This is a genomic window from Leclercia sp. LSNIH8 (genome assembly GCF_002920195.1).
Classification (GTDB): domain Bacteria; phylum Pseudomonadota; class Gammaproteobacteria; order Enterobacterales; family Enterobacteriaceae; genus Enterobacter.
This window is the reverse complement of record NZ_PQJY01000001.1, coordinates 56,979-114,649: the sequence shown is the minus strand read 5'-3', so window position 1 is coordinate 114,649 and position 57,671 is coordinate 56,979. Positions and strand designations below refer to the sequence as shown.

Here is a 57,671-nt window from a genome sequence, read left to right as displayed (position 1 = left end):
AAGCCGGGAATCCCACAGCGAGGCCATATTCCAGGCCACGTCGCCATACCAGGCCAGCGCGCGCATTAGCGCACCGTTAAGCCACCAGAAGCCAAACGCCATAAGCGCGACGGCAGGCCACGGGCGGGCTTGCGAAAGCAGCGCGGGATAGTAACGATCCACCGCCCGATAAAAGACCACCAGCCCCAGCAACGCGAACGCGGCACCTTCCTCAAGCGGGTTCACCAGCGGCAGCCAGGTCTGGCGATAGACCACGCCGTCCTGGAAATTGGTCACGACCAACAACACCAACAGCGCCACGACAACAGGGATCGGAGCCAGGCAGGCGTATAGCGCAGGCCACTCCCGGAACGGCCACCCGCGACGCCGTACCGCCGCAGAGAGCGCCATAATCAAACCGCCACCCGCGGCCATCGCCAGTCCACTGCCCCAGGCCGCCATTCCCCACGGCAGCGACCGGGCAAACCAGTAAAGCTCAGCGGCCAGCGCCAGTAAAATCATCCAGAACAGCGACAGATGCAGACCCATCGCGATGCGCGGCAGGAGTCTTTTACCGTCGCGCCGCAGCAGCATCAGTGCGGCAGGAAGCGCAACGCACCAGGCCAGATTTGACCAGCCAGCGGCAAAGATCTGCTGATGCCAGATCTGATAAGCCATCATCAGCAGCATCAGCGGCCAGAGCAGCCATTTGCTGGCATCCAGCTCCCGCCACGCCAGACGAGCGGCCGCCTGCCGCCAACCCAAGACCGACGCGGCCGAGAGCGCCAGCACGCCTGCCAGAACAGATAATTCCTGCTTCAGCATCAGCTGCGACGCGCCCAGCAGCCCCACTATCCAGAACAGCAGCCCACCTGCCAGCAGTACCCAACTGACGGGCAGAACGATTTCCCGCCACAGCCAAGCCGCAGCCAGCCAGCAAAGACTGAGGACGGCGAAGATAAGCAGCAGGCTCAGCGATGTCACACCGTTCGTTTGCGCCCACAGCGCGCTACCCAGCGCCAGCACCAGAAGCGCCGTCCCGCTATAGCTCATGCGCCGCTGCTGCTGTTGCACGCCCAGCCAGAGGATACCCAGCCCCTCCAGCGCCCAGGCCATCGCCGTCCAGCGCGCCGACAGCGCCAGCGGAATGGCGAGCGTGGCAAACCCGCCGCCGATCGCCAGCGCCGCCATGACCAGCGGCCGTCCGAGGGAGGGATAGCGCCGCAGCGCGAGGAACGCCAGCGAGAGGTAAAACGCACCGTATCCCAGCGCGCTGAGCGCCGGGCCGTAGGTCCAGTGCTGAGTCATGCCGTACTGCATTCCAAAACCAACCAGCGGCGGGGCAAACAGCAGCACGCCGTCGATAATCTGCTTTCCTTTCTCCTGCGCCCGCAGCGACAGCGCCACGCTCAGCACGCCGAATATCAGCGTATTGGCAATCAGGAACAGCTGGCAGACCCCATAGTCTTCAGGCCGGTAGTCGCTTAGCCCCCACAGGCCACCCACGCCGAATGTAAACAGCAGCCCGAGCAGATTCAGCTCGCGCCAGTGTTGCCAGATGCTGATAGCGAGAATGCCGATGGAAAGCAGGAGGTAGAAAGAGAACAGCGCCACAAAGCTGCCGCCTCCGGTAGACAACAGCAGCGGGGCAAGATACCCGCCGAGACTCGCCAGCATAGCGAGGCTCAGCGCCCTCTGCAGCACCGCCAGCCCGACGCTCGCCACGCAAATGACCACCAGCAGCGCAAAGGCCAGCGTCATCGGCAACATCTGCCAGAGCCGGAAGGCGCCAAAGACGGTCAGATAGAGGATGCCTGTCGCTCCACCCTGGAGGATCAGCGAATAGACGCGCTGTCTGTGCCGCAGCCGCCACCCGAGGGCCAGCAGAACCATGGCAAACAGCGCCGTCGCGGCCAGGCGAAGCTCAAGCGGGAAAAGGGCGTGCTCGACGGTATAGCGCAGGAGGAATGAAAGACCGAGAAAAAGCAGCAGGATCCCAAGCTTCGCCAGCGGATTGCCCTGCATGAACCAGCGCACCAGCGACGTCAGTATGCCGCCAAAGGCAGAAGGCTGTTTTACCGCGGGCGCGGGAGCCGGAGCGGTTGCGGGTTCTGCCGCGGCAGCGGGAATATCCGGGCGCCAGGGGTCGACAGGCGCGGGCGCGTCGTCAACCACTGGCTCAGCCACGACCACCGGCGCAGCGGCCTGTTCAGGCTCCGGCGCTTTCTCCGCCACGCCGCGCTGCTCAAGAGCCTCAATGCGCTGGCGAAGCCGGGCGATCTCCTGTTTCGCCGCCGTGCTTCGATTAAATCCGATAACCGCAAGCACGGGCGCAACCACCAGCGCAAAAATCAGGAACAGACAGCCAAGGATGTAAAGCTCGTCCATGTTTCCACCTTCACCGTTAACGATCCGTTAAGATTGACACAAATCGTTGCATTTACGCCATCTTAAAAGGTGGTAGCCGTTCCGCCCGATATTAACTACCGAACCAGACCGCAGCGGAGATTGCCTGAAGCGTGAGCACGCCGTCCTGGAACGTCGCTTTACCCTCTTTGCTCTTCCACGTTTTCCCCGCCAGCAGGGGTGAATCTTCCAGCACCACTTCGCAGGCCTCGCCCCGGTTAATCGCCACCAACACGCGCTGCTGATTATAGACGCGAACAAACACCACCACGTTATCGTGGGCGTAGACCACCTGGCAGCCGCCGTAGCGCAGGGCGAGACTCTGCTTGCGCAACTTCGCCAACCGCTGGTACAGGCTGAAGAGCACTTTGTCCTGCTTCTCTGGTGCCCACGGGAAGGTCTTACGGCAGAACGGGTCATTGTTGCCGTCGAGCCCCACCTCATCGCCGTAATAGATACAAGGCACCCCAGGCCAGGTAAACAGCCAGGTGACAGCCAGCGGCAGGCGGGCGACATCCTTACCGAGCAGCGACTTAAAGCGGGCGGTGTCATGGCTGTCGAGCTGGTTAAACATGCGTAGCTGCTGCTGATGCGACAGGCTGGCGCGGTAGTTATCCATCCATTTCACGCAGGTTTCAGCGTCGATGTGCTGCGGATCGTAAGATATATCGGTGTTGGCAAGGAAGCCCCACAGCGGGAAGGTGAAGCCGCGGTAGTTCATCGCCGAATCTTCTGCATCGGCCTGCAGCCACTGGCGGGCGTCGCCAAAGTGCTCGCCAAAGACGAAGGCCTCCGGATTGGCCTGCTTCGCCGAACGGGTGATCCCGGTGACATGCTGTAGATTATGGCGCGCCCCACCCTCTTCTCCGAGCATATGCACCACATCCAGCCGCCAGCCATCCATATTCCACGGCGCTTTCAGCCAGTGACGAACAATACTCTCCTCGCCGCCGTAGATCTCGTTCACCACGCCTGACGACTGATAATCCAGCTTCGGCAGGCTGGCATAGCCCAGCCAGTCGAGGGCGCGGCCCTCATCGTCAAAGCTGTACCAGTCGCGCTGGGGCGAGTCCGGGTTATGACAGGCGCCGCCGGTTCCGCGGTTGTGGCGATCAAACCAGGCGTGGGAGTCCCCGCTGTGGTTAAACACCCCGTCCAGGATCAGGCGCATTCCCTCCCGTTGGGTATTCTCCCGCAGGCGTAACAGGGCCTCATCGCCGCCAAACCGCTCATCCACGTGGCGGTAATCTTCGGTGTCGTATTTATGCACGCTGGGGGCGACAAACACCGGATTGAGGTAGAGTGCCGTGACGCCGAGTTTTTTCAGATAAGGCAGCTTTTCACTGATGCCGTCGAGATCCCCGCCGTAAAAGGTGGAGCCCCCCGCCTGGGCGGTGACCGGTTCGTCCCACGCGCGGAAAATCGTCTCATGGCCTGCGGCATGGTGATAATACGTTTTGTCCAGCTCAGGGTTGCGCCGCTGGCTGCGGGCAAAGCGGTCCGGGAAGATCTGATAGAAAACCTGCTCGACCACCCACTGCGGCCCGGCATCCGGGTAATCAATGGCGAACTGCTCCAGCCGCGCTGGCGGAAAGCGGCTGAAGCCCTGCGGGGTGAACCACAGCTGGCGGTTATGCCAGAGCATTTTAAAGCTGTAGCGGTGCCGCGGCTGCCCTTTCGTCGTGTCAATGGTCGCCCGCCAGGCAGTGACGCCGGGCTGCGGCTGGCTGCGCTGCTTATGCATCGGCAGCGAGGTCTCTTCGTTATCGAATTCAGCGCGAAGCGTCACCCGCTCAGGCAGGTTTTCCCCTGTCAGCCACAGGGTGATGACAAGTTTGTCGTTGTTTTGTTTAACAAATGGGGCAACCGGCAGGTGCCATGCATTCAACATCTTTTATCCCCTTTCCCAGAAATGAGGCCACCTTGCCACAGGGTAGTTGATGTTCCCTCCTCATGGAGAGATTTATTGGGGGAGGAGGAAGGGGGAGGAGAAAAATGCCCGGCGTTTGCCGGGCATTTCGGTTACTGAGCTTCTGCTAACTGGCGTTCGCGACGGCGTTTGAACACCCATCCCACCAGCAACAGCGCAATCCACGCAAAGCCGACATACAGCGAGATACGGGTTTCCGGGTGGTAACCAATCAGGCCGATAATAAAGACCAGGAAGATCAGGCCAGCAACGGTAGTTGCCACGCCGCCCGGCACTTTAAACTTCAGCGCTTTGACCTCGTCAGGCGACAGACGGCGACGGAAGCCAATCTGCGACATCAGAATCATCATCCAGACCCAGACGGTGGCAAAGGTTGCCAGCGACGCGATCACCAGGAAGACATTCTCCGGCATGATGTAGTTGAGATAGACCGACAGCAGCAGCGCCACGGTCATCACCAGCACCGTCACCCACGGCGTGCCGCGACTGGAGGTTTTGGCGAAGGCCTTCGGCGCACTGCCCTGCTCGGCCATGCCGTGCAGCATACGCCCCACGCCGAATACGTCGGCATTGATGGCGGAGAGCGACGCAGTGAGCACCACGAAATTCAGAATACTGGCGGCGAAGGTGATCCCCAGATGCTGGAAGGTCAACACAAACGGGCTACCGTTCGTGCCCACCTGGTTCCACGGATAGATGGACATGATCACAAACAGCGTGCCCACGTAGAAGACCAGGATACGCATCGGCACCGAGTTAATGGCGCGCGGAATAGACTTCTCCGGATCTTTCGCTTCCCCGGCGGTGATACCGATAATTTCGATCCCGCCGTAGGCAAACATCACCATCTGCAGCGACATCACCATGCCTATCCAGCCGTTACTGAAGAAGCCGCCGTTACTCCACAGGTTATGGATGCCGGTTGGTTCACCGCCGTTGCCGATACCCCAGATAATGATGCCAATACCGGCGGCAATCATGATGATGATGGTGGCCACTTTAAAGAAGGAGAACCAGAACTCCAGTTCGCCAAACACCTTCACGCTCATCAGGTTGATAGCGCAGATGATCAGCACCACGCTGAGCACCCAGATCCAGTGCGGGACCGCCGGGAACCAGACGCCCATATAGATGCCGAAGGCCGTTACGTCGGCAATGGCGACAATCAGGATTTCGAAGCAGTAGGTCCAGCCGGTGATATAGCCCGCCAGTGGGCCTAAGTTTTCCTGCGCATAGCGGGAGAAGGAGCTGGCTGAGGGGTTATGAACGGACATCTCCCCCAGCGCGCGCATGATGATATAAGCGGCAACACCGCCGATAAGATACGCCAGCAAAACGCTGGGACCGGCCATTTTGATGGCATCTGCCGAGCCATAAAAAAGACCAGTACCGATCGCAGAACCCAGCGCCATAAAGCGGATGTGGCGGGCGGTAAGGCCCCGCTTCAGTTTGTTAGAGCTTTCCATTTACGTCTTGCCATTCAACACAAAAAAAACAAAAAACCACGGGGCCATAAGCCCCGTGGTTGAACATTAATCCGTTGATTAGTGCGCGTTCGACGTTACCCGACGCCCCGCAGCACGATCCCAGATTACGGCCAGAACCAGTGCAACAACGGTAGGCATCAACCAGGCCAGGCCCTGTTCGGACAGCGGCAGACGCTGTGTCCAGGCAGGGAGCTTATCGCCGATAGCCGATGCTTTGATGCCGTCAAGGATACCAAAAAGCAGGCTAATAAACATGGCCGGGGCAATAATTCGGGAAGAATTATTCCACCAACCGCGGGTGAAGCTCAGCACCACCAGCACGATACACGGCGGGTAGATGGCCGTCAGCACCGGAATGGAGACCTGGATCAGGTGGCTCAGACCGAGGTTAGAGACCGCCATGGAGAAGATACCGAGGATGAACACCAGCGTACGGTAAGAGAGCGGCAGATACTGGGCAAAGAACTCGGCGCAGGCGCAGGTCAGGCCCACCGCCGTCACCAGACAGGCCAGGAAGATCAGGATCGCCAGCAGGAAACTTCCCGAACCGCCGAAGGTGTTCTGAACATAGGCATGCAGGATAGCCGCGCCGTTTGCGCTCTGGTCTACCAGGGCCGCGCTGTCAGAACCCAGACGGAACAACGCCAGATAGAGCAATGTCAGGCCTACGCCCGCAATCAGACCCGCCCAGATGGTGTAGCGGGTCAGCAGACGCGCTTCGGTCACGCCGCGGGAACGGGCGGCGTTCACAATGACGATACCAAACACCATCGCGCCCAGGGTATCCATGGTCAGGTAGCCGTTGACAAAGCCGTTAGAGAACGCGGCATTTTTGTAGGCGTCCATTGCATCGCTGATCGGGCCAGCAGGCCAGATAACGGCAGCCACGGCCAGGACAATCAGGGCCACGATTTTCAGCGGCGCGAGGAAGTTACCCACGGTATCCAGCAGCTTGCCCGGATAGAGGGAGACCAGAATCACCAGAGCAAAGTAGATCAGGCTGTAGATCAACAGCGGCATAGCGCCGTCGCCGGTCAGCGGAGCGATCCCCACTTCAAAGGAGACGGTCGCGGTACGCGGGGTGGCAAACAGCGGGCCGACGGCCAGATAGCAGACGGTTGCCAACAGAATACCTGCCACTTTCCCGATAGGGGTGCTCAGGCTATCCACGCCGCCGCCGACTTTCGCCAGCGCAACGACGGTCAGCACCGGCAGGCCAACCGCGGTAATTAAAAAGCCAATCGCAGCGGTCCAGACGTGTTCACCCGCCTGTAAGCCAACCATGGGAGGAAAGATGATGTTGCCAGCGCCAACGAACAGCGCAAATGTCATAAAGCCCAGCGCGATGATGTCGCGCGATTTCAATTGATGGGTCATAAAACCTTACTGCCTGTGGATGTGGTGTTGAAAACGTTGAATTTTTCGCTATCCGTTGCGGAACAAAACAGCGGAAAAAATGTGCAACCTCAGCGGGAAATGCTTCCCTACCGGCGTGGAGAAGAATAGTTTTTCGATTTACCACGCAAATACAGTCTGTCCGACGATATCAGGGTGGTAATTTAAACGCTTATAACGTTTAAAGGCAATATGGGATCTCAAAACCAGAACAATATGCCAACTCGAAAGTTAGAAGTGGGATAATAAACCATTTATAAGAAAAACTCATGGCTAATCATGCGAACAAAAAAGCAACAGGCGTATAATATTTATTCGCGCTGCGCTGAACTGCAAAGCAAACAGGCCAGCATTGGCTGGCCTGTGGCAATTTCTGATTACAGTGACGCCGTCAGGCGCTATTACTGGCAATCAAACGTTCCGGGATCACAAAGCTAAAACGCGTACTTTTCCCCGGCGTACTGACGATATCCAGGCGGCTGTCGTGGTGATTAATGGCGTGTTTAACGATCGCCAGCCCCAGACCACTGCCCCCCGTCTGCCGGGAGCGCGCCTTATCCACCCGGTAAAAACGTTCGGTAAGACGCGGAATATGCTCCGGGCCGATACCGGGACCATCGTCTTCCACGCTGAACTCCGCTCCCGTTGGCGCATGCTGCCAGCGCACGGTGATGTGGGTGCCAGGCGGGGTATGATTCACCGCGTTATAGACCAGGTTAGAGATGGCGCTGCGCAGCTCGTCGGTACTGCCGCGTACTTTGAGGCTGTTATCCACCTCAAAGGTGAGCTGGTGCTGCTGCTGGCTTAAGGTCTGCGCTTCGCGCTCCAGCATTCGCAGCATCATCGGCACGTCGATGGTTTCATTCAGCGCCAGGGTTGGCGCCGCCTCAATGCGCGAGAGGGTCAGCAGCTGTTTCACCAGCCCTTCCATGCGCTGCGTCTGCTCACGCATGGTATGCAGCGCTTTTTCCCGCGGCGCGCCTTCCAGCGTCTGCTCCTGCATCATCTCCAGATAGCCCTGCAATACCGTCAGCGGGGTGCGCAGCTCGTGGCTGACGTTGGCGAAGAAATTGCGCCGCGCCCCTTCAAGCTGGTGCATTTGCGTCACATCACGCGCCACCATCAGCCACTGCTGGTCGCTGTAGGGCATCACGCGGATCTCCAGATGGCGACCGTTGTTCATGACCAGATTGTGCGGGCGGGTAAAATCGCGTTTCTTCAAATACTGCGCAAACTCCGGATAACGCAGGAGGTTGAGGATGTTCTGCCCGTTATCATCCGGCCAGCGCAGGCCAAGAAGCTGTTGCGCCAGTCCGTTACACCAGAACATCGCCCCCTCTTCGGTGGTCAATACCACCGCATCCGGCAGCGATTCGGCGCCGCTGCGAAAGCGTTTGATCAGGCTGCCCAGCTCGCGTCGGCGTTTTTTATTACGCATCTGCATCTGGTGCAGACCATACAGCAGAGGTTCCCAGCTGCCGCTTCCTGGCGGTGGGGTCATACTTCTGTCAACCCATAGCCACCATGAGAGGCGGAGCAGATTCCAGAAGTGCCAGATCAGCAATCCCGTGACTGCCGCCAGCAAAAACCAGGGTAAATAACCGAAAACAGCCCCGAGGATCAGGGCCGGAATACAGCAGAGTATCAGTTCAAAACAGAGCCTTTTCCATGACAGCCGTTCCAGCACGCGTCACACTCCTGTCATTGTTCAGAAACGGGTTGAGAAACGATAACCCGTGCCGCGGACGGTCTGCACCATGCGATCGTGACCGCTGGTTTCCAGGGCCTTGCGCAAACGGCGGATATGCACATCCACCGTGCGATCTTCAACATAGACGTTAGTGCCCCAGACATTGTTGAGCAACTGCTCGCGGCTGTAGACGCGTTCCGGGTGGGTCATGAAAAAGTGCAACAGTTTGAATTCCGTTGGTCCCATATCGAGGGGATTTTCACCGGTCATTACGCGGTGCGAGGTAGGATCCAGACTCAGCCCCTGCATCTCAATCACCTCTTCCACCGCCATCGGTGAAATACGGCGCATGACGGCTTTAATGCGCGCCACCAGCTCTTTCGGGGAAAACGGTTTGGTAATGTAGTCATCCGCGCCGGTCTCCAGACCGCGAACGCGATCTTCCTCTTCGCCGCGGGCCGTTAACATCATCACCGGAATATCGCGGGTTAACGCTTCACGTTTAATATGTTTGATGAATTGCAGACCAGAGCCGCCAGGCAGCATCCAGTCGAGCAGGATCAGATCGGGCCAGGGTTCGTTGAGCTGGTTCACCGCGCTGTCGTAATCTTCGGCCTCTATCGGTTGAAAGCCATTTTGTTCGAGCACGAAACAGACCATTTCGCGAATGGGTGCTTCATCTTCTACGACCAGAATACGTCTCGCCATACTTAGCCCTGTCTTATTAAGGTTACATGTTTGTAATACGGCGTCATTATGCGTCAGATTTATGACAGATTTATGAAAAACGCGCCCGCTCATAAAGGCAAGCCGTTGTTTTATGGCAGCCCCGATTGTAGCGGTTATCTTCCTCCCCCTGAAAGTTTATAATCCCGCTAACCATTTTTTGCCACGGATCTGTTATGCGCATACTTCACACCTCGGACTGGCATCTGGGACAAAATTTTTACAGCAAAAGCCGCGCCGCCGAACATGAAGCGTTTCTCAACTGGCTGCTTGAGATGGCGCAATCGCATGACGTGGATGCCATCCTCGTGGCCGGGGATATTTTCGATACCGGCTCGCCGCCCAGCTACGCGCGCGAGCTCTATAACCGTTTCGTAGTCAATCTGCAAAAAACCGGCTGCCATCTGGTGATTGTGGCCGGCAACCATGATTCCGTCGCCACGCTGAATGAGTCCCGCGAGATCCTGGCGTTTCTCAACACCACCGTGGTCGCCAGCGCCGGACACGGGCCGCAAATTCTGCGCAAACGCGACGGCACCCCCGGCGCGGTACTCTGCCCGATCCCGTTTTTACGCCCCCGGGACGTGGTGCGAAGCCAGGCGGGCCTCTCCGGGCTTGAGAAACAGCAGCAGCTGTTGCAAGCCATTACCCACTATTATGCCGAGCAATATACCCAGGCCTGCGCGCTTCGCGGCGACAGCGTACTGCCGATTATCGCCACCGGGCATCTCACCACCGTCGGCGCCAGTAAAAGTGACGCGGTACGTGACATCTATATCGGTACGCTGGATGCGTTTCCCGCGCAACATTTCCCGGCCGTTGACTATATTGCGCTGGGCCATATCCACCGGGCGCAGATGATTGGCGGTTGCGAACATATCCGCTACTGCGGCTCCCCTATTCCCCTCAGTTTTGATGAAACCGGCAAAAGTAAATGCGTCCATCTGGTGAGTTTCGACCAGGGCAAGCTCAGCAGTGTCGAATCGCTTGAGGTGCCCATTACCCAACCGCTGGCGGTGCTGAAGGGCGATCTGGCGGCCATTACCGCTCAGCTTGAGCAGTGGCGCGGCGTGGAGCAGACGCCTCCCGTCTGGCTGGATATCGAACTCACCACCGAGGAGTACCTGCACGATATGCAGCGTAAGATCCAGCAGCTGACGGACGATCTGCCGGTAGAGGTCCTGCTGGTGCGGCGCAGTCGCGAGCAGCGCGAGAGAAGCCTTGCCAGCAACCTGCGTGAAACCCTCAGCGAGCTGCGGGTTGAGGAGGTTTTTGAGCGCCGACTCGCCCAGGAAACCCTGGATGAGATCCAGCGGGCCCGGCTAAACGAGCTGTTCAGCCACACGATCCACGCCCTCAGCAATGAGGAGGATGAGGCATGAAAATTCTCAGCCTGCGCCTGAAAAACCTTAACTCGCTCAAGGGCGAATGGAAAATCGACTTTACCGCCGAGCCCTTCCTCAGCAATGGCCTGTTTGCCATTACCGGCCCAACCGGCGCGGGTAAAACCACCCTGCTGGATGCCATCTGCCTGGCGCTGTACCACGAGACGCCGCGCCTGAATACCGTCTCGCAATCGCAAAACGATCTGATGACCCGCGACACCGCTGAGTGCCTTGCCGAGGTGGAATTTGAAGTCAAAGGGGTAGCTTACCGTGCATTCTGGAGCCAGAACCGGGCGCGCAACCAGCCGGACGGCAACCTGCAGGTGCCCCGCGTGGAGCTCGCCCAGTGCAAGGACGGTAAGATCCTCGCAGATAAAGTGAAGGACAAGCTGGAGCTGGTTGCCTCTCTGACCGGGCTGGACTATGACCGCTTTACCCGCTCGATGCTCTTATCCCAGGGGCAATTCGCCGCCTTCCTGAACGCTAAACCGAAAGAGCGCGCCGAACTGCTGGAGGAACTGACCGGCACGGAAATCTACGGCCAGATCTCCGCCATGGTGTTTGAAAAACATAAGGCGGCGCGCAGCGAGCTGGAGAAGCGCCAGGCCCAGGCTGCCGGCGTGGTGTTGCTCAGCGAAGAGCAGCTACAGCAGCTTCAGCAAGGTTTGCAGGTACTTACTGACGAAGAAGCGCAACTGCTGGCACAGCAGCAGGGACTCCAGAAAGATTATCAATGGCTTACCCGCCACGATGAGCTGGTGCAGGAGCAACAGCGGTCGAAGGCCGCGCAGCAGCAGGCGCTGCAGGCCCTGACGGACGCCACGCCCGAGCTGGAAAAACTGCATCTGGCCCAGCCTGCGGCCCTGCTGCGCCCGCACTGGGAGCGGCAGCAGGAGCAGCTTGCCCAGCTTTCGCAGACGGAACAGCAGATGCTGGATGTGAATACTCGCTTACAGTCCAGGACGGCGCTGCGTTCAGGTATTCGTAACGGGGCGCTGCGCACGCACGACAGGCTGCAAACCGAGCTGACTGCACTCACCCAGTGGCTTACCGACCACGACCGCTTCCGCCAGTGGGGCCAGGAAATTGCAGGCTGGCGCGCCCACTTCACCCAGCTTAATCGCGATAAAACCCAGATCGCGACGCTGATCGGTCGTATCACGGCGTTACGCCAGAAGCTGGCGGGATTACCGGAGAGCGCCCTGACGCTTACCGCGGAACAGACCGCCAGCGAGATGGCACTGCAGACGCAGTCCCGCACGGCACGTCAGCGCCTGACCACCCTGCATGCCCGCTATCAACCCCTGCAACAGCGATTGCGGCAGAATAGCGAAAGCGTGCAAAAGGCCCAGGCCGAGCTGGCAAAACTGAACGAAACCCTGACGTTGCGCCGCCAGCAGTACAAAGAGAAAAACCAGCACTATCTCGATCTCAAAACCTTATGTGAGCAGGAAGAGAAGATTAAGAAGCTGGAGAGCTACCGGGCGGAACTGGAGGCCGGAAAGCCCTGCCTGCTCTGCGGCTCTACCGAACATCCGGCCATTGCCCAATATCAGGCTCTGGCGCTCACCGGAAACCAGCGCCGCCGGGATGCGATGGAAAAAGAGGTCGCCGCACTCAAAGAAGAAGGCCTGCTGGTTCTGGGGCTAGTGAATGCGCTAAACAGCCAGCTTCAGCGCGAAACAAGCGAAGCGCAGACGCTCTCTCAGGATGAGCAAGCGCTCACTAAAGAGTGGAATGCGGTGTGTGAAACTCTTTCTGTGCAGTTGAGCATTCAGGACGATATCGCCCCGTGGCTGGCTAAACAGGAGCAGTACGAACAGCAGCTTTACCAGCTGAGCCAGCGCCTGACCCTGCAAAGCCATCTGAGCGAAGAGGAAGTCCAGCTCCAGCTTTATCAGCAGCAGCTTCTGACAACGCGTACGGCTATGGCGCAAACGCTTCATGCCCTGTCGCTGGCGGCGCCGGAGGACGGTACCGAGTCGGCCTGGCTTGCGGAACGGGAAAAAGAGTCGCAGGCCTGGCAAGAGCGGCAGTCTCAGCACAGCGCCCTGCGGGAGCGCATTACCGCCCTGGCACCGCTGCTGGATACCCTTCCGGCAACGGATTCCACGCAGGCGGAAAGTGCGATCCCGGATAACTGGCGTGAAATCCATACCGAGTGCGTCTCCCTGCAAAGCCAGCTCGCCACGCTACAGCAGCAGTACACGCTGGAAAGCGAACGTTTACAACAATCGCAGGCGCAGTTTGCCGCCGCGCTGGCTGCCAGCATCTTTAGCGATCGGGAGGCGTTTCTGGCGGCCCTGCTGGATGGCGATACGGTTCGGCGTCTGGAGCAGTTGAAACAGACGCTGGAGAATCAGATCCAGCAGACCACGGCCCTGCTTCAGCAGGCCGGACAACGACTGAACGAACATCTGGAACAACGTCCGGCGGGCCTGACGACGGACGCGCCGGCTCTGCAGGAACAGCTTCAGCAGCTCGGCCTGAAACTGCGGGAAAATACCACCCGCCAGGGAGAGATCCGCCAGCAGCTTAAGCAGGACAGCGACAATCGCCAGCACCAGCAGGCACTGATGCAGCAAATTGAGGAGGCGGCCCGTCTGGCGGATGATTGGGGGTATCTTAACGCGCTGATCGGTTCCAAAGAGGGGGATCGCTTCCGTAAGTTTGCCCAGGGCTTAACCCTCGACAACCTGGTATGGCTCGCCAACCAGCAGCTGATGCGTCTGCATGGCCGCTATCTGCTGCAACGCAAGTCCAGCGACGCGCTGGAGCTGGAGGTGATGGATACCTGGCAGGCGGATGCCGTGCGCGATACCCGCACCCTCTCCGGCGGGGAAAGTTTCCTGGTAAGCCTGGCACTGGCGCTGGCGCTTTCCGACCTGGTGAGCCACAAAACGCAAATTGATTCGCTGTTCCTCGACGAGGGCTTCGGCACCCTGGACAGCGAAACGCTGGATACCGCCCTGGATGCGCTGGATGCGCTGAATGCCAGCGGCAAAACCATTGGCGTGATCAGCCACGTCGAGGCGATGAAGGAGCGCATCCCGGTGCAGATCAAAGTGAAAAAGATTAACGGGCTGGGGTACAGCAGGCTGGATAAAGAGTTTGCTGTTTTATAAGCCGGGCTCGCTACGCGTCACCCGGCTTTTGCCCTGTCAGTTTGGCCACAGCCAGGCCGCGCCGCGCACACCGCTGGAGTCGCCGTGCACCGCTTTACGGATCGGGGTTTCGCATTCGCCGCCAAACACCCACTGCTTCACCAGCTGGGGAACAGTGCTATAGAGACGGTCAACGTTGCTCATGCCGCCGCCCAGGACGATCACATCCGGGTCGAGAATGTTCACCACGTGCGCCAGCGACTTCGCCAGCCGCATTTCATAGCGGCTGAGCGCCAGCTCCGCGACGGCGTCCTGCTCTTCCACCAGCCGCATGATCTCGTTGCCTTTTAGCGGATGCCCACTCAGACGACGGTAATCGGTGGCGAAGCCGGTGCCGGAGATAAAGGTCTCGATACAGCCCTGTTTGCCGCAGTAGCACGGCACTTCAGCGCGGTACTTCAGTTCGTCTTCATCCATCCACGGCAGCGGATTGTGCCCCCACTCGCCAGCCGTGCCGTTGCCGCCAATATGGGCGCGGCCGCCAAAGGCCACGCCTGCGCCGCAGCCGGTACCGATGATCACCGCAAATACGGTCTGTGCCCCCGCCGCGGCGCCGTCGATAGCCTCTGACACCGCCAGGCAGTTGGCGTCGTTCGCCAGCCGGACTTCACGGTTCAGGCGCTGGCTTAAATCGCGGTCAAAAGGCTGGCCGTTAAGCCAGGTGGAGTTCGCATTTTTTACCACGCCGGTATAGGGCGAAATCGACCCCGGGATCCCCATACCGACCGTGCCGGTCTGGCCGGTGGCCTTTTCGGCCATCTCCACCAGAGTAGCGATGGTTTCAATGGTCTGCCGGTAGTCGTCACGCGGGGTCGGCAGGCGATGGCGGAACAGCTGCTCCCCCTGCTCGCCAAGGGCAATGACTTCTGTTTTCGTGCCGCCGAGATCAATACCAATTCGCACAGAACGTTCCTCATTATTTTGATTATCAACAGAGTAGAAGCCTGCTACCCGATTAGCAATGCAAGCGATGCGACAATTCGCTATCATGCCCGCTGAATTAAACGACAAGACCGTGGAAATTATCATGCTGTGGTTCAAAAATTTGATGGTTTACCGTCTCAGCCGCGATATCGAACTGCGTGCAGACGAGATGGAAAAACAGTTAGACCTTTACGCATTTACCCCGTGTGGCAGCCAGGATATGGCCAAAACCGGATGGGTTCCGCCTATGGGATCACAGAGCGATGCGCTGACCCACACCACCAATGGTCAAATCATCATCTGCGCGCGTAAGGAAGAAAAGATCCTGCCGACGCCAGTGGTGAAGCAGGCGCTGGAAGCCAAAATTTTTAAGCTGGAAGCCGAACAGGGCCGTAAGCTGAAAAAAACCGAGAAAGATTCGCTGAAAGACGAAGTGCTGCACTCCCTGCTGCCACGCGCCTTTAGCCGCTTCAGCCAGACAATGATGTGGATCGACACCGTTAACGGCCTGATTATGGTCGACTGCGCCAGCGCCAAAAAAGCAGAAGATACTCTGGCGTTGCTGCGTAAAAGCCTCGGTTCGCTGCCGGTGGTGCCGCTGACGATGGAAAACCCGATCGAGCTGACCCTCACCGAGTGGGTACGGGGCAACAACGTCCCGCAGGGCTTCCAGCTGCTCGACGAAGCCGAGCTGAAAGCGATCCTGGAAGATGGGGGCGTGATCCGCGCCAAGAAGCAGGAGCTGGTCAGCGATGAGATCGCCGTGCATATCGAAGCCGGCAAGCTGGTGACCAAACTGGCCCTCGACTGGCAGCAGCGCATTCAGTTCATGATGTGTGACGATGGCTCGATCAAGCGCCTGAAGTTTTCCGACGAACTGCGCGATCAGAACGACGATATCGACCGGGACGACTATGCCCAGCGTTTTGATGCTGACTTCATTCTGATGACGGGTGAACTGGCGGCGTTGATTAAGAGCGTAGTGGAAGGATTGGGCGGCGAAGCACAGCGTTAATGCTTCATGCCAGGCTTTATGCCAAAAACAGGAGCCGGGTTAACCCGGCTCTTTTTTTTACAGATAACGACACAGATAAGAGGCAGGTTCAGCAACCTGCAGATGGAATTCGCTGTGGCCTGGCACGTTGAAAACATCGCCCGGGTTATAGACTTTCCACTCCGTTTCCCCCGGGAGTAACACTTTGAGCGAGCCGCTCACCACGGTCATCTCTTCTGGCTGCGCGGTACCGAAGGCGTACTCCCCCTCTTCCATTACGCCAACACTGGCGCGGCCAGTAATGCTGCTGGTAAAACCGATGGACTTCACTTTACCGGAAAAGTATTCATTAGTCTGAAGCATGGACTGGTCCTTATTGTCGTTGGTTGTCAATCCAATATAGGGGTGACACTCCGTACCTGTCACGCAAAATCATCAGACCAGCAATTCCGAGGCCAGCCGGGCCACCAGCACGTTTGATAGCAGCACCGGCACGTCCAGGTGTTTTTGCAGTAAATCACGGTGATGTTGATGAAAACCAAGACAATCAAGCATCAGGACATCGGCGCCGCGGGCCAGCAGATCGCGCCCGGCGTCGATCAGTTTCTCTTCGCTGTCCCAGAAAGGATTGGCTACAGCGAGCAGCGGCGCCTTAGCCAGGCACTGCCATTTGCAGGATTGGTTCTCCATGAGCTCAGGGATCGGCACGATCACCCCCACCTGATGGCCATCGACAATCGATCCGACCAGCGGCGGGATGATCCGCGTCGGCTCAAGCAAAATCGCATTACGGGCGACGAGGCCAGTGATGGGCGCGGTGCTCATCAGCAGGATCACCTCATAGCCCTGGTTATCGAGCACTTCGATCACGCCTTGCAGGGCGCACGCGATCTTCGGCAACGAGACGTTTCCCAGCTCGCCGTCACTGAGCAGGGTAGGCAACTGCGCCTCGCCCGGTTCAGGGGCGTAGTCTTCCATGACCTCTTCCCGGCTCAGCGTACCGAGCAAACTGTGATGCGTAATTTGTTGCGCAGAAATATGCTCCGTTAAGAGCGGTAGTACTTCGCTTACCGGGACTACCCCAATCGTGAGGATCGCCAATGTCGCCTTCATCGTTCTCGCCTTTCTATACACTCACTACCGTGACACAGATACAGGCACACTACGCTGTTCAGAAAAAAGTGCTGAAAAGCGTAGCAGCAGATTCAACGGCTGGAATGTAAAGATTCACGTGCCTGACAGAATGTGTCTGTTAATCTTGAACATTACCCTCCGTTTAATGTTTACGCTTTTTAAATAGTGTGATTACGGTACGGTTTTGAGCGTATTCGGATTTAATTCAGGCTTTGTCGGGATCTTCGTAACGCACTTTCGCGTCCTTCGCTTCTTGCTCCGTTTCATGCTCACTGATCAGTGAATCCGGTTTAGGGTGGTCAGCACGCAGCTGATACCAGGTGACAGTCTTGCCCGTTGCGCCTTTCTCAACGGCAACAATACGGGCTTCACGCGGATAGGGAGGTCTGGTTGGCATAGTTCATCCTTTATTTTATTAGGTTGGCTGAACTATCAGTATAGACATCAGTTAGCTGGCGCATGCCAGATGAAGCGCAGCGACGATATTTTGCACCACCTGCGCGGGGGGAAGGGAGGCATCCACCACGTGGTGAGCGGCCTCGCGATAGAGCGCGTCACGCTCCGCCAGCACTGCGCTCACCTCTTCGCTGATTGGTTTGCCGGTAAGGGTTGGGCGCTGTCCCTCTTCCGGAGAGGCTTCGAGACGCCCGACCAGCACCGGAACCGGGGCACAAAGATAGATCACCCGGCCCTTCTCACGCATAAACTGACGGTTGTAAGCGGACAAAATAATGCCGCCGCCGGTGGCGATAATGCCGGAGCCTGCTGTCACCGCCTCGAGGGTCGCTGTTTCACGGGCGCGAAAACTCTCCCACCCTTCCTGCTCAACAATCTCGGCGATGCTTTGCCCGGCATGGGTCTGTAGCCAGTGGTCGGTATCGACAAATTCACTCTGACACAGACGAGCCAGTTCAAGACCGACGGTGGTTTTGCCACAGCCGCGGGGGCCAATTAAAAAAATAGGCTGGGTCATGACCAGGTGTTCCCTTTGATGCCGCGCGCATGCGGTGCGTGAAGTCGAAAAGAGTGCAATGATACCATTAAGCTAGTACACGCGTTACTGTAAAAAAACTATTACACAAGGCGTGACTTTTAACTGACATTTCCGGCAACCCCAGAGATAAAAGGGGAAACTCTGTAAAGAAATCATTGCACTAAACGGTGCGCTCACCTTACCTGAACCCACCTGCCGTTGACAACCCCGGATTGCGGTAATAATGGCCAAAACCACTAACGCAGTGATGATTATCCCTGGCGGCGCTTCACTTCCAACAGCCATTTATCCAGTTCAGCGGCGAACTGCTGCCTGTCGCGCTGGGAGAGGCTGTCCGGTCCGCCGGTCTGCACGCCGCTGGCGCGCATCGTGTCCATAAAATCACGCATCGTCAGCTTTTCACGGATAGTGGCTGGCGAATAACGCTCGCCGCGCGGATTGAGCGCTGCGGCCCCTTTCTCCAGCACCTCCGCCGCCAGCGGAATATCGGCGGTGATCACCAGATCGTCCGCGCTGCACAGGCGTACGATCTCATTATCGGCCACATCAAAGCCGGCCGGTACGCGCAAGGAACGGATAAAACGGGACGGCGGCACGCGCAGGTTCTGATTCGCCACCAGCGTCAGCGGCATCTGTACGCGCTCGGCAGCACGAAACAGGATCTCTTTAATCACATTCGGACACGCATCGGCATCCACCCAAATCGCCATCTTCTCTCTCCGGCATAGAACAGGCGGCTATTGTCGCCTGCTTTTCGCCCCAGGCAAAGTCGCAGATGGTACCGACGCTTTAATGCTGCGTAAAAAACCGCGATAGGCTAAAGTTCCACAATCATAACAAAGCCTAAGAGAGGGACGTGATGGAGAAGAAAATCGGTTTTATCGGCTGCGGTAATATGGGCAAAGCCATTCTCGGCGGTCTGATTGCCAGCGGTCAGGTGCAGCCTGGCCAGATTTGGGTCTATACCCCATCACCGGACAAGGTAGCCGCCCTGCACCACCAGTACGGGATCAACGCCGCGCAAAGCGCCCAGGAAGTGGCCCAGGTAGCCGATATCGTCTTCGGCGCAGTGAAGCCGAACATGATGGTGAAAGTCCTGAGCGACATCACCTCCAGCCTCAATAAAGAGACGCTGGTGGTCTCTATCGCGGCAGGCATCACCCTCGATCAGCTGGCGCGCGCACTGGGCCATGACCGTAAAATCGTCCGCGCCATGCCTAACACGCCGTCGCTGGTAAAAGCGGGCATGACCTCCATCACCCCTAACGCGCTGGTGACCGCCGAAGAGGTTGCCGATGTCGTCAATATTTTCCGTTGTTTCGGGGAAGCGGAAGTGATTGCCGAGGCGATGATCCACCCGGTGGTGGGCGTCAGCGGTTCAGCACCCGCCTACGTGTTTATGTTTATCGAAGCGATGGCAGATGCCGCAGTGCTGGGCGGGATGCCGCGTGCGCAGGCCTATAAATTTGCAGCGCAGGCGGTAATGGGCTCCGCCAAAATGGTGCTGGAAACCGGAAAACATCCGGGCGAGCTGAAAGATATGGTCTGCTCTCCGGGCGGCACAACCATCGAAGCGGTGCGGGTGCTGGAGGAGCGCGGTTTCCGGGCAGCGGTCATTGAAGCCATGAACAAGTGCATGGAAAAGTCAGAGCTGCTGAGCAAATCCTGATCGACAGCCGGACGTCAGGCGGCCACTTCGGTACGGTTACGTCCGGCATTTTTTGCCTTATAGAGCGCAATATCCGCCGCTTTCAGCCATTCCTGATAATGCACCATTGACGTCGTGAGCGGCGCAACACCGACGCTGATGCGGAGCTTTACCTGCGGAGCACCCGGCAGGTGCAGTTCCGCCAGCCGTTCATGGACCCGCGACATCGCCGCAATGGCGTTTTCCGCAGGCGTCCCACTCATGATCACCGCGAACTCATCGCCGCCAAAGCGGCCAATCATATCGCTGGCGCGTAACGTTAACTGTAGCTGGCGGGTCACGGCGATAATCGCCTGATCGCCTACATCATGGCCCCAGGTGTCATTAATGCCTTTGAAGTGATCGATATCGATCAGCAGGATCGTGGCGCTCCGGTGATAGCGACGACAGTTTTCAAATTCCGTACGCAGCAACACTTCCCAGTGACGGCGGTTATATACCCCTGTCATCCCGTCCAGGGTACTCATCAATTCAAGACGGCGCTTATGTTCCACCAGACGGCTGGTTGTACGGAAACTGACCCAGGCAAACAGCATCGGATAGCCAATGATCCCTGGCAGCGCGAGCCAAATCTCAAGCGGGGTGCTGAGGAAGCCAGCCGGAATGTGCATCAGTTGCAGGGTGACCAGCGCCGCCAGCGCGGTCATCAATGCCCCTGTGCCATAGAGCCTCAGCCCCCCCACGCCCATCAGGTTCATGCTCATCATCATAACCAGCGCCGCGGTGGGCATGGCATTAACGCCCATCAGCCCAATCCACACCCCGGCCATAATGGCATCGACTTTGAGGTTAAACATCTCATTGTGGTAGGGATCGGCAGAACGCATCGCCAGTTGCCAGGCCAGATGCGGCCAGACAAAGACCCAGCCAACCAGCAAAAGCCACCAGACGCCGTTGACCGATTGCGCGGTCAGCACACTGGCAACAGGGAAAAACAGAAAAGCCAGACCCGCCGCACGCGGGAGCCGTAAACGACGGGCCAGACGAATTCCTGAGCGATGATGCTCATCCGCCGAAAGCGCCAGATTTATTCCTTCCCGGGCATAGACTTTGCTGTAAATGTTTTCATCATTCATGGTTATTGGGAACACTCAAAAGCATTTTCCCAAATTATAGAAAGGCTTATCTGGCGCTAAGTATGATATTTCGGGTGAGCCAAACGGAACGCTCACCCTTTTGAACTAGCCGGTTTTCTTCAGGCAGGCGCTCATGAACTTACTCCGATCGTCCCCTTTGAGGGATTGCTGGGTCGCCTGGGAGTTGCATTCACGCATCCTTTGTTGTTGCGGCGTAAGGCTTTTTTCGTTGGGTTTAGAGGAGGCGTTTTTCAGGCAATCGCTCATGTAGGTCTTACGGGAGTCGCCCTTCAGGTCCTGGGCGGTCGCCTGCTGATTGCAGGTGGTCATACGTTGCTGTTGCGGTGTGAGCGGCTGATCTTGCGCCCCCGCCGGAGCAAGTGAGAACAGGCCAAGGAGCAGGGTCGCCAGTAGTGTGATTTTCATAGCACTTTCCTTCTGTGAATGATCTCCTTAAGTCTGGTTCGTACTGCTAAAAAAACCACCCGCACCTTTGGGATAATTTCGCACGGCGTTTATTTCGGCGTCGCCCATTCCGTCACTAATAGGCAGAATAATATGTTGGACCGGTGGCTGGGTGATATCCCGGTAGCGCGGTCGATGCGCCATTTTCAGCATAGATTGTGGGGATAAACAGCAGGCGGGAAGTCATGCAATATAAAGTACGCTCTGTTTCACTTATTTTTTCCAGGCCGGAATAGATAAAAATAAAACAGAGCGATGACAGGCAACCGGGGTGACGGTTCTTTGACAGCAACTCAGATCAAATAACCGGTCAACTGCGCGGGTGCCGTAGCAGCTTTTTTACGTATTGCTGCAGCATCTCGCTGTCCTCGGCCGGAACCTGAGCATCTGGCCTCGCCTCATCCAGCGCGCCTTCAACGCTTGCAATCAGCGCCTGTTGATCGCTTTGCGCCATCTGCCTTAGCAGGGCGGTAACCACTATTTCCAGCGCCTCAACCTGAACCACAAGCTCTTTTGACTCTTCTTCCTTTTCTGCCAGCTTAACTAACAACTCTGCAATAAGATTTTTCACAGTGCTATTTCCTTATCAAGTTTTTTCCGACGTTATCATTATGATTGAGACTTGCAAAGTGGGTAAAAGTACTATTTTTAAGCAAACCCCACACCGCGCATAAATTAGTTTCCATACGGCCGGGAAAAATGCGACTTAAATTAAATTTTGCTTTTCCTGTGAAGCCTGAATTAAAAACAAGAACCGCCATTTCACATAAATGATAATGGCGGCCAGATCACAATATATTATATAGCTAACTTAAGAACGGCGGACTTCCTGCAGGCGGCGCTGGCGCATTGCCCACGCCAGCTGCAGGATGTTTACCAGCACCACCACGGCGGTGGCGGCAAACACCCAGCGGAATCCGGCCATCGCCGAGACCGCGGCACCCATCAACGGACCTGCAACATTCCCCAGATACATAAACGACTGGTTATAACCGAAGATCCGTCCGGTGACCCGATCGCTGGAGTACTTAATCAGCAGGGTCTGCACGGCGGGCAGCATGGCGCCATCCGCAAAGCCAAGTAAAAAGCGCAGCACGCCCAACTGCAACGGAGTAGTGACAAAGGACATGGCGAAAAAGAGCACCACCGCCACGATAAGCGTCGCCATCAAAATACGCCCGGTGCCGATGCGGTCCCCGAGCTTGCCCAGACGTGGGGCGGACATCAATGCGGAGATGCCCGGCACCGCAGCAATCATCCCGCTGAGGAAGGCGATGTTATTGCTCTCGGGTGCCATCGACTGAATAAAGAGCGCGAGGATCGGCCCCACCGAGCCGTTGCAAAGCTGGATAACCATGGTAGTGATGAACAGGCTGATCATCAGCCCCGGATAAGGGAGCGAGGCAAATACCGCCTTGCCGCTCAGCCGCTCCGCCTTGCTGACGGTGGGGCGAGCCCCCTCTTTAATCAGAAACAGCGTTACCAGAAAACTTACCATCAGCAGGACCGCCGTGATCAGGAACACCGCGCGCAGACCCACATGGTCTGCCAGAAAACCGCCCATCAGCGGGCCGCCGATCACGCCGCTGATTTGCGCCGTCGACAGGGTACTGATGGCCCAGCCGCTGCGATCCCGGGGCACCTGGGACGCCACCAGCGCCATCGCGTTAGGAATATAGCCGGAAGTCAGCCCCATCAGCGCGCGCAGCAGGAACAGCTGCCAGACGTTGGTGGCAAATGCCTGGAGCAGGATCGCAATCGCCATGCCGAGCGAGGCGCGCAACAGCATCAGCTTGCGCCCTTTACGGTCCGCAAGACTGCCCCACATGGGCGAGACGATGGCCGAAACCAGAAACGTGACGCTGAAGGTGAGCCCTGACCACATCGACAACGCCTCGTGCGACGAGACGCCAAGCTGGGAGACATACAGCGGCAAAAACGGCAAAATCTGGCTGATGGCAAGGCCGGTGAAAAAACAACCAAACCAGACCGAAATAAGGTTAACCTTCCACGATTCCATAGGCGGGTACTGTCTTCATATTACGTAAATTCGTTATTAGATTAGCAAGTTACCTTTCACCGGACGTTGTCAGAGATGCGCCCCGCGTCTCTTTGGGGTTTTATCTTCCCAGTCATCATATTTGTGAAATATGTCACATATTTTCGCCTTTTTGCTGGTGATTTATGCTTTGCGGGCAGTAGCCAAATCCCCGCATCCCAAGGTGAAAGTGGTTAGCATGGGCCGCGTTATAGTCTGGGCCGAGGGCGTTACCAAAATAGCCGCAGCTGGCACTCAGCAGCGCACGCAGCCAGGGTTCGGTGGAGGCACTCTTCCAGCCGCGCAAGACCGAAATTCGCTGGCCGTTTTCCAGGGTAAAGCCGCTGATATCCAGCGCCTCGGCTGTAGCATGTTCGCTGCGTCGGGCGTTGGCGCGGTGATAGATATTGCGGCAGGCAAAGCTGCCGAAATGGTCAATGCGCGACAGACTGCTGCCCATCATGGTTTCGGTGATGGGCCGGGCCTGCTGGTTGACGAACAGCGCCGAGCTGAGCGCCAGCGGGCAGCTGGCAAGAAAACTGCTGCTAAGACTGACGGGGCCAAAACTACGCACGCGCACCACATCACTCAGCGGACACTCTCCCGTACTGTCGGCCACCGCCTGGGTGCGGATCAGCTGACGCGCATTGGCCTGCGCCAGCAGCACATCACAATGCTCAGGCGTCAGGCGACGGAGCTTAAACTGGGTCAGGGTGCCGGGGGGATCGTCAAGCGTGAGCGGTGCAAACGGGTTGTAATAAGACGGCAGCCAGCGGTAGCCCGCAATAGCCGCAGCAATGAGGATTAGACAGATAATCAGGCTTTTTCCTTTCACTCACCCCCCTTCGCAATGTGTCAAAACATTATGGCAGAAGGCGGCGAATCCCGCCGGGCATCGTGATATGGTAGGGGTTTTGAGTCAGAGTGGATGAGTGTACGTGATGGCGAAGTTGCGGGTAGGTATTGTCTTTGGGGGAAAATCAGCAGAGCACGAAGTGTCGCTGCAATCGGCCAAAAATATCGTTAACGCGATTGATAAGAGCCGCTTTGAGGTCGTGCTGCTGGGCATTGATAAACAGGGTCAATGGCACATTAACGACGAGCAGGGCTATCTGCTTAACGCCGACGATCCGGCGCATATTGCGCTGAATCCGTCTGAGATCAGCGTTGCCACCGTGCCGGGCGTGACGCAGGGCCAGCTTATCGATGCCGGTACCGGGCAGTCGCTTTCACAGCTCGATGTCATTTTCCCGATTGTCCACGGTACGCTGGGTGAAGATGGCTCCCTGCAGGGGATGCTGCGCATGGCGAACCTGCCGTTCGTCGGTTCCGATGTCCTTGGTTCTGCCGCCTGCATGGATAAAGATGTTACTAAACGCCTGCTGCGTGACGCCGGCCTGAACGTGGCGCCCTTTGTTACCCTGACCCGCGCCAACCGCGAGCAACACACCTTTGCCGATCTGAGTGCCCGCTTTGGCCTGCCGCTGTTTGTCAAACCGGCGAACCAGGGCTCCTCCGTGGGTGTGAGCAAGGTGAACAGCGAAGCGCAGTTCAGCGAAGCGGTACGTCTGGCGTTCACCTTCGATCATAAAGTGGTGGTTGAGCAGGGAATTAAAGGGCGTGAGATTGAGTGCGCGGTGCTGGGCAATGATTTTCCGCAGGCCAGTACCTGTGGCGAAGTGGTGCTGAACAGCGACTTCTATTCCTACGACACCAAGTACATTGATGACAAGGGCGCGCAGGTGGTGGTACCCGCGGCGCTGGATGCTGACGTTAATGACGCGATCCGCGCAATTGCCATCGAAGCCTATCAGGCGCTGGGCTGTCGCGGTATGGCGCGCGTCGACGTCTTCTTAACGGCGGACAACCGCGTGGTGATCAATGAGATCAACACCCTGCCCGGCTTCACCAACATCAGCATGTACCCGAAACTGTGGCAGGCCAGTGGCCTCAGCTACCCGGATCTGATCACCCGCCTGATTGAGCTGGCGCTGGAGCGACATGCCGCTGACAGCGCCCTGCAGATTTCAGTAAACGGTTAATCCGCGTCGTTCGCCGTCGTCTCTTCCGGGCGACGGCGAATAATAAACCCCGCCAGCCAGAAGCTGACAACCCAGGTCACCAGCCCCACCGCATAAGTCTGCCAGCCCTTCGCTTCGAAGCCCAGCAGCCCCACCACCCCATTCAGAATAAAGATAAGCCCAATAGCAAAGGCGTAGAAATGCCAGTCACGGCGAATTTTGGCAGGCAGTTTCATGGTCGCTCCAGAAGAAAAAATCTATCCTCGCACAGATTTGTCCCCAGGTCTGCGGCCTATGCGGAAAATCTGAAAAGTGGGCAGGATTTCACTTAAGTAAAAAATCTGTGATGCGCGGCAGAATTCGGCAAACCAGGAGAATTCTCCCGGCTAAATTACCATCATTCCGATATTGACAACGGTCATGAGCTGTCAAACTTGACGTGTACAACAGGCACATAGCCAGTCAGAACACTCGGAGGTATGTATGGCAGATTTTACGATGTCAAAGCCCATCTTCAACACCAGGCAACCAAAAACCTCCACGGCAGGAAATATTGCATACGCGCTGTTTGTGCTGTTCTGCTTCTGGGCTGGCTCACAGCTGCTGAATATTCTTGTGCATGCTCCCGGCGTCTATGAGCACCTGATGCAGGTTGAAGAGAGCGGTCGCCCGCGCGTTGAGATTGGGCTCGGCGTCAGCACCGTCTTCGGGTTGATCCCCTTCCTTGTCGGGCTCATGGTGTTGGGCGCCGTTGCCCTCTACGTGCGCTGGCGCCGTTATCGCTAGTTGAGCGCCATGCATTTTGCCCGGCGATCGTCAACCCGCTGGGCAAACCAGGCTGTCGTCAGATTGCGGGTGATTTTCGGGCTCTCAAGCTGGATCCCCGGCAGCATCGCTCTCGGTAGCGCCTTACCGCTCTTCTGCTCCGCCAGTTTAAACACCTGCTGATAGAGCTCGGTTTTCTCAAACTCAAAGCTGTCACCCTTCTCCAGCTGCCGACGGATCTCACTGTCGCTCATGTCCAGCTTGCCTGAAAGCTTGCGCACCGCCAGCTCCGTCTTCCCTGCGTTACTGCTGCCATAGGCGATCAGATCGCCATCCAGGGCCAGCTTCACCCCGCTGGCGCGGCTGACGGCATTCTGGAACGCCGCATTGCGGCTCGCATACCAGCCCGCGTTAAAGTCAGCAAAGCGGTAGAGCGGCACCGTATAGCTGGCGGGGTAGTTCAGCAGATGGTAGGTGCCAAACCAGAGTCCGCCGCGCAGGGAGAAGACCTCCTGGCGAACCGTGTTTTCGATTTTCCACGGATAGCCGTCGGTATGCTTTTCGGCAAAGGCGATACTGACCTGCATCGGGCCACCGGTATGCACCGGATTGAGAGAGCCAAACAGCGTCTGTCCCATCGGCACCATATTGATAAAGTCATCGAAGATGGCGCTGAGTTGCTTCTCGGTTTTCACCGTATCCAGCCGCTCGCTGTAGCTCTTGCCGTTTGGCGATTTGATCTTCAGTGCCGTGTGGACCAGAAACACCGGGATGTGCAGTTTTTCGGCGCGACGATCGATCTCCTTCCAGGCGATTTTATTCAGCCCCGGCACCGCCGGATCGGACTGATACAGCGACTCCTGCTGTGCCACCGCCAGCACCGAGCAGATGTTCTCCTCGGTAGGGGCAATCTTCTGGCTCTCAAAGGTTTTCGCCAGCGCCGAGGCCCACTGGTCCCGGTCTTTTACCGTGGCGGGCATTTTTTGCCGCACCACGCTTGCCACATCGACGGGCTTTTCGCCCTTTTTCAGCGGCGCAGCCCCTTGCTCAGCACACCCGGCCAGCACCAGGGCGGCAAGCAGGGAAAAAGGTAATGCGCGCGGTACGGTAAAAAACATAACAGCTCCCTGTATCAGCTCAACGTATGGGTAACTTCCTGAAGATCCTGACCATCCAGCTCACGTTCAAAACTGCGTAAACGTTTATAGATGGACATCAGCTCCACCAGCGTGGTCCATGAACTGATCAGATACTGGAACGACCCGCGTACCTGACCAAACACGTTAGTAATTTGCGTCATCAGACCCAGCGTAATCGTACCGGCTACAATCGACGGGAACAGCAGGAACAAACCGAAAACGTTATCTACCTGCAGATACAGAATGCGGGCAATGTTGAAATACATGTAGTGGAAATAGAGGCGGAAGTAGTTCCGGCGTACCGCGCCAAACAACTCACGCACCGTTGGCGGCGAGGCGCGGCTGGCATCGTCTTCGCCGTAAACCAGCTCTTTACGGTAGGCTGCCTCGACGCGCTGGTTTTTGAACTCCAGCCCCGGCAGTTTGATCCCGACCACCGCCAGCAGACCGGTGCCCATCAGCGACCAGACAATCGCGGCGATCACCAGGCCATAGGGCAGATGACCCACAATCGGCAGGTCCGGCACGTGCGCCGACAGCGTGACCAGCACCGGCAGGAAGGCGATCAGGGTCATAATGGCGTTGATAAAGCTGACCCCCATATCCTCAAGCGTGGAGGCAAAGCGCATGGTGTCTTCCTGCACACGCTGGGCAGCACCTTCAATATGGCGCAGCTGCTGCCAGTGGGCCATATAGTGTTCGTTCATCGCGGTACGCCAGCGGAAGACGTAGTGGCTGACGAAAAAGTTATTCATCACACCGATAACAACGGCGATAAGCGCGATACCGAGGAATACGCCAACTTCATGATAAAACTGATTGATAGAGACTTTGTGCGGCGCGCTGAGCGCGGTCTGGATCAGGTCATAGAACGGGGCGTACCAGGCGTTGACCGCCACGCCCACCTCCACCAGAAACCAGGTGACGAAGATAATCAGCGCGGTGCCGAGAATCGACCAGTACTGCCAGCGGTGCGGCGACCAGACAAACCAGAACAGGGCAAACGCCCCGACGCAGAACGCATAATAGGCATAGAAAATCAGATAGCTGCGTGACCAGAAACGTGCCGCGCTGATCGGCACATCACCCGTAGCGCCAACCAGACGCTCAAACCAGGCCCCGCCACCGGCCTGCCAGAAAATGACCGCGATCAGAGCCCAAATAAAGGCCGAAAGGAAAAAGGGTCCCGGTTTGGGAAAAAACGACTTAAACATAACGCTTCCTTCTTGTAGTTATCGCTACTGCTGTGGACGACGGATTATCAGACCTGTGGGCCCTGTATTAGTTCGCCGTCAACCGCCACCCGAGCGGAAAAGCCAATGAACCTGGCAGGTATCATAAGCGCAATGTCACAAAACAGGAGATGGGTAATAACGAAATTGTTCGTATTTACCCGCGGTTACGTTTTTCACGCTATCGTTATGCTGTTATGGCCTTTGCATTATGGTGTTTAGTAGTATAAATACGCATACTTTTTCATTCACTTCATGGATACTTTCGTTGAAACGTTGTCTGTTCCTCTCCGCCGCGCTGTTTACGGCCAGCCTCACCAGCGCGCAGGCTGTCGAGCCGATCGCCGACCCGGCTTTTGCCTCCGATGTGGTTGATCGCTACGCGAATCATATTTTTTACGGAAGTGGCGCAACGGGGATGGCTCTGGTGGCGATTGACGGCAACCAGCGCGTATTCCGCAGCTTTGGCGAAACGCGCCCGGGCAATAATATCCATCCGCAGCTTGATTCTGTAGTGCGCATCGCCTCCCTGACCAAGTTAATGACCAGTGAGATGCTGGTGAAACTGCTCGATCAGGGCGTGGTCAAGCTCAACGATCCGTTAAGTAAATATGCGCCACCGGGCGCCCGGGTGCCGACATATCAGGGCGCGCCGATTACGCTCGTCAACCTGGCTACCCACACCAGCGCCCTGCCACGCGAACAGCCTGGCGGTGCGGCCCATCGTCCAGTCTTCGTCTGGCCAACCCGCGAGCAGCGCTGGAACTGGCTGTCGACGGCCACCCTGAAATCGTCCCCGGGCTCGCAGGCCGCCTACTCGAACCTGGCGTTCGATCTGCTGGCCGATGCGCTGGGCAACGCCGCGGGCAAGCCCTATGCGCAGCTGTTCGAAGAGCAGATTACCCGCCCGCTGGGGATGAAAGATACCACCTTTACCCCTTCTCCCGATCAATGCAAACGCCTGATGGTGGCGGAAAAAGGGGCCAGCCCGTGTAATAACACGCTGGCGGCGGTCGGTAGCGGCGGGGTTTACTCCACCCCTGGCGACATGATGCGCTGGATGCAGCAGTTCCTCTCCTCTGATTTCTATGCGCGCAGCAACCAGGCCGACAGAATGCAGACCCTGATCTATCAACGCAGCCAGTTAAGCCGGGTGATCGGGATGGATGTACCAGGCCGCGCGGACGCGCTGGGTCTTGGCTGGGTCTATATGGCGCCTAAAAATGGGCGTCCTGGCATCATTCAGAAAACCGGCGGTGGCGGCGGATTTATCACCTATATGGCGATGATCCCGCAATCTAACGTGGGGGTGTTTGTGGTGGTGACGCGCTCGCCGCTCACGCGTTTCGTCAACATGAGCGACGGCGTTAACCAACTGGTGGTAGAGCTGAGCGAGAATAAACCGCGGGTTATCCCGGCATCCTGACGCTAATATTCAGCGGGCAAATGGTTGATTCTGACCAGTTTGCCCCTGTCCATGGTGATGTAGTTCCCCTGGCGTAACGCTGCAAGCACTTCTGCCACCACGGAACGCGAAATACGTGTGCGGCGCTGGATATAATTCATTACCCCCACCCGCATACGCAGCGTCTCATCCCACTGGGCCATATCCAGCAACGTGGAACGGATTTGACTGTACGAATTGTTGCCCACCAGCTGTTTGTCGCGGATCTCCATTACCCGGTGGTGCCAGGAGAGCCAGCAGAAGGCATCTGACCATAAACCGGCCTGCTGGATCAGATGACGGGCCCCGGATGCGGGCAGCCAGAAACCAGTACAGGGGGATTGTGCCACCAGCAGGTATTCGGTGCTGCAGCCCATCATGCCGGCATTAAGCCCGAAGATATAAGGTGCGGTGACAATCTCTATCAGCAGATCGTCCTGCTGACGGTGGATACTGAGCGTGCCCGACTGCAGCACTACTGCGTTTTCATTTTCTTTATCGCAATCCTCGAAGACAGGATGCATTGCAGGAAGCGTAAATGGCGTGCTGTGCGCCACCAGGCACTGTTCAAGTCGGGAGAACTCAGAAATGGGTTTTGCATAACGGTTCATGAGATCTCAAGTCATCCTTAACTGACGCTATAACAACGGGGAGGCAAGCCTCCCCGTATCAGACATATTACCAGGTGTATTTCACACCCAGATTTGCGCCCCAGTTTTGATCGACATCACCACCACCCAGATAGGTAGCATCAGTGTATGCACTGAAGTTTTTGGTGAAGCTGAACTGGGTTCCCAGGCCTACGCGTACCGCAGAGCCTTTCACACCATTATCGATGTTGTCGCCGTTAACTTTGGCATCTTCACCGGCATCGTCATAAACGTAGGCCAGTTTGAAGAACGGCGTCAGCGCCTGATCGCCGCCATAACCGAAGGTATAACCTGCATCGATACCGGCTTCATAACGCATGCTGTCGTAAGACTGGCTTCCCACATGCAGGTCGTTGCTCAGGCGGTAGTCATCCCCAGACTGGAACAGACCGGAGATGGCTGCATATGGGGTCAGGTAACCGGCAGTGTTCGGTTTCCAGTCGTAACCCAGTTTCAGCCCAAAGCCCCAGGCGTCATTCGTGGTATTGCCATCGACATATTCACCATTGCTCATGTTCGCTGAGAGATCGTTATTGAAGCGCGAGTAGCTCAGAGAGCTATCGATGAAGACATCGTTAGCAAAGCGCGCGGCGGAATAGAGCATTGCAGTCTGGCTGTCCTGATCCACCTGACCGCTGCGGTCGCTCATATCGCCTTTCGCAAAGCCTGCTGCCGCACCGAAGATCCAGTCAGCGTTATTGCCATCAATATGGGTATCGAGGCCCACCATGATGCCGCTAACGTCCTGATCGTAATGGATAGTGCCGTTATCGCCGTCAAAATTACCGCCGAAGACGTTCACCCATGCGCCACCGTTGTCTGCCAGGCCATGACGGCTGTTGGTCAGACGGTTAGCGAGCGCATCCTGCTGCAGGTGCCAGATGTTGGTGTTGGCAGATGGAATGCTCAGCGCCATGTTGGCGTAATCAGTCAGACGCTCCTGACGCAGCACCACGGTATCGCCCTGCTGCTGTGCCTGATAGGTGTAAGCACCAAGATCCGCTTTATTGGCTGCGGTGAAGCTGGCCTGCGTATCGGCGTTATTATCGTAGACGCGAATAATTTCCTTATTCTTGTAGTCAGCGACAGAACCCGCGCCGGTTGCGTCATCCAGACGCACTTTATAGTTACCGGACACTTCACCGTTCACCGCCAGATGACCGTCAGAGTTCAGGGCGATCACCCCGTAATCGTAATCGGCCTGGTGGATATCATTGGTGATATAGCGAGCATTGTTCAGATCGGAATTGAACACATAATCACGGCTGGCAACATTCAGCACACCGCCATCGGTCAGCACCATTTTATGAGTGTCGACCTGGCCCAGACCCAGCGCCAGTTCAGCATGGTTATCCACGGTAATGGTGTTGGCATACAGCTCCGCGGTTTCCTGAGTCAGGGTGGTCCGGCTTGCGCTGTCGAGATACAGGCTGTCGGTTGCCACAGCACCGGAATCGCCGATGTTCATGGTCGACGCGTTGGTCAGAGTGATGCTGTCAGCCAGTAAGCCGGAGTTTTCTACATTGACCTGTGAACGGTTGTTGACGGTCAGCTTGTCAATGTTGGATTGCTTACGGGTATCCCATTCGGAACCGTTATCCAGCGCGACGTTGAACAGACCGCTCTGATAAACCTGATTGCCCACCAGATGGCCATTGCTATTGAAGGTGGAGCCAGGCCAGATGCTGTTTGGCTCCAGGCTACGCCAGTCAACGCTGCTGTAGCCCAGACCATACATCTGAGAAGGTCCAATCGCCTCGACGCTGGAGACGGCTGCGCCGACCCACTTGCTGCCGTTAGTAAGGGTCAGATCCAGTTTGTCAGTACCATCCCAGCCGTTAGTGGTCGGGTTGTAGACGTTGTCAGCAGTGGTGTCGGTAGCCGGATCGCCATCTGGATAGAAGTTGTTGTCGAAGGTGCTGGTGAACAACACATCGCCGGTCAGCGTGGAGTGATCGAAGTTAGCCGTAGTCTGCATGGCGTTATCTGCACTGCTGGCACTGACGATCAGCGCTGCATCATCCGCAGCCGTGGCGTTGCTCTCGCCGTAATCGCTTGGTTTCGCCGACTGACCGTAAAAACCGTTGGTGCCCAGATCGCTGTATGCGCCGGAGGTGACAACCGAATCTTTAACCTGCAGGGTGTTGGTAAAGACATGGCCGTTGTCTTCAATGCCGGTCACAGAATCATACGGCGTGTTATCCAGCTGGTGATAGCCCTGAGTCAGGGTGATACCAGCCACGCGGGAGTTGTTTTGAATAACGATGTCAGATTCTACGTCGAGGGTAATGGCATTGCCCAGCGCGTAAGTATCCCAGTAACGGGTGGTTGTGTTGGTACCGTCAACGACGTCATACGCGTAGTGCTCGTAGGTATCATTGATGGTTGAATTGTCGACATTCAGACTAAAACGATCGTACTGGTTATGCGTTGTACCATCTGCATTCAAACCGCCAGCACATTCGGTGGTCATGCAACCGGAGGTGATCATACCGTTGACTGTGCTGTTGGAAATTGACAGCGAATTGGCATGCCCGCCCGCACCATCATCAAGGTAATACGTTGAGATAACGCCGTTTACTGTCGACTTGTTAATGACAGGATAGATATCGTTGTCATGTGTCGCACTGGAGTAATTCCAGTCGGTGTAGCCGTTATACCAGGCGGAGGTAGACGTATTATCATATCCAAAGGTGTTATAAGTGCTACCAGAAATATCTTTTGCATTGGCCTGAGAAGCGATAGCCAGCGTGCAGGCTAATGCAAGTTGAGATACAACAAATTTCTTTTTCCATGTTTGCATTGGGTCATCCCTCCTCAGGGACGTAAGCAAGTTTGTCCGTAAATACAGTGCAAATATATTGCGAGGAGAATTATGCAGTCCCTGAAGAAAATAGTTCAATGAATGTAGCAATTATGTCCGAAAACAGACAATATAAGCCAGGCACTTTTTAAAATATAAAAAATAATAATAAAAACTATAAATAACAGAAACTTAAATTCAATCGAAAGAAAAGAAACACAAGGCGAAAGATCATCGGGAATTATTAAATAAAAGGGAATAAGAAATATAATATATAAATAATAAGAGCGTTTATAAAAAACAATGAGAAGGATTAGGATATTACCAGGGATACCTATATCCAGGTTCCAGTAATTATCGCGAGATTTTATAATGTAAACTTATTTCAAGGTGTAAAATATAAAGCCATAAATAATACCGCTCCCACCACCCTGCATTCTCTACCTAAACGACAACTTTAGTAAAACAGTCCGGCTGCATTTCAGGTACACTGTTCCTCTTTGATTCACTACCTCAGGCATATCATGACCGATTTAATTGCTCGTCCCCGTCGCCTGCGCAAAACCCCGGCGTTGCGCGCATTATTTGAAGAGACAACCCTGTCCCTGAACGATCTGGTGTTGCCGATTTTTGTTGAAGAAGAGATCGACGACTACAAAGCCATCGACGCCATGCCGGGCGTGATGCGCATCCCTGAGAAGCATCTGGCGCGCGAAATCGAACGCATTGCCAACGCAGGCATCCGCTCAATCATGACCTTCGGCATCTCCCACCATACTGATGCCACCGGCAGCGATGCCTGGAAAGAGGACGGTCTGGTGGCGCGTATGTCGCGCATCGCCAAACAGGCGGTGCCAGAGATGATCGTCATGTCCGACACCTGCTTCTGCGAATATACCTCCCACGGTCACTGCGGCGTGCTGTGCGATCACGGCGTGGATAACGATGCCACCCTGGAGAACCTGGGCAAACAGGCCGTAGTGGCTGCCGCCGCAGGCGCGGACTTTATCGCGCCGTCTGCCGCAATGGACGGCCAGGTGCAGGCCATTCGTCAGGCGCTGGACGCCGCGGGCTTCACCGATACCGCAATCATGTCCTACTCCACCAAATTCGCCTCCTCCTTCTACGGTCCGTTCCGTGAAGCGGCGGGCACCGCGCTGAAGGGCGATCGCAAAACCTACCAGATGAACCCGCTGAACCGCCGCGAAGCGATCCGTGAATCGCTGCTCGACGAAGCGCAGGGTGCTGACTGCCTGATGGTGAAACCGGCTGGCGCATATCTGGATATCCTGCGCGATATTCGCGAGCGCACCGAGCTGCCGCTGGGCGCCTATCAGGTGAGCGGCGAGTACGCGATGATCAAATTCGCCGCCCAGGCGGGGGCGATCGACGAAGAGAAAGTGATCCTTGAAAGCCTGGGGGCGATCAAACGCGCCGGCGCGGATCTGATCTTCAGCTACTTCGCGCTGGATCTGGCCGAGAAGAAAATTCTGCGTTAATCCGTAATGCCGGGTGGCGGCTTCGCCTTACCCGGCCTACGGGCCCACAACACAAGCTTCACTCCTCTGCAATACAATCGACATCTGGCGCTTCTACTGTCTCAGCAGAACAGGAGGAGAAGCCACCATGTTTAGTCTCGACAGCGTTCTCGATGACCTTTGGCCGCAGGCAAAACCTGCACCCTGGCAAAAAAGCCTGTTAAAGAAGCTCTTACACGAAGAGGAGTTTCAGCAGTTTGCCGCCGACCACCGTCACCTGAAAGGGCTCGATATGGTGGAACAGGTTCTGGACCATCTTGATATCCTCTGTACCATTCCGGCTCACGACCTCGAACAGATACCCGCCCACGGCCCGCTGATTGTTATCGCGAACCACCCCACCGGTACGCTGGACGGGCTGGCGCTGCTGTATGCCATCTCCCGGGTGCGCCGGGATGTGAAAGTGGTGACCAACCGCATGCTGACGCATCTGGCGCCGTTAAGCTCGCTGTTTATTCCGGTGGATAATATGGGCGGACGGACGGCAAAATCCTCGTTCACCCTGATGGAGCTGCACCTGCAAAATGGTGGGGTACTGATCTTCTTCCCGGCCGGGGAAGTCTCCCGCCCCACGCGCACCGGGATCCGCGATAAAAAGTGGCAACCCGGCTTTATCAAGCTGGCGGGGAAATTCCGCGCCCCGCTGCTGCCGGTCCATATCCACGCCCGCAACAGCCTGCTGTTTTATGCCAGCACCTTGCTCTCGCCGCAGCTGTCGATGCTGCTGCTGATGCAGCAGATGTTTCGTCGTCGCCACAGCCGCCTGCCGGTGAAAATCGGTCAGCAGATCGGCTGGCACCACTGGTACAGCCCTACGCTCTCCGCCCGTGAGATGGCCGAGCAGTGCCGCCAGCATGTACTGCGCCTCGGCAAGGGGCTGCCGGGCGTGTTCAAAACAGAGTCCGCCATTGCCCGCCCGGAAGATCGGGCGACCCTGAAGCGCGAGCTGGCGCAGGCGGAGTGTCTGGGCACCACCGCCGATGGCAAAAGCATCTATCTGTGGCAGCGCAACGGCCAGGAAGAGGCGCCGATCCTGCGCGAGCTGGGCCGCCTGCGGGAAATTGCTTTTCGCGCCGTGGCCGAAGGCAGCGGTAAACGACGCGATACCGATCGCTATGACGATGACTATCTGCACCTGATTTTATGGGATGACGACGATCTGGAGATTGTCGGCGCCTACCGCTTTATGCCGACCGCCTTGCAGGGACGGGATGCGCTCTACAGCCACAGTCTGTTTCACTACGGCGACGACATGGATGAGATCCTGGAGCACGGGATTGAACTGGGACGCAGCTTTATTCAGCCGCGCTACTGGGGACGCCGCGGGCTCGACTACCTGTGGTCCGGCATTGGCGCGTATCTGGCGCGCTATCCGCACTACCGCTACCTGTTCGGGCCGGTCTCCATCTCCGGCGGATTACCGCCTGCGGCGCGGGATCTGCTGGTGGCCTTTTACCGGCTCTGGTTCCCGGCCACTCATCCGCTGGCGACCTCGCGCCGACCGTATCCCGCCTCATTGCCCGACGTGCTGGCGCAGTTTGGTGGTGAAGATTACGTGGAGGATCTGACCCGGCTGAAGTCACTGCTTGGCAATCTGGGGTGCGGCATCCCGCCGCTGTACAAGCAATATTCCGAGCTGTGCGAGCCCGGCGGCGTGCAGTTTATCGATTTTGGCAGCGACCCGGCGTTCAACAACTGCGTGGACGGGCTGGTGCTGGTGGATTTGTGTTATCTGAAAGCCAGCCGTTATCAGCGGTATATCGAAGCCCATTTGTAGCGCCCGGTGGCGGCTTCGCCTTACCGGGCCTACGGGTGCCTCTGTCATGGGGCACGATAAAATGGTTTATCCCCTAAAATCGTTGCCCGATGCATTATCCGCCGCTGCGGCAGGTAATCGGCATTGGCGTAATGCTGGGTCACCCGGTTATCCCAGATCGCCAGATCGTTCTCCTGCCAGCGCCAGCGCACCTGGAACTCAGGCTTAGTGATATGCGCAAACAGGAACCCCAGCAGCGCCTCGCTCTCTTTCTCGCTCAGGTCAACAATCCGCGTGGTGAAGCCTTCGTTGACAAACAGCGCCTGTTTGCCGCTCACCGGATGGGTGCGCACCACCGGGTGCAGCAGCGGCGGGTGTTTTGCAACGGCCTCGCGCCAGCGCTGATGCTCCTCTTCCGTTTTACGGTACTTATACTCCTGGAACGATTTTTTGAAATCATGCTCCGCCCGCAGGCCGCTCAGCAGCTGCTGGAACGGGGCGGATAACGCCTCGAAGGCGGCAATTCCGCTGGCCCACAGCGTGTCCCCTCCGCTTTCCGGCAGCTGTTTCGCCGCGAGGATCGCCCCGGCGGGCGGGGTCTCAATAAAGGTGACATCGGTGTGCCAGTTGTCGTTATCCGGTGGATTATCGTTATGGGTATCCAGCACGATGATCTCCTCCACGCCCTCGGCATGGGGATAGACCGGGTGAATATGCAGATCGCCAAACCGCAGCGCCAGGGCGCGCTGCTGCTGGGGCGTCACCGCCTGCTCGCGCAGGAACACCACCTGATGGCGCAGCACCGCGTGATAGAGCTGCTCAAACTGGTTATCGCTTAATGGGCGGGTCACATCCAGGCCGGAAATCTGCGCGCCAATGTACGGCCCCAGCGGGGTAATGGTCAGACGTTCACTCATTGTATCTCTCCATGCCAGGGCGTCAGGCGACGCTGTAGCGCGCGCAGCCCCAGTTCTAATCCGAAGGCGATCACGGCGATCACCGCGATCCCTGCCAGCACCACGTCCGTCGCCAGGAACTCCCCCGCCGACTGGACCATAAAGCCTAATCCGCGCGTGGCGGCGATCAGCTCAGCCGCCACCAGCGTTGACCAGCCGACGCCGAGGCCGATGCGCAGCCCGGTCAGGATCTCCGGCAGCGCGCCGGGCAAAATCACAAACCACAGCACCTGGGCACGGCTGGCCCCCAGCGACTGCGCCGCGCGGATCCGCACCTGCTGGGCGCTTTTGACCCCCGCCACCGCCGACATCGCCACCGGGGCGAAAATTGCCAGGTAGATCAGCAGGATCTTTGAGGTCTCGCCGATGCCAAACCAGATCACCATCAGCGGTAAATACGCCAGCGGCGGCACCGGGCGATAAAGCTCAATCAGCGGATCGAGAATGCCCCGCACCGTCGGGCTTAAACCCATCGCGATGCCCACCGGGATCCCGACGATCGTCGCCGCCAGCAGGGCCACCAGAATGCGTCCCAGGCTGGCCGCCAGATGCTGCCACAGGGTGGCATCCATAAACCCCTGCGGACCGGCGATGGTAAAGAGTTTCACCAGCACCTGGCCCGGCGGCGGCAGGAACAGCGGGCTTATCCACTGTGCCGCCGCCACTGCCCACCACACCGCAAGCAACACCAGCAAGGTGGTGACGCTGAGCGTCAACGAACGGGAAAAGGGCCAGCGCAGGATCAGCCGTTTGCGCGCGGTTTTGTCATTCACCACAATGCTCATGAGAAGGCCTCCCGCTGTTCAAACACGCGGCTCAGCACATATTCGCGCCGGGCAATAAAATCGGGGTCGGACTTGATGCTGCGCACCGGCTCGCCCGCCACGAAGCGGCGGGCAAAGTTGAGCGGCAGACGCTCCAGCACCCGTCCCGGCCCCGGCGAGAGCAGCACCAGCTCGGTGGCCATAAACACTGCTTCTTCGATGTCGTGGGTGATGAGTAGCACCTGCTTGCCGGTCTCATGCCACAGGCGCAGCAGCAGGGTTTGCATCTGCTCGCGAGTAAAGGCGTCCAGCGCCCCGAAGGGTTCGTCCAGCAGCAATAGCTGCGGATTGGCTGCCAGCGCCCGGGCGATACCGACGCGCTGACGTTGCCCGCCGGAGAGCTGCCAGATAAAGCGTTTTTCCGCCCCCTCCAGCCCCACCTTTTTCAGCATGTCGCGGGCAATCGCCAGCCGTGCTTCCCGTGATTCGCCCGCCAGCTGCAGGCCGAAGGCGACGTTCTCCTGCACGTTACGCCAGGGCAGCAACCCTTCGTTCTGAAAGACCACACCGCGCTCGGCACCGGGTCCCACTACCTTTTTCCCTGCCAGCTGGATAGCGCCATGCTGATAAGGTACAAACCCGGCGATCAGATTCAGCAGCGTGGTCTTCCCGCAGCCGGACGGGCCGAGCACCACCAGCAGCTCGCCGCTGTCCAGCGTCAGGTTGATATCCTCCAGCGCAGGCTTGCCAGCGTAATCGGCGTGGAGATTTGTAATATTCAGCATCCGGTCCCCCTTACTTCACAAAGCGATCGGTCACGTACTGGCTATAGTCCGCCGCCACCGCGGGCACTTTGCCCTGCTCTTTCAGGAAGCCTGCGGTATCAACAATCGCTTTATTCACCGGGCCTGACAGCTGCTGCAGCTGCTGGGCAGGCGTCAGGTAGGTATTGCCTTTTACCAGACCCGGCACGTCGGCTTCCGGCACCCCGCTCAGGCGGCCAGTTTTTCGATATTGGCGGGCTGTTTCAGCCACGCATCCGGGTTGGCAATGTAGGGCTGCTGAGCGTCGATGGCGCTTCTGGCGAAGGCTTTCACCACTTCCGGGTGTTTCTCGGCGAAGTCTTTACGCACCACCCACACGTCGAGGGTTGGCGATCCCCACTGGCCCACCTGGGCGGAGTCGGTCAGCACGCTGCCGTCTTTCTCCAGCTCGTTCACCGCAGGCGACCAGACGTAAGCTCCATCAATATCGCCACGCTGCCAGGCGGCGATGATCGCCGGGGGTTGCAGGTTGATGATCTCCACCTGCCCCGGCTTGATCCCCCAGTGTTTCAGGGCCGCGAGCAGGCTGTAATGGGTAGTGGAGATAAAGGGCACCGCGATGCGTTTGCCGATCAGATCGTCTGGCTTAGTGATGTTTTTCTTCACCACCAGCGCTTCGGAATTACCGAGCTGCGAGGCCAGCAGGAAGACTTCAATGGGTACCTGCTGACTGGCGGCGACCGCCAGCGGGCTGGAGCCGAGATTGCCAATCTGCACGTCGCCGGAGGCCAGCGCCCGCACGATGGCCGCGCCGCTGTCGAACTTACGCCAGTCCACGTTGGCGCCGCTCGTTTTCTCAAAGGTTTTATCCGCCTGGGCCACTTTTGCGGGCTCAGCGGAGGTTTGATACGCGACGGTGACGTCCACCGCCTGCGCCTGGAATACCCACAGCGCCAGAGCGCCGAGTAATGAAAAACGCGATGAAATTGCCATGGTGTCTGCTCCCCTCTGTTGTTATGGAGGCAGTATTTCCGCGGCGAGAATTTTGATAAAGGAATTAAAAAGCATCGTTAATGCCGAATCGTTTTTAGAAAAAATTCGGCATTGCAAATACCAAATCTGGCTTAGTCAGACTCCTCTGTCGCCAGCAGGGCGGCAATGCGCGACAGCACTATCGACTGCTGGCGGTCTCCCTCTCCCTGCAGCAACCGGGTGCGCAATCCCAGCTCCAGCTGGCGCAGCTCGGCCAGATCCAGCGGCGCGGCGCGCGGGTTTTCCAGCCGTGCCAGCAGGGCGGGCGTAGCGGCCGCCGCCGCCTGCATCTGCATCACCTGCCGGTAGCCGCCGGTATGCAGATAGCTGTACACGCCGATCCCCAGCGCCAGCGCCACGCAGGGCGTCAGCCACCAGAGATTGCGCGGCGCGGCGGTCCTCTCCGGCTGCGGTGGCTGTGGTGCGGTCGACACGCGCTTGCGCGAGCGGGCGTAAATCGCCCCGCATCCGGCCACCACCACTGCCGCTGGCAGCAGCCACAGCAGCGCGGTGAAGGGGGTGAGCGGCGGATCGTAAGTTACAAAGTTGCCGTACCGCGCCACCATATAATCGACCACCTGCTGCGGACTGTTCCCCGCCTGCAGCAGGTCATATACTTTCTGGCGCATGTCGACGGCAATCATTGCGCTGGAGTCGGCAATGCTGTTGTTCTGGCATTTCGGGCAGCGCAGCTGCGCCGTCAGCTGGCGATACGCCTGCTCCTGCTCCGCATCGCGAAAGGTCATCACTTCACCGCTGGCGCTGGCAAGCGCTGAGGCCGCCAGCAGCAGCATAAACAGAACGATTCTCATGGTGTCGTCTCCCGGACAGCTTGTAACCACAGGGGTTGCAGCTTCTCCTGCCATACATGCGCATCCAGCGCCCCAATGTGGCGATAGCGCACGATCCCCTGCCCATCAATCAGAAAGGTTTCCGGCGCGCCGTATACACCAAGCTCCAGCCCGGCCATGCCGTCGCCATCAAACAGATTCTGGGCATAGGGATCGGCCAGATCGCGCAGCCAGTTGATCGCCTGCTGTCGATCGTCCTTATAGTTCAGGCCGACAATCCGCACCCCCTGCCCGGCCAGCCGGTTAAGAAACTGATGTTCGGCCCGACAGGTCGGGCACCAGGTGGCCCAGACGTTAAGCAGCAACGGGCCGCGCTGCGCCAGGGTTGTCGATGAAACCCGTTCCTCGGGTGCCCTCAACGCCGGCAGGCTGAACGCGGGCAGCGGCTTCCCTATCCGCACCGACTCCAGCGCGGTAGGATCGTCACCCCGGGCATTGCGCGCCAGCTGCCAGAACAGGGCGAGCGCTAATAACAGGAACAACGCCAGCGGCAGAATATAGAGTTTGCGCATCATGCGCCCTCCCGTGAACGACCGCGCACCAGGCATAGCCCGCCGCCAAGGGCCATCAGCAGGCCACCGGCCCAGATCCAGCGCACAAAGGGTTTGATATACAGGCGCAGCGCCCACGCCCCGTCGTCAAGCTCTTCGCCCAGCGCGGCATAGAGATCCCGCGTAAAACCGCCATCGATCGCCGCCTCGGTCATCACCATCCGCTCGCCGTAATAGCGTTTTTCCGCCAGCAGGACGGTGACCGGTTCTCCGTCACGGGAGACGGCAATCCCCCCTACCGTACCGCGCCAGTTCGGCCCGACGGTGGCTTTCACCCCGTTGAAGGTAAAGCGGTAATCGCCGATGTGAACGTTCTCCCCGGCCTGCATTCTGACATCGCGCTGGATACTGTAATTCTGGCTGAAGGCAATCCCGACCACCGTGACCGCCACGCCGAGGTGCGCCAGCACCATGCCCCACTGGCGGGGTGACAGAGGGCGGCCCGCCGCCCGCCAGCGCAGCACTGCCGCCAGGGTCAGACTGGTAATCAGAAAGGCGATAGCCACGCCCAGCGCTGCCAGCCACACCACCCGCCCCTGCAACAGCCAAGGTAAAAGCAGGCTGACGCATAACGTTGCCACCGCGATACCTGCCAGCAGGCGCGCCAGGTTCCCGGGGCGATCCCGGCCCCAGCGCACCAGCGGGCCCAGCCCCATCAGCAGGGCAAAGGGGACCATTAACGCCACAAAAAGCGTATTAAAAAAGGGCTCACCAACGGAGATCGAGCCCAGCCCGAGCTGTTTATGCACCAGCGGAAAGAGCGTGCCAAGCAGCACCACCAGCATGGCAGCCATCAGCAGCACATTGTTGCCTGAAAGCAGGGACTCCCGCGACCAGAGCGCATTGTTGACCCGCGAGCGCAGCCGGTGCCCGCGCAGGGCGAACAGCAGCAGCGCGCCCCCCGTCACCAGGGCGATAAAGGCGAGGATAAAGAGCCCCCGCGCCGGATCGGAGGCAAAGGCATGCACCGACACCAGCACCCCGGAGCGCACCAGAAAGGTGCCCAGGAGACAGAGGGAAAAGGCGCAGATCGACAGCAGCAGCGACCAGGCTTTAAAACCGGCGCGCCTGTCAGTAACCAGCAGGGAATGCAGCAGCGCGGTGCCCACCAGCCAGGGCATCAGCGAGGCGTTTTCCACCGGATCCCAGAACCACCAGCCGCCCCAGCCCAGCTCGTAATAGGCCCACGCTGACCCCAGCACAATGCCGAGGGTCAGAAAGATCCACGCCGCCAGCGTCCAGGGCCGGGCAAAACGGGCGCTGTCGCGCTCAAAGCGCTCGTCGATCAGCGCCGCGATAGCGAACGCAAAAGAGACCGAGAAGCCAACGTAGCCCATATACAGCAGAGGCGGGTGCAGGATCAGCCCCGGATCCTGCAACATCGGGTTGAGATCGCGCCCTTCCAGAGCAAAGTCCAGGGATCGGGCGAAGGGGTTGGAGATAAAGAGGATAAACAGCAGAAAGCCCGCACCGATCATCCCCATCACCGCCAGCACCCGCGTCACGGTACGCCCCGGCACCCGGTGGCTAGCGAGCGCGACGGCCAGCGTCCAGCCGCTCATCAGCGTGACCCACAGCAGCAGGGAGCCCTCATGCGCTCCCCATGCCGCGGCCAGCCGGTACCAGACCGGCAGCTGGTTGCCTGAGTTCGCCGCCACGTAGATCACGCTGAAATCATTGACGGCCAGGGCGTACATCAGCGCCCCCTGGGCGCCCACCAGGCAGAGAAAAAGCAGCCACGCCAGCCCTTTCGCCAGCGTCGCCATTCGCCTGTCTTTGCTCAGCGGAGAGGCCGACAGCAGCAACGCCGCCGCCAGCGCCAGACAGAGCAGGATATTGCCCACCTCCGGGATCATAACGCCTCCCTTCCGGCACGGTAATGGTTGTCCTGCATCGCCTTCTTCACCTCCGGCGGGGTGTAGTTTTCGTCATGCTTCGCCAGCACCTCTTTCGCCAGCACCACGTTGCCCGGCAGCAGTTCGCCCTGCACAACAACCCCCTGCTCCTCACGGAACAGATCGGGCAGGATCCCGGAGTAGTGCACCGTAATTTCGCTCCGGGCGTCGTAGAGGTTAAAGGCGATCGCCAGCGACTCGGTTGAGCGCTTCACGCTGCCCGCTTTTACCATCCCCCCGACCCGCAGCCGCTGCCCCACGACCGGGCGTTGGCCGGTCTCCCGTTTCCCAAAGTGGATCTCCTTGGGGGTGTAGAACAGATCGATGCTGGCGCTCAGGGCATAGAGCACCAGCCCGGCGGCCAGGCTCATGCCGCACAGCACCACCCCGGCCATCAGTAGCCGATTTTTACGACGTGGATTCATGATCTTCCCTCCGCTGCTCCCGGGCGATAGCGCGCATCAGCCGCCGGTGCTGTCGCCAGCTCTCCAGCGCCAGAAGCGCCAGCGGCCCCAAAGTGAAGGCCACCGACAGCCAGACGTAGAGGGCGTAGCCGCCCATGGCGAAAAAGTCTGCCCACGAGGCAAAAGCGCTGTTCATTGGGCACCTCCCCTGGCGATCATCTCCCTGACCCAGGGGCGGCGGCGCTCCTGCTGCAAAATCAGGGTCCGCAGACGCATCAGCGTCAGGGTGGCGCACAGCAGCAGAAAACCCACTATCGACCAGCGCAGCGGGGAGCGCATTGCCGGGGCAACGCTTTGCTGCATACGGGTTGAGCCCTGATGCAGGGTGTTCCACCACTCAACCGAGAAGTGGATGATCGGCAGGTTCACCACGCCGATCAGCACCAGAATGCCCATCGCCCGCCCGGCCTGTCGGCGATCGTCAATCGCTGACCAGAGGGCAATCGCCCCCATGTAGAGAAACAGCAGCACCAGCTCGGAGGTGAGCCGGGCATCCCATACCCACCATGCGCCCCACATCGGTTTTCCCCATGCGGCCCCGGTCACCAGCGCGATAAAGGTGCATACCGCGCCTACCGGCGCCATGGCGGCCACCGCCAGGTTTGCCATTTTCAGTTGCCAGACCAGACCGATAAAGGCCGCTCCCGCCATTGCGGCGTAGATCCCCATCGACCCCATCGCCGAGGGAACATGGAGATAAATAATGCGATACCCATCCCCCTGCTGATAATCCGCCGGGGCAAAGGCCAGCCCCCAGCTCAGACCCGTCGCCAGCACCACAACGCTGGTGACGGCAAGCCAGGGGAGACCATAACCGCACAGCCGGTAGAGCGTGGGCGGCATGGCCAGTTGATGAAACATTTTCCACATAGTGCGATCCCTCAATGGATTAATGCAGGCTGATCCTCAGCGCAGCGGCAGTGACAAACGGGCTCAGGGTGGCGCTGGCTGCCAGCAGCGCCCCGAGAAGGGCCAGATAGCCGGAAACGGGCAGGTGCAGCGCGGCGGCGTCCATCGCCGCGGTCGCAAAAATAAGCAGCGGAATGGTCAAGGGCAGCATCAGCAGGCTCAGCAGCACCCCGCCCCGCCGGAGGCCAACCGTGAGGGCCACGGCGGGGGCACCGATAAAACTCAGCGTCAGGGTGCCGGGCAGCAGGGTGGCGGCCATCACCTGCCAGCCGCTGAAATCAATGCCCAACAGCAGCGCCGCCAGCGGCGAGAGCAGGAGCAGCGGAAGCCCGGCAACCAGCCAGTGGGCGAGGATTTTCGCCAGCACCGCCAGGGGCAGCGCCACCGGCAGAAGCATCAGTTGCTCAAGGCTGCCATCCTGCAGGTCATCCCGGAACAGACGCTCCAGCGCCAGCAACGAGGCCAGCAGCGCCGCCACCCACACTACACCGGGAGCGATGCGCGCCAGCATCTGCGGCTCCGGGCCCATCCCGAGCGGAAACAGGGTAATGACGATCAGAAAAAACCACAGCGGATTGAGCAGCTCCCCCCGGTGACGGAACGCCGCACACAGCTCCATCCGGCAGATTTTCAGGAACATGGCTCGTCATCCTTGAGTGAAAGCCGCCGCAGCGGCAGGGTTAACCCGCACGGAGGCTGGTGGCTGGTAAAGATCGCCGCCCCGCCCGCCCGGGCATGCTGCTCCAGACGCTGAGTCAGTAGCGCGACGCCAGCGGCATCGATCGCCGTAAAGGGCTCGTCAAGGATCCACAGCCGGGCGGGGCTTAGCCATAAACGCGCCAGCGCCACGCGCCGCTGTTGTCCGGCAGAGAGCTGGCCGACGGGACGCTCTTCATAGCCGTTAAGCCCCACCAGGCGCAGCGCCGCATCGGGGCACGCCGGATGGTAAAAGCGTAAATTCTCCCGCGCCGTCAGCCGGGCCTTGATCCCCGGCTGATGCCCCAGCCACAGCAGCTGTGAATGAAAGGTGTCGCGCACGGCGGAAAGCGGCTTCCCCTGCCAGCGCACCTCGCCGCTGTCCGGCGATGAGAGCCCGGCCAGCAGACGCAGCAGCGTGGTTTTCCCCGCACCGTTTTCCCCCGTCACCTGCATCAGGTCGCCGGGTTGCACGGCAAACGACAGGCCGCTAAATAGCGCTCTGTCGTTGTGTTCACAGCGGAGATTCCGGGCCTCAAGCATATGGCATCCTTTAATGGCCCTGAGGCTGCCAGGGGGTATAAACGCCGGTCAGGCTGTCGAGGAAGGCGACAATATCATCCACCTCGTTTTGCGGCAGGCTGGTGCCCACCTGATGGCGCAGCATCAGCTTCACCGCCTCGTCGAGGGAGGGCACATCCCCGCGGTGGAAGTACGGCGCGGTTAAGGCCACGTTGCGCAGACCCGGCACTTTCTGGCGCAGGCGGTCACGCACCTCATTAGTGACGTTCATGCGTCCGATATCCGCTGCCGTCACCTCGCCAAAGTCATACTCTTTTTTCAGCCCCAGCGGTTCAAACGAGCGTCCGCCGAGGATCACCCCGCCGTGGCAGGTGGCGCATTTGTTCTCCTTGAAAAGCTGGTAGCCATGCTTTTGCTGTGCCGTCAGGGCGTTTTCATCCCCGCGCAGCCACTTATCAAACGGCGCGTCCGGGGTGATGAGCGTTTTTTCATATTCGGCGATGGCATCGGTGATGGTGTCGCTGCTAAAGCCCTGCGGGTAGACCGCTTCAAAGGCTGTTTTAAGCGCCGGATCGGCATCCAGTTTGGCGATAATGTCATCCCAGGATTTCGAGGCCATTTCAATGGGGTTCAGCGGCGGACCACCGGCCTGTTTTTGCAGATCGGCGGCGCGACCATCCCAGAACTGCTCTACGTTAAAGGTGGCGTTAAAGACCGTTGGCGCGTTGATCGGTCCCACCGCGCCATTAACGCCAATGGAGGTCTGGCGCCCGTCCACACCACCTGCGTTCAGGGAATGGCAACTGGCACAGGAGAGCGTGCTGTCCCCGGAGAGACGGGTGTCGTGATACAGGCGGAAGCCGAGCGCGACTTTGGCTGCGTCAACCGGTAACGCCCGCGGCACCGGCTGCACCGGTTCATTACGATGGGCAGCCGCCACGTCCAGGCGGGCATAATGGCTTTCACGCTGCTTTTTAATCCAGTCCAGGATCAGCAGGCGCTCATCGTCATTCATTTGTCCGGCCCAGTGCAGCGCGACATAGCGTGTCGGCGGCATGGTCTGATGCTGCATCACCCATTCGATTTTATTCAGATCGCTTTGCGACACGGCACGATCATTAATTAATGCGCTGCGCACCGCTTCCAGATTAAAAGAGTTATAACCAAGGCGGGTGTCATATTCCATCAGCTGTTTCGCTACCGGAAATGAGGCGTAAAAAGGTAATGCGGCAGAGGGAGTATGGCAATAATCACATCCTTTCTCACGGAGCAGACTCAGAATCTGATTATTTTCTTTTATCGCAGAGAGCTGAACATCGCTTTCCTGAATACGGGCTTTATCGTGATACCAGACGTAGCCTGATAACCCCAGATAACAGGCCGCCGCGCCTGCAATGCATAGAGAGGCAATACGGGTTAATTTCTTCATTTTCCATCCTCGGGAAAAAAGCATCCATAAGAAGAATTCGTTTTATATTTTTAGCGGGATCATCATAAAAGGGTGGCGAGCGGGTTTGTTGACAGCAGTCAAGATAGATTATTGGCGAATGCTATTACTGGAATAGGATTTAACGATTGAAAGGTAATTCAATATTCACCCAAATAATAAACAAGAGAATATTAATATATATTTAAAATAATCTTTGCCCAAATTAATCATCACGGTTTATGCCGGGCGGCGCAGTGGGACGGTTTTCTGTTGGTTTTATAGGCCGGGTAAGGCGCAACGCTACCCGGCAATATTGCAATTTTGTTATATCCGTTACATAACCGCAGCCGCACAATTGCCAGCCACCCATTGACAGGCATCATAGGCGGATAACTTCGCAAAGGTATCTGAGATGATCAAAGTGGTGCTGGTGGACGATCACGTGGTGGTGCGTTCCGGATTCGCCCAGCTGTTAAATCTGGAAGACGATCTGGTGGTGGAAGGCCAGTACAGCAGCGCCGCAGAGGCCTGGCCTACTCTTAGCCGTGAGGCCATTGACGTGGCGGTGCTCGACGTCGCCATGCCCGATGAGAACGGCCTGAGCCTGCTCAAGCGCCTGCGCCAGCAGCGCCCGGGCTTTCGTGCCATTATCCTCAGCATCTACGACACTCCCGCCTTTGTGCAGAGCGCGCTGGACGCCGGGGCCAGTGGCTATCTTACCAAGCGCTGCGGCCCGGAAGAGCTGGTCCAGGCGGTACGCTCCGTGGGCATGGGCGGCCACTATCTGTGCGCCGATGCGGTCAAAGCCCTGCGCGGCGGTGAGCCGGTATCACAGGCGCTGGCGGTGCTGACCCCGCGCGAGAAAGAGGTGTTCGAGCTGCTGGTCCAGGGCAAAAGCGTGAAGGAGATTGCCTTCCAGCTCGAGCTCAGCCACAAAACCGTCCATGTCCATCGCGCCAACGTGTTGGGCAAACTGCAGTGCAACAGCACTATCGAGCTGGTGCACTTTGCCCTCGATCACCAGCTGCTGACTGGCCACTGATGCGGCGCTCCCTGCGGCACCTCATCCTCTCGCTGTTTATCATGCTGGCCTGGGGCACCGGCTGGCTGATGCTGTGGACGCTGAGTTTTTACCTCACCCGCAACGGGCAGCAGGCGGCGCTGTTTTTGCCTCAGGGGGTCTATCTGGCGCTGTTGATTGTGCTCTCGCGCCGCTTCTGGCCAGCGCTGATCCTCCCCCCGCTGGCAGCGATGTTCTGGCTGCACGGCGAACAGTTGCTGACGCATCACCTGATGCTGGTGGTGCCGCTGGTGGGCACCGTCAGTGCGTGGCTGGCGCAGCACTACTGGCACCGCTATCCCCTCTACTGGCAGCGCCTGTCGCTGCTGATCGCGGCAGTGACCCTCAATGCCCTGCTCCAGACCCTGATCCTGGCGCCGTTCCTTGAAAGCCCGGCCACGCTGCTGGTGCTGGCCTCCTTTACTGGCGGGGTGCTACTGACGCCGTTCGTCTACCTCGTGTTTGAGTTTTTGCGCCAGCAGCATCGCTACCATCTGCTGGGGCTCGATACCAGCAACCCGCCGCTGCGCACCTCGCTTATCATCTGGTGCAGCCTGTTTTTTATCATCGGCATCGGTACCCAAATGGTGCTCTCCCCCTCCCTGGAGCGGCTGCTGCTGATTGTGGTGTTTCTGCCCAACGTGGTGATGGCGTGGAAGTTCGGCTGGCAGGGGGGCGTGCTCTCCGGGCTGCTGGGCAGCATGATGATCACCATCGCCCGGCAGGTCGGGGTGGGGTTCAGCGATCTGCTGGAGCTGGAGATTTTCCTCGCCACCCAGTCGCTGCTGGGGATTGGGCTGGGGATCGCCATCAGCCGCCAGCAGCATCTGGCGATGAACCTCGATCACTATCGACGTCGGCTGGAGGCCGAGTTACAGGCCCGACGCGAGCTGACGGAAAAGCTGATCCATACCGAAGAGGATACCCGCAAGCACCTGGCCCGGGAGCTGCACGACGAGATTGGGCAGAACATTACCGCCATTCAGATCCAGTCCCAGTTGGTGAAACGGGCGGGAGATAATCCACAGGCGTTAGAGGCCGCCGGGCAGATCAACGAGCTGGCCCGCCGCATTCACCACTCCACCCGCCAGCTGCTGCGCCAGCTTCGCCCCCCGGTACTGGACGAGCTCTCCCTGAACGAGGCCCTGCACCACCTGGTGAACGAGTTCGCCTTTGCCGAGCGCGGCATTCAGTGTCGGTTTGACTACCGGCTTACCGCCCCGCCGCAGAGTGAAACCCTGGTCTTCACCCTCTATCGATTACTCCAGGAACTGCTGAATAACGTCAGCAAACATGCCAACGCCAGCGAGGTCAGCGTCCTGCTCTGTGAGCAGGATAACCAGCTGCGCCTGGAGGTTAAGGATAACGGCAACGGTCTCAGCACGCAGCAGATCCCCGGCTTCGGCATCCAGGGGATGCGCGAGCGGGTGCACGCCCTGGGCGGCGAGTTCACCCTGGAGTCGCAGGGCGGCACCCGCGTAATTGTTAACCTGCCCACAGTTTTGCAACAAACACACCGCTAACCAGGAAAAAGTCTTAGTCACGCCAGACTTTCTCTCATCCCTTTTTCCTCGCGCTTTCATACAGTCATTGCAAATGGAGAACGCCATGCCCGCACTGTCAGCTGAACAGGTTACTCAACGCTACCGCAGGCTGCGCCCGCGACTGCTGCTCTGCATGGCGACGGGCTACGCCGCGTTTTACCTGACGCGTAAAAGCCTCAACTACGTGCTGCCCGCATTGCAGTTGGATTTGGGGTTAAGCAAGAGCGATATCGGCCTGATCGGGTCACTGTTCTACCTCAGCTACGGCCTGTCGAAATTTGCCGCCGGACTGTGGCACGACAGCAAGGGCCAGCGGGCGTTTATGGGCATCGGCCTGATGGCGACCGGCGTGCTGAACGTGCTGTTCGCCTTCGGCGACTCCCTGCCCTTGCTGCTGTTTATCTGGACGCTGAACGGCTTCTTTCAGGGATGGGGATGGCCGCCCTGCGCCAGGTTGCTCACCCACTGGTATTCGCGCAACGAGCGCGGCTTCTGGTGGGGGTGCTGGAACACCTCCATTAACATCGGCGGGGCAATTATTCCGCTGATCTGCGCCTTCGCCGCCCATCGCTGGGGCTGGCAGGCGGCGATGCTGACACCGGGGATCATCAGTATCGTGCTCGGCCTGTGGCTGACCACACAACTGCGGGGCACACCGCAGGAAGAGGGTCTGCCGTCGGTCGGGGAGTGGCGCAACGATCCGCTGGAGTTGCGCCAGGAGCAGCAGAGCCCGCCGATGGGGCTGTGGCAGATGTTACGTACCACCATGCTGCAAAACCCGATGATCTGGCTGCTCGGGGCCTCCTATGTGCTGGTCTATTTGATCCGCATCGCCCTCAACGACTGGGGCAACATCTGGCTGGCGGAGAGCCATGGGGTGAACCTGCTGAGCGCCAACGCCACGGTGATGCTGTTCGAAGTGGGCGGCCTGCTCGGGGCCCTGTTCGCCGGATGGGGATCGGATCTGCTGTTCAGCGGCCAGCGGGCGCCGATGATTTTGCTGTTCACGCTGGGGCTGATGGTGTCGGTCGCCGCCCTGTGGCTGGCCCCGGTTCACCACTATGCCCTGCTGGCGATGTGCTTTTTTACGGTGGGATTTTTTGTCTTTGGTCCGCAGATGCTCATCGGCCTTGCCGCCGTGGAGTGCGGACACAAGCAGGCAGCAGGCTCGATTACCGGTTTTCTTGGCGTGTTTGCCTATCTGGGGGCGGCGCTGGCCGGATGGCCGCTGTCGCAGGTTATCGAACGCTACGGCTGGTCGGGGATGTTCAGTTTGCTCTCGATTGCCGCCGTACTGATGGGTTTACTCCTGATGCCGCTGCTGATGGCGGGCATCACCGCTTCTCGCAGTCACATAACGTCATAAAAAGGGCTGAATAATGAAAACAACGCTTCTCTCTACCCTCATTGCTTCCGGGATCGCGCTGGCAACCTTAACCGGTGCCGCACAGGCCAAAGGCCGCCTGGTGGTCTACTGCAGCGCCACCAACGAAATGTGCGAGGCCGAAACCAAAGCGTTTGGCGACAAGTACGACGTCAAAACCTCGTTTATCCGCAACGGCTCCGGCAGTACGCTGGCGAAGGTGGATGCCGAGAAGAAAAACCCGCAGGCTGACGTCTGGTACGGCGGCACCCTGGACCCGCAGTCTCAGGCCGGTGAAATGGGGCTGCTGCAGCCGTACAAATCGAAAAACCTGGAGCAGATCATGGAGAAATTCCGCGATCCGGCCAAGGTGAAAGGCAACCTCTCCTCTGCGGTGTACGTGGGCATTCTGGGCTTTGGCGTTAATACCCAGCGCCTGAAAGAGAAGAACCTGCCGGTGCCGCAGTGCTGGAAAGATCTGACCAAACCGGAATACAAGGGCGAGATCCAGATTGCCGATCCGCAAAGCTCCGGCACCGCCTACACCGCGCTGGCGACCTTCGTCCAGCTCTGGGGAGAAGATCAGGCTTTCGACTATCTCAAACAGCTGAACGGCAACGTCTCACAGTACACCAAATCGGGCATCGCCCCGGCGCGTAACGCTGCCCGCGGTGAAACAGCCATCGGCATCGGCTTCCTGCACGACTACTCGCTGGAAAAAGAACAGGGCGCCCCGCTGGAGCTGATCTCCCCCTGCGAAGGCACCGGGTATGAAATCGGCGGCGTCAGCATCCTGAAGGGCGCGCGCAACGAAGAGAACGCGAAGCTCTTCGTGGACTGGGTGCTGTCGAAAGAGGCCCAGGAGCTGGCGTGGAAGCAGGGCAAGTCCTATCAGATCCTGACCAACACCACCGCAGAGACCTCCCCGAACTCGCTGAAGCTCGATGACCTGAAGCTCATCAGCTACGACATGGATAAGTACGGCTCCACGGATGTGCGTAAGGCGTTGATCAACAAGTGGGTCAGCGACGTGAAGATGGGTAAATAAGCCCGCTATTGCTCCTTTGCCGGGTGGCGCTACGCTTACCCGGCCTACAACACCGGAATACCTATGTCACAGACACTCGCTCTCCATCCCGTGAAAAAACGGGATGCGGTCTTCCTTTGGGTTTTTGTTAGCTGGCTGGCGTTTGCCCTGCTGCCGAGCTGGAGCCTGGATTACGGCCTGCTGGAGTCCACCGGCGACGAGATCCTCGACGCCTACAGTTGGTCACACTTCAACATTAGCTGGCTGTGGTATCTGCTCCCCACGCTGCTGCTGGTGCGCCCGTTCACCGAGGCGAAGCGCGAGCAGCGCAGCCGCCACTACCTCGACGCCGGCTGGGCGCTGCTGTGCATGGCCTTTGTGGTCATCAGCGCCACCCTCGAAGGACGCGGCCTGGGCTACGCCACCATCGTGCTGTTTGCGGCGCTGGGGGCGATCATGACCCTGGCCCTGACCCGCCTCGAGTGGCTGGGCGGCGACCGCTTTGTCATCGGCTCGCTGATTACCATTGTCGCCCTGATCGGCATCTTTATCGTCTGGCCGAGCATCGCCATCTTTATTCCGATGTTCACCAACGACGCCGGGGAGTTCGCCCCGCTGGCGTTTATGAATGTGCTCTCCCAGGCGCATATCATTCAGGTGATCATTAACTCGATCCTGCTCTCGATCGCCGTCGGCATCGGCTGTACCTTCTTCGGCCTGGTGCTGGCGATCTACACCACCCGCATCGCCAGACGCAGCGCCATTATTGGCCGTATTTTCTCCATCCTGCCGATCGTCACCCCACCGTTCGTGGTAGGTCTCGGCGTGACGCTGATGATGGGCCGCTCCGGCTACATCACCGAGCTGATGGTGGACTGGTTTGGGCTGACCAATACCAACTGGCTGTATGGCTTCACCGGTATCTGGCTGGCGCAGGTGCTGGCCTTTACGCCGATGGCCTTTATGATCCTCGACGGGGCGATCAAGACCATTCATCCGTCGCTGGAAGAGGCGTCGTACACCCTGCGCGCCAGCCGCTGGCAGACCTTTAACGGCGTCTTTGTCCCGCTGCTCAAGCCCGCGCTGGCTAACGCCTTCCTGATCGTCATCGTCCAGTCGCTGGCCGACTTCAGTAACCCGCTGGTGCTGGGGGGCAACTTCGACGTGCTGGCGACGCAGATCTACTTCTACATCACCGGCTCTCAGCTCGACTACCAGGCCGCCAGCACCCTCGGCGCCTTCCTGCTGCTCTTCTCCCTGCTGGTCTTCTGCATTCAGTATATGTGGATCGGCAAGCGCTCCTACGTCACCGTCTCCGGCAAGTCCTACCGCGGCGACGTCCAGCCCCTGCCGGTCACCCTGGTGTGGAGCGTGGTTGCCCTGCTGGCGGTGTGGATCGCCTTTAACGCCCTGCTTTACGGCAGCATTTTCTACGGCAGCTTTACCGTCAACTGGGGGGTGGATTACACCCTGACGCTGGATAACTTTATCAAGCTCTTCGGCCAGGGGATGAGCGACGGGGCATGGCCTTCGCTGCTCGATACCCTGCTCTACGCCGGGATTGCGGCACCGATCACCGCCGCCTTCGGGCTGCTGATTGCCTGGGTGGTGGTGCGCCAGCAGTTCAGGGGCAAAAAGACCATTGAGTTCACCACCATGCTCTGCTTTGCGGTACCGGGCACCGTGGCGGGGGTGTCGTATATCCTGGCCTTTAACAGCGCCCCGGTGTACCTGACCGGCACCGCCGCCATCGTGATTATCTCGATGGTGATGCGTAACGTGCCGGTGGGCATTCGCGCCGGGATCGCGGGGCTGGGCCAGATCGACAAATCGCTGGACGAAGCCTCGCTGAGCCTGCGTGCCGGGAGCTTCCGCACCATCACCCATATCCTGCTGCCGCTGCTGCGCCCGGCCATTCTGTCGGCGCTGATCTACAGCTTTGTACGGGCCATTACCACCGTCAGCGCCATTGTGTTCCTCGTCACGCCGGATACCCGCGTGGCCACGGCCTACATTCTGAACCGCGTGGAAGATGGCGAATATGGCGTGGCGATTGCCTACGGCTCGATCCTGATTGTGGTCATGCTGGCGATCATTTTCCTCTTTGACTGGCTCATCGGTGAGGCGCGTATCTCCCGTTCAAAAGCCAAAAACCAGGCGTAACACTATGACTCAGAAACATTTCGTTGAACTGCGTAACGTGACCAAGCGCTTTGGCGCGAACACGGTGATTGAAAACATCAATCTGGCGATCCCGCAGGGGCAGATGGTGACGCTACTCGGCCCCTCCGGCTGCGGTAAAACCACGGTACTGCGTCTGGTGGCCGGGCTGGAAAAGCCCACCGACGGGCAGATTTTTATCGACGGCGAGGACGTGACCCACAGCTCCATTCAGCAGCGTGATATCTGCATGGTATTCCAGTCCTACGCCCTCTTCCCGCACATGTCGCTGGGGGAGAACGTCGGCTACGGCCTGAAGATGCTCGGCGTGCCGCGTGCGGAGATCAAAACCCGCGTCAAAGAGGCGCTGGCGATGGTGGATCTGGAGGGCTTCGACGATCGCTATGTGGATCAGATCTCCGGCGGCCAGCAGCAGCGCGTGGCGCTGGCCCGCGCCCTGATCCTCAAACCGAAAGTGCTGCTGTTTGATGAGCCTTTAAGTAACCTCGACGCCAACCTGCGCCGCAGCATGCGCGACAAGATCCGCGAGCTGCAAAAGCAGTTCAACATCACCTCGCTGTATGTGACCCACGATCAGAGCGAGGCGTTTGCGGTGTCGGACACCGTGCTGGTGATGAACAAGGGCAACATCATGCAGATTGGCTCCCCGCAGGATCTTTATCGCCAGCCCGCGTCGCGCTTTATGGCGAGCTTTATGGGCGATGCCAACCTGTTCCCGGCTACCTTCACCCAGGATTACGTGGCGATCCACGGCTATCGCCTGCCGCGCCCGCTGCACTTTGCCGCCCAGGGGGCTGGCACCGTTGGGGTGCGCCCGGAGGCGATCACCCTAAGCCAGCACGGCGAGACGAGCCAGCGCTGCGTGATCCGCCACGTCGCCTATATGGGGCCGCAGTACGAGGTGATTGTGGAGTGGCACGGGCAGGAGATTTTGTTGCAGGTGAACGCCACGCGGCTGCAGCCGGACGTGGGGGAAGAGTATTTCCTGGAGATCCATCCGTACGGGATGTTTGTGCTGGCTGAGGTGGCCTGATTGATGCCCGGCGGCGCTACGCTTGCCGGGCCTACAAACCGCATGAACCGTAGGCCGGGTAAGGCGTAGCCGCCACCCGGCAAAAACTTAGCGCTGCGCGTTCAAATCTGCAATGTCTTTCGGCGTGGTGCGACAACATCCCCCAATCAGCTTCGCCCCCGCCGCTAACCACTGCGGCAAATACCCCGCCAGCGTCTCGCACGCTTCCCCGTGCTGGTGCCAGGTCTTACTCACCGCATCATAATGCTCGCCCGAGTTCGGGTAGACCACCAGCGGCAGCGCCGTCAGGCTTTGCAGGTGTTGCAGCGCGCGAGTGGTCTTCTCCAGCGCGATACAGTTAATCCCCAGCGCAATTACCTGCGGGTAAGTCGCCAGCACAGAGACCACCTCACGCAGCGGCGTGCCGTCGCTCAGGTGCTCGCTGTCGCGCAGCGTAAACGAGAACCACGCCCGGGCGCGCGGGTATGTTGTCAGCAGATCCGCCAGGGCTTTAATTTCAGCAAACGATGGCAGGGTTTCGCAGGCCAGCAGATCCGCCCCGGCATCCAGCAACGCCTCTACCCGCGGACGATGAAAGGCGGTAAACACCTCTGCGCTGCGCAGATAGTCGCCGCGGTATTCCGACCCGTCCGCCAGATACGCGCCATAGGGCCCCACCGAACCGGCCACCAGCAGCGTACCGGCTTGCGGATTTTCCGCCAGATACGCTTCTCGCGCCTTGCGCGCCAGTTCGACGCTTTTACTAATTAATGCCCGGGAGTGCGCCTCATCCAGCCCGCGAGCGGCAAACCCCTCCGGCGTGGCCTGATAGCTGGCGGTGATCGCCACCTGCGCCCCGGCGCGGAAGTAGTCGAGGTGCACGTCGCGGATCAGCTCCGGGTTCTCCATTAATACTTTCGCCGACCACAGACTGTCGGCCAGGTTACAGCCGCGCGCTTCCAGCTCCGTTGCCATCGCCCCGTCCAGCACCACAAACGGCTGGGTTTCAAGAAGGGCGGTAAGCGGATTATTCTGCGACATGTTCAGGCTCCTGGGTTTTCAGATTTTGAGTAAGGTAGTACGCGCCATAGCAGAGCGCCACAAACGGCAAACCACAGTAAAGGGCAATGCGCTGGCTCGGGTCAAAGGCCAGGCCGACGCAGGCCACCAGGCAGAGGATAAAGCCCAGCACCGGCACCAGCGGATACCACGGGGCGCGATACTGGAGCTCGCTTAAGGATTTGCCCGCCTGCAGATGGCGACGGCGGAAGACAAAGTGCGAGGCGCAGATGCTGATCCACACCGCCACCACCGCAAAACCGGAAATCGCCGACAGGGCGACAAATACCGTATCCGGAGCCACGACGCTTGAGAAGAGCGCCAGCACGCCACCGAGCATCGACACCGACAGCGCCGTCAGCGGCACGCCGTTTTTGTTCACCCGGGCAAAGCAGCGCGGCAGGGTATTTTCATTCGACAGGGACCACAGCATCCGCCCGGAAGCGTAGAGTCCGGAGTTGGCCGCCGAGAGGATCGCCGTCAGGATGACAAAGTTAACGATATCCGCGGCATACGGAATGCCCACCTTCTCAAACACCAGCACGAACGGGCTTTTTTCCACTCCGGCCTGCTGCATCGGGATCAGCGCCGCCAGCACAAAAACGGTGCCGATAAAGAAGATGATCAGCCGCGCAATGGTGGTGCGAATGGCGACAGGAATCACCTTGTGCGGATTTTCGGTTTCACCCGCCGCAATGCCGATCAGCTCGGTGCCAGAGAAGGCGAAGTTAACCGCCACCATGGTCATC

Annotated in this window: 51 protein-coding genes and 1 pseudogene (2 of these 52 cut by a window edge); 15 read left to right on the top strand and 37 right to left on the bottom strand. The window is 58.6% G+C overall.

All coding sequences use genetic code 11. The features are described 5' to 3' along the window. The 6 genes from C3406_RS00540 to phoB all read right to left on the bottom strand — a co-directional run. Positions 1-2,367 carry the 5' portion of a DUF2339 domain-containing protein gene (locus tag C3406_RS00540; protein WP_103824016.1) on the bottom strand. 255 nt of this gene lie to the left of the window's left edge, so 2,367 of the gene's 2,622 nt are visible here — the first part of the coding sequence; its start codon is at positions 2,365-2,367; the stop codon falls past the left edge of the window. Between the two features lie 91 nt (positions 2,368-2,458). Continuing rightward, positions 2,459-4,276 carry a maltodextrin glucosidase gene (gene malZ / locus C3406_RS00535; RefSeq protein WP_103824015.1) on the bottom strand — a complete coding sequence of 606 codons (1,818 nt, stop codon included), beginning with the start codon at positions 4,274-4,276 and terminating at the stop codon, positions 2,459-2,461. Positions 4,277-4,407: 131 nt separating this feature from the next. Further along, complete coding sequence (gene proY / locus C3406_RS00530) at positions 4,408-5,781, bottom strand: proline-specific permease ProY (protein WP_103824014.1); 1,374 nt, start codon at positions 5,779-5,781, stop codon at positions 4,408-4,410. Positions 5,782-5,859: 78 nt separating this feature from the next. After that, on the bottom strand, positions 5,860-7,179 hold the full coding sequence (brnQ, locus tag C3406_RS00525; RefSeq protein ID WP_103824013.1) for a branched-chain amino acid transporter carrier protein BrnQ: 1,320 nt from the start codon (positions 7,177-7,179) through the stop codon (positions 5,860-5,862). Positions 7,180-7,588: 409 nt separating this feature from the next. After that, positions 7,589-8,884 (bottom strand): phosphate regulon sensor histidine kinase PhoR, encoded by a 1,296-nt coding sequence (gene phoR, locus C3406_RS00520; protein ID WP_103824012.1) that lies wholly within the window; start codon positions 8,882-8,884, stop codon positions 7,589-7,591. A 21-nt stretch (positions 8,885-8,905) separates the two neighbouring features. Further along, positions 8,906-9,595: a phosphate response regulator transcription factor PhoB gene (gene phoB / locus C3406_RS00515; RefSeq protein WP_039031479.1), complete on the bottom strand. Its 690-nt coding sequence runs from the start codon at positions 9,593-9,595 to the stop codon at positions 8,906-8,908. A 194-nt stretch (positions 9,596-9,789) separates the two neighbouring features. Here phoB and sbcD point away from each other — a divergent pair, with 194 nt between their 5' ends. Both sbcD and sbcC read left to right on the top strand, forming a co-directional pair. Further along, a complete protein-coding gene (gene sbcD, locus C3406_RS00510) occupies positions 9,790-10,995 on the top strand; it encodes an exonuclease subunit SbcD (RefSeq protein WP_103824011.1) in 1,206 nt (401 codons plus the stop codon). Beyond that, entirely contained in the window at positions 10,992-14,123 is a 3,132-nt protein-coding gene (gene sbcC / locus C3406_RS00505; protein WP_103824010.1) for an exonuclease subunit SbcC, read from the top strand. Before sbcD ends, sbcC begins: the two co-directional genes overlap by 4 nt. A 36-nt stretch (positions 14,124-14,159) precedes the next feature. On the opposite strand, the gene mak is transcribed toward sbcC, so the two are convergent. Beyond that, positions 14,160-15,065, bottom strand: coding sequence for a fructokinase (gene mak, locus C3406_RS00500; RefSeq protein WP_168192002.1), 906 nt, complete (start codon positions 15,063-15,065; stop codon positions 14,160-14,162). Positions 15,066-15,189: 124 nt separating this feature from the next. On the opposite strand from mak, the gene rdgC reads away from it, so the two are divergent. Then, positions 15,190-16,101 carry a recombination-associated protein RdgC gene (rdgC, locus tag C3406_RS00495; protein WP_039031486.1) on the top strand — a complete coding sequence of 304 codons (912 nt, stop codon included), beginning with the start codon at positions 15,190-15,192 and terminating at the stop codon, positions 16,099-16,101. A 57-nt stretch (positions 16,102-16,158) separates the two neighbouring features. Here the strand turns inward: rdgC and ppnP are convergent, their stop codons facing one another. From ppnP to C3406_RS00470, 5 genes are all read right to left on the bottom strand, one after another. Continuing rightward, positions 16,159-16,443, bottom strand: coding sequence for a pyrimidine/purine nucleoside phosphorylase (gene ppnP, locus C3406_RS00490; protein ID WP_103178442.1), 285 nt, complete (start codon positions 16,441-16,443; stop codon positions 16,159-16,161). Between the two features lie 72 nt (positions 16,444-16,515). Then, positions 16,516-17,193: an AroM family protein gene (locus C3406_RS00485; protein ID WP_103824009.1), complete on the bottom strand. Its 678-nt coding sequence runs from the start codon at positions 17,191-17,193 to the stop codon at positions 16,516-16,518. 226 nt (positions 17,194-17,419) lie between these two features. After that, complete coding sequence (yaiA, locus tag C3406_RS00480) at positions 17,420-17,611, bottom strand: protein YaiA (RefSeq protein ID WP_103178440.1); 192 nt, start codon at positions 17,609-17,611, stop codon at positions 17,420-17,422. A 51-nt stretch (positions 17,612-17,662) separates the two neighbouring features. Next, positions 17,663-18,187 carry a shikimate kinase AroL gene (aroL, locus tag C3406_RS00475; RefSeq protein WP_103178439.1) on the bottom strand — a complete coding sequence of 175 codons (525 nt, stop codon included), beginning with the start codon at positions 18,185-18,187 and terminating at the stop codon, positions 17,663-17,665. Positions 18,188-18,459: 272 nt separating this feature from the next. Next, positions 18,460-18,918: a YaiI/YqxD family protein gene (locus C3406_RS00470; RefSeq protein WP_103178438.1), complete on the bottom strand. Its 459-nt coding sequence runs from the start codon at positions 18,916-18,918 to the stop codon at positions 18,460-18,462. A 149-nt stretch (positions 18,919-19,067) separates the two neighbouring features. Here C3406_RS00470 and proC point away from each other — a divergent pair, with 149 nt between their 5' ends. After that, positions 19,068-19,877, top strand: coding sequence for a pyrroline-5-carboxylate reductase (gene proC, locus C3406_RS00465; protein WP_103824008.1), 810 nt, complete (start codon positions 19,068-19,070; stop codon positions 19,875-19,877). Between the two features lie 14 nt (positions 19,878-19,891). Here the strand turns inward: proC and adrA are convergent, their stop codons facing one another. The 5 genes from adrA to C3406_RS00440 all read right to left on the bottom strand — a co-directional run bounded on the left by adrA (position 19,892) and on the right by C3406_RS00440 (position 24,330). Further along, complete coding sequence (gene adrA / locus C3406_RS00460) at positions 19,892-21,007, bottom strand: diguanylate cyclase AdrA (RefSeq protein WP_476629921.1); 1,116 nt, start codon at positions 21,005-21,007, stop codon at positions 19,892-19,894. Positions 21,008-21,097: 90 nt separating this feature from the next. Continuing rightward, positions 21,098-21,418 carry a phosphate starvation-inducible protein PsiF gene (gene psiF / locus C3406_RS00455; RefSeq protein ID WP_103824006.1) on the bottom strand — a complete coding sequence of 107 codons (321 nt, stop codon included), beginning with the start codon at positions 21,416-21,418 and terminating at the stop codon, positions 21,098-21,100. Positions 21,419-21,767: 349 nt separating this feature from the next. Next, positions 21,768-22,028 (bottom strand): anti-adapter protein IraP, encoded by a 261-nt coding sequence (gene iraP, locus C3406_RS00450; protein ID WP_103824005.1) that lies wholly within the window; start codon positions 22,026-22,028, stop codon positions 21,768-21,770. A 240-nt stretch (positions 22,029-22,268) separates the two neighbouring features. After that, positions 22,269-23,477 carry a multidrug efflux MFS transporter gene (locus tag C3406_RS00445; RefSeq protein ID WP_103824004.1) on the bottom strand — a complete coding sequence of 403 codons (1,209 nt, stop codon included), beginning with the start codon at positions 23,475-23,477 and terminating at the stop codon, positions 22,269-22,271. A 133-nt stretch (positions 23,478-23,610) separates the two neighbouring features. After that, positions 23,611-24,330 carry an extensin-like domain-containing protein gene (locus C3406_RS00440; RefSeq protein ID WP_103824003.1) on the bottom strand — a complete coding sequence of 240 codons (720 nt, stop codon included), beginning with the start codon at positions 24,328-24,330 and terminating at the stop codon, positions 23,611-23,613. A 106-nt stretch (positions 24,331-24,436) separates the two neighbouring features. Here C3406_RS00440 and ddlA point away from each other — a divergent pair, with 106 nt between their 5' ends. Next, entirely contained in the window at positions 24,437-25,537 is a 1,101-nt protein-coding gene (ddlA, locus tag C3406_RS00435; RefSeq protein WP_103824203.1) for a D-alanine--D-alanine ligase, read from the top strand. On the opposite strand, the gene C3406_RS00430 is transcribed toward ddlA, so the two are convergent. Then, the gene (locus tag C3406_RS00430) at positions 25,534-25,752 is read right to left on the bottom strand and encodes a DUF2754 domain-containing protein (RefSeq protein WP_039031465.1); all 219 of its coding nucleotides are present in this window, start codon (positions 25,750-25,752) and stop codon (positions 25,534-25,536) included. The two genes, ddlA and C3406_RS00430, sit on opposite strands and share 4 nt — an antisense overlap. Positions 25,753-25,999: 247 nt before the next feature. Between C3406_RS00430 and C3406_RS00425 the strand changes: the two genes are divergently transcribed. After that, positions 26,000-26,302, top strand: coding sequence for a DUF2755 family protein (locus tag C3406_RS00425; RefSeq protein ID WP_103824002.1), 303 nt, complete (start codon positions 26,000-26,002; stop codon positions 26,300-26,302). Here C3406_RS00425 and C3406_RS00420 read toward each other — a convergent pair. Continuing rightward, a complete protein-coding gene (locus tag C3406_RS00420) occupies positions 26,299-27,399 on the bottom strand; it encodes a DUF1615 domain-containing protein (protein ID WP_103824001.1) in 1,101 nt (366 codons plus the stop codon). The two genes, C3406_RS00425 and C3406_RS00420, sit on opposite strands and share 4 nt — an antisense overlap. 14 nt (positions 27,400-27,413) lie before the next feature. Further along, positions 27,414-28,634: a peptide antibiotic transporter SbmA gene (sbmA, locus tag C3406_RS00415; protein WP_103178429.1), complete on the bottom strand. Its 1,221-nt coding sequence runs from the start codon at positions 28,632-28,634 to the stop codon at positions 27,414-27,416. 286 nt (positions 28,635-28,920) lie between these two features. On the opposite strand from sbmA, the gene ampH reads away from it, so the two are divergent. Then, the gene (gene ampH / locus C3406_RS00410; RefSeq protein ID WP_103824000.1) at positions 28,921-30,078 is read left to right on the top strand and encodes a D-alanyl-D-alanine-carboxypeptidase/endopeptidase AmpH; all 1,158 of its coding nucleotides are present in this window, start codon (positions 28,921-28,923) and stop codon (positions 30,076-30,078) included. Positions 30,079-30,080: 2 nt separating this feature from the next. Here ampH and C3406_RS00405 read toward each other — a convergent pair whose 3' ends face one another. Both C3406_RS00405 and C3406_RS00400 read right to left on the bottom strand, forming a co-directional pair. Then, positions 30,081-30,707: a helix-turn-helix domain-containing protein gene (locus C3406_RS00405; protein WP_103823999.1), complete on the bottom strand. Its 627-nt coding sequence runs from the start codon at positions 30,705-30,707 to the stop codon at positions 30,081-30,083. A gap of 67 nt (positions 30,708-30,774) precedes the next feature. Next, positions 30,775-33,549, bottom strand: a complete 2,775-nt coding sequence (locus tag C3406_RS00400) for an autotransporter outer membrane beta-barrel domain-containing protein (protein ID WP_103823998.1) — start codon at positions 33,547-33,549, stop codon at positions 30,775-30,777. Positions 33,550-34,073: 524 nt separating this feature from the next. Here C3406_RS00400 and hemB point away from each other — a divergent pair. Together hemB and olsF are read left to right on the top strand one after the other, a co-directional pair. Then, a complete protein-coding gene (hemB, locus tag C3406_RS00395) occupies positions 34,074-35,048 on the top strand; it encodes a porphobilinogen synthase (protein ID WP_103823997.1) in 975 nt (324 codons plus the stop codon). Positions 35,049-35,175: 127 nt separating this feature from the next. Then, on the top strand, positions 35,176-36,864 hold the full coding sequence (olsF, locus tag C3406_RS00390) for a bifunctional ornithine lipid synthase OlsF (protein WP_103823996.1): 1,689 nt from the start codon (positions 35,176-35,178) through the stop codon (positions 36,862-36,864). Between the two features lie 44 nt (positions 36,865-36,908). Here olsF and tauD read toward each other — a convergent pair whose 3' ends face one another. From tauD to C3406_RS00325, 13 genes and pseudogenes are all read right to left on the bottom strand, one after another. Next, positions 36,909-37,760: a taurine dioxygenase gene (gene tauD / locus C3406_RS00385; protein ID WP_103823995.1), complete on the bottom strand. Its 852-nt coding sequence runs from the start codon at positions 37,758-37,760 to the stop codon at positions 36,909-36,911. Continuing rightward, positions 37,757-38,584: a taurine ABC transporter permease TauC gene (gene tauC / locus C3406_RS00380; RefSeq protein WP_103823994.1), complete on the bottom strand. Its 828-nt coding sequence runs from the start codon at positions 38,582-38,584 to the stop codon at positions 37,757-37,759. Before tauC ends, tauD begins: the two co-directional genes overlap by 4 nt. Next, the gene (gene tauB, locus C3406_RS00375; protein ID WP_103823993.1) at positions 38,581-39,348 is read right to left on the bottom strand and encodes a taurine ABC transporter ATP-binding subunit; all 768 of its coding nucleotides are present in this window, start codon (positions 39,346-39,348) and stop codon (positions 38,581-38,583) included. Before tauB ends, tauC begins: the two co-directional genes overlap by 4 nt. 10 nt (positions 39,349-39,358) lie before the next feature. Beyond that, positions 39,359-40,320: pseudogene (tauA, locus tag C3406_RS00370) on the bottom strand (taurine ABC transporter substrate-binding protein). A gap of 131 nt (positions 40,321-40,451) precedes the next feature. After that, the gene (locus tag C3406_RS00365; protein WP_103823992.1) at positions 40,452-41,171 is read right to left on the bottom strand and encodes a cytochrome c-type biogenesis protein; all 720 of its coding nucleotides are present in this window, start codon (positions 41,169-41,171) and stop codon (positions 40,452-40,454) included. Continuing rightward, entirely contained in the window at positions 41,168-41,725 is a 558-nt protein-coding gene (locus tag C3406_RS00360) for a DsbE family thiol:disulfide interchange protein (RefSeq protein WP_103823991.1), read from the bottom strand. The genes C3406_RS00365 and C3406_RS00360 overlap by 4 nt, the downstream gene beginning before the upstream one ends. After that, positions 41,722-43,617, bottom strand: a complete 1,896-nt coding sequence (locus C3406_RS00355; RefSeq protein WP_103823990.1) for a heme lyase CcmF/NrfE family subunit — start codon at positions 43,615-43,617, stop codon at positions 41,722-41,724. The genes C3406_RS00360 and C3406_RS00355 overlap by 4 nt, the downstream gene beginning before the upstream one ends. After that, positions 43,614-44,081, bottom strand: coding sequence for a cytochrome c maturation protein CcmE (gene ccmE / locus C3406_RS00350; RefSeq protein ID WP_103823989.1), 468 nt, complete (start codon positions 44,079-44,081; stop codon positions 43,614-43,616). Before ccmE ends, C3406_RS00355 begins: the two co-directional genes overlap by 4 nt. Next, positions 44,065-44,256: a heme exporter protein CcmD gene (ccmD, locus tag C3406_RS00345; RefSeq protein WP_103823988.1), complete on the bottom strand. Its 192-nt coding sequence runs from the start codon at positions 44,254-44,256 to the stop codon at positions 44,065-44,067. Before ccmD ends, ccmE begins: the two co-directional genes overlap by 17 nt. After that, entirely contained in the window at positions 44,253-44,990 is a 738-nt protein-coding gene (locus C3406_RS00340; RefSeq protein WP_103823987.1) for a heme ABC transporter permease, read from the bottom strand. Before C3406_RS00340 ends, ccmD begins: the two co-directional genes overlap by 4 nt. Before the next feature lie 19 nt (positions 44,991-45,009). Continuing rightward, the gene (gene ccmB / locus C3406_RS00335; protein WP_103823986.1) at positions 45,010-45,669 is read right to left on the bottom strand and encodes a heme exporter protein CcmB; all 660 of its coding nucleotides are present in this window, start codon (positions 45,667-45,669) and stop codon (positions 45,010-45,012) included. Then, positions 45,660-46,268, bottom strand: coding sequence for a cytochrome c biogenesis heme-transporting ATPase CcmA (gene ccmA / locus C3406_RS00330; protein WP_103823985.1), 609 nt, complete (start codon positions 46,266-46,268; stop codon positions 45,660-45,662). Before ccmA ends, ccmB begins: the two co-directional genes overlap by 10 nt. Positions 46,269-46,278: 10 nt before the next feature. Further along, a complete protein-coding gene (locus C3406_RS00325) occupies positions 46,279-47,676 on the bottom strand; it encodes a cytochrome c peroxidase (protein WP_103823984.1) in 1,398 nt (465 codons plus the stop codon). 412 nt (positions 47,677-48,088) lie between these two features. Here C3406_RS00325 and C3406_RS00320 point away from each other — a divergent pair, with 412 nt between their 5' ends. The 6 genes from C3406_RS00320 (at position 48,089) to fbpC (ending at position 55,884) form a co-directional block, all read left to right on the top strand. After that, positions 48,089-48,718, top strand: coding sequence for a response regulator transcription factor (locus C3406_RS00320; RefSeq protein ID WP_103823983.1), 630 nt, complete (start codon positions 48,089-48,091; stop codon positions 48,716-48,718). Further along, on the top strand, positions 48,718-50,259 hold the full coding sequence (locus C3406_RS00315) for an MASE1 domain-containing sensor histidine kinase (RefSeq protein WP_103823982.1): 1,542 nt from the start codon (positions 48,718-48,720) through the stop codon (positions 50,257-50,259). Before C3406_RS00320 ends, C3406_RS00315 begins: the two co-directional genes overlap by 1 nt. Positions 50,260-50,344: 85 nt before the next feature. After that, positions 50,345-51,646, top strand: coding sequence for an MFS transporter family glucose-6-phosphate receptor UhpC (gene uhpC / locus C3406_RS00310; RefSeq protein ID WP_103823981.1), 1,302 nt, complete (start codon positions 50,345-50,347; stop codon positions 51,644-51,646). A gap of 13 nt (positions 51,647-51,659) precedes the next feature. After that, positions 51,660-52,691 carry an ABC transporter substrate-binding protein gene (locus C3406_RS00305; protein WP_032616757.1) on the top strand — a complete coding sequence of 344 codons (1,032 nt, stop codon included), beginning with the start codon at positions 51,660-51,662 and terminating at the stop codon, positions 52,689-52,691. 63 nt (positions 52,692-52,754) lie between these two features. After that, positions 52,755-54,833, top strand: a complete 2,079-nt coding sequence (locus C3406_RS00300; protein WP_103823980.1) for an ABC transporter permease — start codon at positions 52,755-52,757, stop codon at positions 54,831-54,833. 4 nt (positions 54,834-54,837) lie between these two features. After that, positions 54,838-55,884, top strand: coding sequence for a ferric ABC transporter ATP-binding protein (gene fbpC / locus C3406_RS00295; RefSeq protein WP_103823979.1), 1,047 nt, complete (start codon positions 54,838-54,840; stop codon positions 55,882-55,884). An 87-nt stretch (positions 55,885-55,971) separates the two neighbouring features. On the opposite strand, the gene mmuM is transcribed toward fbpC, so the two are convergent. Both mmuM and mmuP read right to left on the bottom strand, forming a co-directional pair. Beyond that, on the bottom strand, positions 55,972-56,904 hold the full coding sequence (gene mmuM / locus C3406_RS00290) for a homocysteine S-methyltransferase (RefSeq protein WP_103823978.1): 933 nt from the start codon (positions 56,902-56,904) through the stop codon (positions 55,972-55,974). Continuing rightward, positions 56,891-57,671 carry the 3' portion of an S-methylmethionine permease gene (gene mmuP, locus C3406_RS00285; protein ID WP_103823977.1) on the bottom strand. 617 nt of this gene lie beyond the right edge of the window, so 781 of the gene's 1,398 nt are visible here — the last part of the coding sequence; its start codon lies beyond the right edge, outside the window — the gene reads right to left on this strand; the stop codon is at positions 56,891-56,893. The genes mmuM and mmuP overlap by 14 nt, the downstream gene beginning before the upstream one ends.

Bases quoted from the DNA above. Each gene is read 5' to 3' on its own strand.
- ccmA (WP_103823985.1), bottom strand. From the start codon at position 46,268: ATGCTTGAGGCCCGGAATCTCCGCTGTGAACACAACGACAGAGCGCTA.
- ccmB (WP_103823986.1), bottom strand. From the start codon at position 45,669: ATGTTCCTGAAAATCTGCCGGATGGAGCTGTGTGCGGCGTTCCGTCAC.
- phoB (WP_039031479.1), bottom strand. From the start codon at position 9,595: ATGGCGAGACGTATTCTGGTCGTAGAAGATGAAGCACCCATTCGCGAA.
- C3406_RS00425 (WP_103824002.1), top strand. From the start codon at position 26,000: ATGGCAGATTTTACGATGTCAAAGCCCATCTTCAACACCAGGCAACCA.
- ccmE (WP_103823989.1), bottom strand. From the start codon at position 44,081: ATGAATCCACGTCGTAAAAATCGGCTACTGATGGCCGGGGTGGTGCTG.
- malZ (WP_103824015.1), bottom strand. From the start codon at position 4,276: ATGTTGAATGCATGGCACCTGCCGGTTGCCCCATTTGTTAAACAAAAC.
- olsF (WP_103823996.1), top strand. From the start codon at position 35,176: ATGTTTAGTCTCGACAGCGTTCTCGATGACCTTTGGCCGCAGGCAAAA.
- sbmA (WP_103178429.1), bottom strand. From the start codon at position 28,634: ATGTTTAAGTCGTTTTTTCCCAAACCGGGACCCTTTTTCCTTTCGGCC.
- C3406_RS00355 (WP_103823990.1), bottom strand. From the start codon at position 43,617: ATGATCCCGGAGGTGGGCAATATCCTGCTCTGTCTGGCGCTGGCGGCG.
- tauD (WP_103823995.1), bottom strand. From the start codon at position 37,760: ATGAGTGAACGTCTGACCATTACCCCGCTGGGGCCGTACATTGGCGCG.
- C3406_RS00360 (WP_103823991.1), bottom strand. From the start codon at position 41,725: ATGATGCGCAAACTCTATATTCTGCCGCTGGCGTTGTTCCTGTTATTA.
- ppnP (WP_103178442.1), bottom strand. From the start codon at position 16,443: ATGCTTCAGACTAATGAATACTTTTCCGGTAAAGTGAAGTCCATCGGT.
- yaiA (WP_103178440.1), bottom strand. From the start codon at position 17,611: ATGCCAACCAGACCTCCCTATCCGCGTGAAGCCCGTATTGTTGCCGTT.
- mmuM (WP_103823978.1), bottom strand. From the start codon at position 56,904: ATGTCGCAGAATAATCCGCTTACCGCCCTTCTTGAAACCCAGCCGTTT.
- tauC (WP_103823994.1), bottom strand. From the start codon at position 38,584: ATGAGCATTGTGGTGAATGACAAAACCGCGCGCAAACGGCTGATCCTG.
- uhpC (WP_103823981.1), top strand. From the start codon at position 50,345: ATGCCCGCACTGTCAGCTGAACAGGTTACTCAACGCTACCGCAGGCTG.
- C3406_RS00325 (WP_103823984.1), bottom strand. From the start codon at position 47,676: ATGAAGAAATTAACCCGTATTGCCTCTCTATGCATTGCAGGCGCGGCG.
- C3406_RS00300 (WP_103823980.1), top strand. From the start codon at position 52,755: ATGTCACAGACACTCGCTCTCCATCCCGTGAAAAAACGGGATGCGGTC.
- C3406_RS00405 (WP_103823999.1), bottom strand. From the start codon at position 30,707: ATGAACCGTTATGCAAAACCCATTTCTGAGTTCTCCCGACTTGAACAG.
- C3406_RS00340 (WP_103823987.1), bottom strand. From the start codon at position 44,990: ATGTGGAAAATGTTTCATCAACTGGCCATGCCGCCCACGCTCTACCGG.
- rdgC (WP_039031486.1), top strand. From the start codon at position 15,190: ATGCTGTGGTTCAAAAATTTGATGGTTTACCGTCTCAGCCGCGATATC.
- proY (WP_103824014.1), bottom strand. From the start codon at position 5,781: ATGGAAAGCTCTAACAAACTGAAGCGGGGCCTTACCGCCCGCCACATC.
- sbcC (WP_103824010.1), top strand. From the start codon at position 10,992: ATGAAAATTCTCAGCCTGCGCCTGAAAAACCTTAACTCGCTCAAGGGC.
- hemB (WP_103823997.1), top strand. From the start codon at position 34,074: ATGACCGATTTAATTGCTCGTCCCCGTCGCCTGCGCAAAACCCCGGCG.
- C3406_RS00445 (WP_103824004.1), bottom strand. From the start codon at position 23,477: ATGGAATCGTGGAAGGTTAACCTTATTTCGGTCTGGTTTGGTTGTTTT.
- C3406_RS00305 (WP_032616757.1), top strand. From the start codon at position 51,660: ATGAAAACAACGCTTCTCTCTACCCTCATTGCTTCCGGGATCGCGCTG.
- ddlA (WP_103824203.1), top strand. From the start codon at position 24,437: ATGGCGAAGTTGCGGGTAGGTATTGTCTTTGGGGGAAAATCAGCAGAG.
- sbcD (WP_103824011.1), top strand. From the start codon at position 9,790: ATGCGCATACTTCACACCTCGGACTGGCATCTGGGACAAAATTTTTAC.
- proC (WP_103824008.1), top strand. From the start codon at position 19,068: ATGGAGAAGAAAATCGGTTTTATCGGCTGCGGTAATATGGGCAAAGCC.
- tauB (WP_103823993.1), bottom strand. From the start codon at position 39,348: ATGCTGAATATTACAAATCTCCACGCCGATTACGCTGGCAAGCCTGCG.
- aroL (WP_103178439.1), bottom strand. From the start codon at position 18,187: ATGACCCAGCCTATTTTTTTAATTGGCCCCCGCGGCTGTGGCAAAACC.
- C3406_RS00420 (WP_103824001.1), bottom strand. From the start codon at position 27,399: ATGTTTTTTACCGTACCGCGCGCATTACCTTTTTCCCTGCTTGCCGCC.
- fbpC (WP_103823979.1), top strand. From the start codon at position 54,838: ATGACTCAGAAACATTTCGTTGAACTGCGTAACGTGACCAAGCGCTTT.
- C3406_RS00470 (WP_103178438.1), bottom strand. From the start codon at position 18,918: ATGGCGATTTGGGTGGATGCCGATGCGTGTCCGAATGTGATTAAAGAG.
- ccmD (WP_103823988.1), bottom strand. From the start codon at position 44,256: ATGAACAGCGCTTTTGCCTCGTGGGCAGACTTTTTCGCCATGGGCGGC.
- C3406_RS00400 (WP_103823998.1), bottom strand. From the start codon at position 33,549: ATGCAAACATGGAAAAAGAAATTTGTTGTATCTCAACTTGCATTAGCC.
- psiF (WP_103824006.1), bottom strand. From the start codon at position 21,418: ATGAAAATCACACTACTGGCGACCCTGCTCCTTGGCCTGTTCTCACTT.
- C3406_RS00365 (WP_103823992.1), bottom strand. From the start codon at position 41,171: ATGAGAATCGTTCTGTTTATGCTGCTGCTGGCGGCCTCAGCGCTTGCC.
- C3406_RS00320 (WP_103823983.1), top strand. From the start codon at position 48,089: ATGATCAAAGTGGTGCTGGTGGACGATCACGTGGTGGTGCGTTCCGGA.
- C3406_RS00315 (WP_103823982.1), top strand. From the start codon at position 48,718: ATGCGGCGCTCCCTGCGGCACCTCATCCTCTCGCTGTTTATCATGCTG.
- C3406_RS00430 (WP_039031465.1), bottom strand. From the start codon at position 25,752: ATGAAACTGCCTGCCAAAATTCGCCGTGACTGGCATTTCTACGCCTTT.
- brnQ (WP_103824013.1), bottom strand. From the start codon at position 7,179: ATGACCCATCAATTGAAATCGCGCGACATCATCGCGCTGGGCTTTATG.
- C3406_RS00485 (WP_103824009.1), bottom strand. From the start codon at position 17,193: ATGAAGGCGACATTGGCGATCCTCACGATTGGGGTAGTCCCGGTAAGC.